50 protein-coding genes and 1 pseudogene (2 of these 51 cut by a window edge) are annotated in these 57,671 nt (G+C 40.4%); 21 read left to right on the top strand and 30 right to left on the bottom strand.

Features of this window, described 5'->3' with window-relative positions; translation table 11 throughout:
• Positions 1–1,458 carry the 3' portion of a strawberry notch C-terminal domain-containing protein gene (locus tag H6G76_RS15105; protein ID WP_313934781.1) on the top strand. Its footprint begins 543 nt before the window's first position, so the window shows 1,458 of its 2,001 coding nt (coding positions 544–2,001); the start codon falls outside the window, past its left edge; it ends in the stop codon at positions 1,456–1,458.
• Positions 1,459–1,952: 494 nt separating this feature from the next.
• Positions 1,953–6,164: a DEAD/DEAH box helicase gene (locus tag H6G76_RS15100; RefSeq protein WP_190701829.1), complete on the top strand. Its 4,212-nt coding sequence runs from the start codon at positions 1,953–1,955 to the stop codon at positions 6,162–6,164.
• Positions 6,165–6,186: 22 nt separating this feature from the next.
• Here H6G76_RS15100 and H6G76_RS15095 read toward each other — a convergent pair whose 3' ends face one another.
• The 4 genes from H6G76_RS15095 to H6G76_RS37030 all read right to left on the bottom strand — a co-directional run bounded on the left by H6G76_RS15095 (position 6,187) and on the right by H6G76_RS37030 (position 9,044).
• Entirely contained in the window at positions 6,187–6,354 is a 168-nt protein-coding gene (locus H6G76_RS15095) for a hypothetical protein (protein ID WP_190701828.1), read from the bottom strand.
• A gap of 158 nt (positions 6,355–6,512) precedes the next feature.
• Positions 6,513–7,907, bottom strand: a complete 1,395-nt coding sequence (locus H6G76_RS15090) for an IS110 family transposase (RefSeq protein ID WP_190701827.1) — start codon at positions 7,905–7,907, stop codon at positions 6,513–6,515.
• Positions 7,908–8,285: 378 nt separating this feature from the next.
• Positions 8,286–8,843 (bottom strand): tetratricopeptide repeat protein, encoded by a 558-nt coding sequence (locus H6G76_RS15085; RefSeq protein WP_242056405.1) that lies wholly within the window; start codon positions 8,841–8,843, stop codon positions 8,286–8,288.
• Positions 8,844–9,044 carry a hypothetical protein gene (locus H6G76_RS37030; RefSeq protein ID WP_242056404.1) on the bottom strand — a complete coding sequence of 67 codons (201 nt, stop codon included), beginning with the start codon at positions 9,042–9,044 and terminating at the stop codon, positions 8,844–8,846.
• A 201-nt stretch (positions 9,045–9,245) separates the two neighbouring features.
• Between H6G76_RS37030 and H6G76_RS15080 the strand changes: the two genes are divergently transcribed.
• Complete coding sequence (locus H6G76_RS15080; RefSeq protein WP_242056403.1) at positions 9,246–9,614, top strand: transposase; 369 nt, start codon at positions 9,246–9,248, stop codon at positions 9,612–9,614.
• A 213-nt stretch (positions 9,615–9,827) separates the two neighbouring features.
• Here the strand turns inward: H6G76_RS15080 and H6G76_RS15075 are convergent, their stop codons facing one another.
• Positions 9,828–10,598, bottom strand: coding sequence for a glucosamine-6-phosphate deaminase (locus tag H6G76_RS15075; protein WP_190701825.1), 771 nt, complete (start codon positions 10,596–10,598; stop codon positions 9,828–9,830).
• 503 nt (positions 10,599–11,101) lie between these two features.
• Here H6G76_RS15075 and hflX point away from each other — a divergent pair.
• Positions 11,102–12,772 (top strand): GTPase HflX, encoded by a 1,671-nt coding sequence (hflX, locus tag H6G76_RS15070; protein ID WP_190701823.1) that lies wholly within the window; start codon positions 11,102–11,104, stop codon positions 12,770–12,772.
• Positions 12,773–13,255: 483 nt separating this feature from the next.
• Here the strand turns inward: hflX and H6G76_RS15065 are convergent, their stop codons facing one another.
• Together H6G76_RS15065 and H6G76_RS15060 are read right to left on the bottom strand one after the other, a co-directional pair.
• Complete coding sequence (locus tag H6G76_RS15065) at positions 13,256–14,278, bottom strand: glycoside hydrolase family 43 protein (RefSeq protein ID WP_190701821.1); 1,023 nt, start codon at positions 14,276–14,278, stop codon at positions 13,256–13,258.
• Positions 14,279–14,384: 106 nt separating this feature from the next.
• Positions 14,385–15,194, bottom strand: a complete 810-nt coding sequence (locus H6G76_RS15060) for a phytanoyl-CoA dioxygenase family protein (protein WP_190701817.1) — start codon at positions 15,192–15,194, stop codon at positions 14,385–14,387.
• Positions 15,195–15,788: 594 nt separating this feature from the next.
• Between H6G76_RS15060 and H6G76_RS15055 the strand changes: the two genes are divergently transcribed.
• Positions 15,789–16,490 (top strand): DUF547 domain-containing protein, encoded by a 702-nt coding sequence (locus H6G76_RS15055; protein ID WP_190701814.1) that lies wholly within the window; start codon positions 15,789–15,791, stop codon positions 16,488–16,490.
• On the opposite strand, the gene H6G76_RS15050 is transcribed toward H6G76_RS15055, so the two are convergent.
• Genes H6G76_RS15050 through H6G76_RS15040 form a run of 3 tightly spaced genes read right to left on the bottom strand, consistent with a single transcriptional unit; the run spans position 16,475 to position 18,931 of the window.
• Complete coding sequence (locus H6G76_RS15050; protein ID WP_190701811.1) at positions 16,475–17,230, bottom strand: TIGR04283 family arsenosugar biosynthesis glycosyltransferase; 756 nt, start codon at positions 17,228–17,230, stop codon at positions 16,475–16,477. The two genes, H6G76_RS15055 and H6G76_RS15050, sit on opposite strands and share 16 nt — an antisense overlap.
• 22 nt (positions 17,231–17,252) lie before the next feature.
• A complete protein-coding gene (locus H6G76_RS15045; protein WP_190701808.1) occupies positions 17,253–18,440 on the bottom strand; it encodes an acyltransferase in 1,188 nt (395 codons plus the stop codon).
• A 59-nt stretch (positions 18,441–18,499) separates the two neighbouring features.
• Positions 18,500–18,931 (bottom strand): rhodanese-like domain-containing protein, encoded by a 432-nt coding sequence (locus H6G76_RS15040; protein ID WP_242056402.1) that lies wholly within the window; start codon positions 18,929–18,931, stop codon positions 18,500–18,502.
• Between the two features lie 568 nt (positions 18,932–19,499).
• Between H6G76_RS15040 and H6G76_RS15035 the strand changes: the two genes are divergently transcribed.
• On the top strand, positions 19,500–20,963 hold the full coding sequence (locus H6G76_RS15035; protein ID WP_190701802.1) for an MFS transporter: 1,464 nt from the start codon (positions 19,500–19,502) through the stop codon (positions 20,961–20,963).
• A 126-nt stretch (positions 20,964–21,089) separates the two neighbouring features.
• Here the strand turns inward: H6G76_RS15035 and H6G76_RS15030 are convergent, their stop codons facing one another.
• Positions 21,090–21,494 carry a response regulator gene (locus H6G76_RS15030; protein WP_190701800.1) on the bottom strand — a complete coding sequence of 135 codons (405 nt, stop codon included), beginning with the start codon at positions 21,492–21,494 and terminating at the stop codon, positions 21,090–21,092.
• 239 nt (positions 21,495–21,733) lie between these two features.
• Between H6G76_RS15030 and H6G76_RS15025 the strand changes: the two genes are divergently transcribed.
• Positions 21,734–21,907, top strand: coding sequence for a hypothetical protein (locus H6G76_RS15025; protein ID WP_190701798.1), 174 nt, complete (start codon positions 21,734–21,736; stop codon positions 21,905–21,907).
• A 55-nt stretch (positions 21,908–21,962) separates the two neighbouring features.
• Here the strand turns inward: H6G76_RS15025 and H6G76_RS15020 are convergent, their stop codons facing one another.
• A complete protein-coding gene (locus H6G76_RS15020; protein ID WP_190701795.1) occupies positions 21,963–22,631 on the bottom strand; it encodes a DUF2834 domain-containing protein in 669 nt (222 codons plus the stop codon).
• Between the two features lie 263 nt (positions 22,632–22,894).
• On the opposite strand from H6G76_RS15020, the gene H6G76_RS15015 reads away from it, so the two are divergent.
• Complete coding sequence (locus tag H6G76_RS15015; protein WP_190701792.1) at positions 22,895–24,019, top strand: Gfo/Idh/MocA family protein; 1,125 nt, start codon at positions 22,895–22,897, stop codon at positions 24,017–24,019.
• 445 nt (positions 24,020–24,464) lie between these two features.
• Here the strand turns inward: H6G76_RS15015 and H6G76_RS15010 are convergent, their stop codons facing one another.
• The gene (locus H6G76_RS15010) at positions 24,465–24,908 is read right to left on the bottom strand and encodes a hypothetical protein (protein ID WP_190701789.1); all 444 of its coding nucleotides are present in this window, start codon (positions 24,906–24,908) and stop codon (positions 24,465–24,467) included.
• 234 nt (positions 24,909–25,142) lie between these two features.
• On the opposite strand from H6G76_RS15010, the gene H6G76_RS15005 reads away from it, so the two are divergent.
• A complete protein-coding gene (locus H6G76_RS15005) occupies positions 25,143–25,298 on the top strand; it encodes a hypothetical protein (RefSeq protein WP_242056401.1) in 156 nt (51 codons plus the stop codon).
• Positions 25,299–25,409: 111 nt separating this feature from the next.
• Here the strand turns inward: H6G76_RS15005 and H6G76_RS15000 are convergent, their stop codons facing one another.
• On the bottom strand, positions 25,410–25,799 hold the full coding sequence (locus H6G76_RS15000; RefSeq protein ID WP_190701786.1) for a CAAD domain-containing protein: 390 nt from the start codon (positions 25,797–25,799) through the stop codon (positions 25,410–25,412).
• 587 nt (positions 25,800–26,386) lie between these two features.
• The gene (gene rpaB / locus H6G76_RS14995; protein WP_190701783.1) at positions 26,387–27,115 is read right to left on the bottom strand and encodes a response regulator transcription factor RpaB; all 729 of its coding nucleotides are present in this window, start codon (positions 27,113–27,115) and stop codon (positions 26,387–26,389) included.
• Between the two features lie 812 nt (positions 27,116–27,927).
• Between rpaB and egtC the strand changes: the two genes are divergently transcribed.
• The 3 genes from egtC to crtC all read left to right on the top strand — a co-directional run bounded on the left by egtC (position 27,928) and on the right by crtC (position 30,436).
• Positions 27,928–28,725 carry an ergothioneine biosynthesis protein EgtC gene (egtC, locus tag H6G76_RS14990; RefSeq protein ID WP_190701780.1) on the top strand — a complete coding sequence of 266 codons (798 nt, stop codon included), beginning with the start codon at positions 27,928–27,930 and terminating at the stop codon, positions 28,723–28,725.
• A gap of 265 nt (positions 28,726–28,990) precedes the next feature.
• Positions 28,991–29,350, top strand: coding sequence for a hypothetical protein (locus H6G76_RS14985; RefSeq protein ID WP_190701777.1), 360 nt, complete (start codon positions 28,991–28,993; stop codon positions 29,348–29,350).
• A 204-nt stretch (positions 29,351–29,554) separates the two neighbouring features.
• Positions 29,555–30,436, top strand: a complete 882-nt coding sequence (gene crtC, locus H6G76_RS14980) for a cyanoexosortase C (protein ID WP_190701774.1) — start codon at positions 29,555–29,557, stop codon at positions 30,434–30,436.
• Positions 30,437–30,613: 177 nt separating this feature from the next.
• Here the strand turns inward: crtC and secA are convergent, their stop codons facing one another.
• The 7 genes from secA to H6G76_RS14945 all read right to left on the bottom strand — a co-directional run bounded on the left by secA (position 30,614) and on the right by H6G76_RS14945 (position 40,916).
• Positions 30,614–33,409 carry a preprotein translocase subunit SecA gene (secA, locus tag H6G76_RS14975; protein ID WP_190701772.1) on the bottom strand — a complete coding sequence of 932 codons (2,796 nt, stop codon included), beginning with the start codon at positions 33,407–33,409 and terminating at the stop codon, positions 30,614–30,616.
• Positions 33,410–33,610: 201 nt separating this feature from the next.
• Positions 33,611–33,769 carry a hypothetical protein gene (locus H6G76_RS14970; protein WP_190701770.1) on the bottom strand — a complete coding sequence of 53 codons (159 nt, stop codon included), beginning with the start codon at positions 33,767–33,769 and terminating at the stop codon, positions 33,611–33,613.
• An 11-nt stretch (positions 33,770–33,780) separates the two neighbouring features.
• Positions 33,781–34,308, bottom strand: a complete 528-nt coding sequence (locus H6G76_RS14965; RefSeq protein ID WP_190701767.1) for a cytochrome C — start codon at positions 34,306–34,308, stop codon at positions 33,781–33,783.
• A 215-nt stretch (positions 34,309–34,523) separates the two neighbouring features.
• Complete coding sequence (locus H6G76_RS14960; protein WP_190701764.1) at positions 34,524–35,426, bottom strand: DUF4351 domain-containing protein; 903 nt, start codon at positions 35,424–35,426, stop codon at positions 34,524–34,526.
• Between the two features lie 291 nt (positions 35,427–35,717).
• Positions 35,718–38,366 carry a chloride channel protein gene (locus H6G76_RS14955; protein WP_190701761.1) on the bottom strand — a complete coding sequence of 883 codons (2,649 nt, stop codon included), beginning with the start codon at positions 38,364–38,366 and terminating at the stop codon, positions 35,718–35,720.
• Between the two features lie 304 nt (positions 38,367–38,670).
• Complete coding sequence (locus tag H6G76_RS14950) at positions 38,671–39,384, bottom strand: class I SAM-dependent methyltransferase (protein ID WP_190701758.1); 714 nt, start codon at positions 39,382–39,384, stop codon at positions 38,671–38,673.
• A gap of 218 nt (positions 39,385–39,602) precedes the next feature.
• Complete coding sequence (locus H6G76_RS14945; protein WP_190701754.1) at positions 39,603–40,916, bottom strand: TldD/PmbA family protein; 1,314 nt, start codon at positions 40,914–40,916, stop codon at positions 39,603–39,605.
• Between H6G76_RS14945 and H6G76_RS14940 the strand changes: the two genes are divergently transcribed.
• A complete protein-coding gene (locus tag H6G76_RS14940; RefSeq protein ID WP_190701751.1) occupies positions 40,915–41,133 on the top strand; it encodes a hypothetical protein in 219 nt (72 codons plus the stop codon). The two genes, H6G76_RS14945 and H6G76_RS14940, sit on opposite strands and share 2 nt — an antisense overlap.
• 169 nt (positions 41,134–41,302) lie before the next feature.
• On the opposite strand, the gene H6G76_RS14935 is transcribed toward H6G76_RS14940, so the two are convergent.
• Positions 41,303–42,166 (bottom strand): Tab2/Atab2 family RNA-binding protein, encoded by an 864-nt coding sequence (locus H6G76_RS14935; RefSeq protein WP_190701748.1) that lies wholly within the window; start codon positions 42,164–42,166, stop codon positions 41,303–41,305.
• 148 nt (positions 42,167–42,314) lie between these two features.
• Here H6G76_RS14935 and H6G76_RS14930 point away from each other — a divergent pair.
• Both H6G76_RS14930 and H6G76_RS14925 read left to right on the top strand, forming a co-directional pair.
• Positions 42,315–42,527, top strand: a pseudogene (locus H6G76_RS14930) (Uma2 family endonuclease); the annotation flags it as partial.
• A 126-nt stretch (positions 42,528–42,653) separates the two neighbouring features.
• Positions 42,654–43,400, top strand: coding sequence for a DUF561 domain-containing protein (locus tag H6G76_RS14925; RefSeq protein WP_190701745.1), 747 nt, complete (start codon positions 42,654–42,656; stop codon positions 43,398–43,400).
• 125 nt (positions 43,401–43,525) lie between these two features.
• On the opposite strand, the gene H6G76_RS14920 is transcribed toward H6G76_RS14925, so the two are convergent.
• Positions 43,526–44,674, bottom strand: a complete 1,149-nt coding sequence (locus tag H6G76_RS14920; protein ID WP_190701742.1) for a DegT/DnrJ/EryC1/StrS aminotransferase family protein — start codon at positions 44,672–44,674, stop codon at positions 43,526–43,528.
• Between the two features lie 446 nt (positions 44,675–45,120).
• Between H6G76_RS14920 and H6G76_RS14915 the strand changes: the two genes are divergently transcribed.
• Positions 45,121–45,897: an ABC transporter permease gene (locus tag H6G76_RS14915; RefSeq protein WP_190701740.1), complete on the top strand. Its 777-nt coding sequence runs from the start codon at positions 45,121–45,123 to the stop codon at positions 45,895–45,897.
• Here the strand turns inward: H6G76_RS14915 and H6G76_RS14910 are convergent.
• Positions 45,890–46,267 carry a hypothetical protein gene (locus H6G76_RS14910; RefSeq protein WP_190701738.1) on the bottom strand — a complete coding sequence of 126 codons (378 nt, stop codon included), beginning with the start codon at positions 46,265–46,267 and terminating at the stop codon, positions 45,890–45,892. The genes H6G76_RS14915 and H6G76_RS14910 overlap by 8 nt on opposite strands.
• 184 nt (positions 46,268–46,451) lie before the next feature.
• On the opposite strand from H6G76_RS14910, the gene H6G76_RS14905 reads away from it, so the two are divergent.
• Entirely contained in the window at positions 46,452–47,075 is a 624-nt protein-coding gene (locus H6G76_RS14905; RefSeq protein ID WP_190701736.1) for a Uma2 family endonuclease, read from the top strand.
• Positions 47,076–47,161: 86 nt separating this feature from the next.
• Here the strand turns inward: H6G76_RS14905 and H6G76_RS14900 are convergent, their stop codons facing one another.
• On the bottom strand, positions 47,162–48,487 hold the full coding sequence (locus H6G76_RS14900; RefSeq protein WP_190701734.1) for a hypothetical protein: 1,326 nt from the start codon (positions 48,485–48,487) through the stop codon (positions 47,162–47,164).
• A gap of 691 nt (positions 48,488–49,178) precedes the next feature.
• On the opposite strand from H6G76_RS14900, the gene H6G76_RS14895 reads away from it, so the two are divergent.
• Positions 49,179–51,410, top strand: a complete 2,232-nt coding sequence (locus H6G76_RS14895) for a glycoside hydrolase family 10 protein (RefSeq protein ID WP_190701732.1) — start codon at positions 49,179–49,181, stop codon at positions 51,408–51,410.
• 43 nt (positions 51,411–51,453) lie between these two features.
• Here the strand turns inward: H6G76_RS14895 and H6G76_RS14890 are convergent, their stop codons facing one another.
• The gene (locus H6G76_RS14890) at positions 51,454–52,278 is read right to left on the bottom strand and encodes a M90 family metallopeptidase (protein WP_190701730.1); all 825 of its coding nucleotides are present in this window, start codon (positions 52,276–52,278) and stop codon (positions 51,454–51,456) included.
• Positions 52,279–52,416: 138 nt separating this feature from the next.
• Between H6G76_RS14890 and ilvA the strand changes: the two genes are divergently transcribed.
• On the top strand, positions 52,417–53,928 hold the full coding sequence (gene ilvA / locus H6G76_RS14885; protein ID WP_190701728.1) for a threonine ammonia-lyase, biosynthetic: 1,512 nt from the start codon (positions 52,417–52,419) through the stop codon (positions 53,926–53,928).
• Positions 53,929–54,053: 125 nt separating this feature from the next.
• Here the strand turns inward: ilvA and H6G76_RS14880 are convergent, their stop codons facing one another.
• The 3 genes from H6G76_RS14880 to cobU all read right to left on the bottom strand — a co-directional run bounded on the left by H6G76_RS14880 (position 54,054) and on the right by cobU (position 56,321).
• Complete coding sequence (locus tag H6G76_RS14880) at positions 54,054–55,013, bottom strand: ribonuclease Z (RefSeq protein WP_190701722.1); 960 nt, start codon at positions 55,011–55,013, stop codon at positions 54,054–54,056.
• A 200-nt stretch (positions 55,014–55,213) separates the two neighbouring features.
• Complete coding sequence (locus tag H6G76_RS14875) at positions 55,214–55,645, bottom strand: hypothetical protein (RefSeq protein WP_190701719.1); 432 nt, start codon at positions 55,643–55,645, stop codon at positions 55,214–55,216.
• A gap of 127 nt (positions 55,646–55,772) precedes the next feature.
• The gene (gene cobU, locus H6G76_RS14870; protein ID WP_397333739.1) at positions 55,773–56,321 is read right to left on the bottom strand and encodes a bifunctional adenosylcobinamide kinase/adenosylcobinamide-phosphate guanylyltransferase; all 549 of its coding nucleotides are present in this window, start codon (positions 56,319–56,321) and stop codon (positions 55,773–55,775) included.
• A 383-nt stretch (positions 56,322–56,704) separates the two neighbouring features.
• On the opposite strand from cobU, the gene H6G76_RS14865 reads away from it, so the two are divergent.
• Together H6G76_RS14865 and H6G76_RS14860 are read left to right on the top strand one after the other, a co-directional pair.
• Complete coding sequence (locus tag H6G76_RS14865) at positions 56,705–57,514, top strand: hypothetical protein (RefSeq protein ID WP_190701713.1); 810 nt, start codon at positions 56,705–56,707, stop codon at positions 57,512–57,514.
• A gap of 133 nt (positions 57,515–57,647) precedes the next feature.
• Positions 57,648–57,671, top strand: partial view of a glycosyltransferase family 2 protein gene (locus tag H6G76_RS14860; protein ID WP_190701710.1) — the 5' portion only. 909 nt of this gene lie beyond the right edge of the window; the window shows 24 of its 933 coding nt (coding positions 1–24); the start codon lies at positions 57,648–57,650; its stop codon lies beyond the right edge, outside the window.

The following is a 57,671-nucleotide window of genomic DNA, read 5'->3' as shown; positions in this document are numbered from 1 at the left end:
GCGAATATTGCTGAAACTGCCGCGTTTATGAACGGTGACAAACAAATCCTTATCTTCTCTGACGCTGGCGGTACTGGCAGAAGTTACCATGCTGACTTAAATGCGGTTAATCGTCGTAGGCGATCGCATTACCTTCTAGAGGCCGGGTGGAGAGCAGATAACGCAATTCAAGGGCTTGGACGCTCTCACCGCACCAACCAAGCATCAGCACCCATCTTCCGACCTGTTACTACAAACGTGCGCGGTGAACGCCGATTCATTTCGACTATTGCTCGACGGTTGGACAGTTTGGGCGCACTTACTCGCGGTCAACGACAGACAGGCGGTAATGGCATATTCCTAGAAAAGGATAACCTTGAATCGAACTATGCCGAACGTGCTTTGTCCGAGCTATTCAGGCAGATTTACCAGGGGCGATTTTATGAAGTTTCACTAGGGCAGTTCGAGCAGATGACCGGACTTAGCCTCACTTCCCACGAAGGCGGAATGAAAATCGACCTTCCACCCCTGCGGCAATTCCTCAATCGGCTGCTGGCTTTACGAATTGATATGCAGAATATCATTTTCGAGAGGTTTGAACTACTCTTGAGCCAGCAAATCGAAGCAGCGATCGCGGCTGGTGTCTACGAAGTCGGTGTGGAAACACTTCGGGCTGAGAAATTTACTATTGAGAGTCAAGAAGCTGTGTACACTCATTCTGAAACTGGGAGTGTGACCAACTACTTGAAAATTCAACGCACTCAAAGGAACAACATCAGATCGGCTGAAGAGATGTTGGAGTTTGCTGATAATTACCAAGGACGGCTGATGGTAAATGAGAAGTCAGGCAATGCTGCTGTGACCATCCCAACTCATAGCGCGTTTGATTCTGACGGCGGCGTTATTCCAAGAGTGTTGCTCATTAAACCTCAAAAAGAAACCCGTTTACCAGTGAAGGATTTGGAATCTTCTACCTGGAAGCAAGTTTCAACAAGTGCGTTTACTACTGCTTGGTTAAAAGAAACCTCGGATTTGCCCAAGTTTACCACTGACTATCTGCATCTAGTCACTGGCATTCTGTTACCAATTTGGAAAATCCTACCACAACACAGCAGCCGGGTCTTCCGATTGCAAACCAGCGATGGCGCGAAAGTGCTTGGTCGGGTGGTGAATGCTCAAGATATTCAAACTGTGCGCGAACAACTCGGCTTGAAGAATAAGCTGCTTTCTCCAGCAGAACTTGTGAAGCTGGTGCTGGACGAGAAGTATTCACAGCAGTTGCCTGGAGGTATAACGCTGCGGCGGTCTTTCGTTGCTAGTGAACTACGAATTGAATTGGTTGATGCTTTATCTTTAGCCGATCAACTTGCGGCTGTAGGTTGTTTTACCGAAATTATAAATTGGCGTAAGCGGGTGTTTGTGCCAACTGGAGATAAAGCTGCGGCTGTTTTGGGTGCTGTAATTGAGATTCTTGTGTAATGGGAGCAAAGCGATGTGGTTTTTACCCGTCGCTTTGTTTTTTCTCAAATTCGGGTTTGCAGTTGCGCTTTTTGTAAATCTTGTTATTAGCTGGATTTTTCCGCTTCGGGCAATGCCGTGTTGCTCAAGTTTATCTAGAGAATTTGTTTTGTCATCATTAGCTCAAAACATCTGGAATTTAGTTTGATTGAGCGTACCATAACGTCACAAGTTCCTTTAAAATAGGTTCAATAGCTGCTTAAGATGTTCAATTAATCATTAGCCCAAAAGCAAACATTTATATCCAAAATAGTTTTAAGTTAAGTGTAAGTATACATCCGTCAGAATCCAGGAGCCAGAATGGTAGAAAATTTAATCACATTCTTCAGGCTAAAAATAGCCTCATAATCCTAAATTACTCTTAAATTCTGAATTCTGACTTCTGTGTGCTGAATTCTTACAGTTAAATTATCTAATTAGTATTTTTAATATATCAGAAGTGTCCTTTGCCCTTAATGACTAATATTGCTTCTAAATCCATAAAACTACAAGCACAACTCACTGAGAAATACTTCGAGTTACACCCTTGCATACAAAAGATTATTCAGTTGTTCTCGATAATTTATGCACCTATAGATAAAAATTCATTCGTGAGTTGTATTAGTAAAACGGGTGCTTTAGATGAAAACAATAAACCTTGGGGTACTAAAACCATTAGTCCCCAAATTGATAAATTGTTAAAAGTAGGTTTGCTGGTGCAGTCAGGCAGGCAAAGCCCTGAATGTCATCCGCTACTTACAGAAATTGCTACTCGTCATGCTGTAAAAACTGGACAGTTTGAAATTCTGGTCACAGCAGTAGAAGAAAAGTTACCTATACGGACTCATTGGAACAAAAATGCTCGGATATTCCGCAGCTTACGCGAGTGTATTCGGGAAATCCGTATAGGTTTTTATCGCCAAGACCCTAATTTTATTAATCAGCAAATTGAAGATTACGATAAATACGCTGATAGCGAAGAAAAAATAGTCATCCAAAATATCTTCGAGCAAATATGCAATAACCCATTTGATGCCGATTGGTTTAACACTCTACCACAAGGATTATATGAAAATGGAATATCCAGTATTTTACTCAATTCAGCCTTAAAATTATCTGTCTCCGAAGATGCGTTTACGTTGCTGGAAGAAGAATGTTCTACATCTGGAAGATATTGCTCAGATTATTTGCATTTGATTTTGACAGAACAAATGTTACTCCGAGGTTGTACTCAAGAAGCACAAGAATGTCTGGAGCGGGTATCGGATGAATATCAAAATAATGCTGCTGTCTTTTGGGGATGGTTAAGTTTTCTCCGAGGGGAAAACGAACAAGCGATTAAATATTATACAGATGCCCTGAAAAAACTGAGAAAAGCGACAGGCAAACGCCAAATATATTTTAATACGATGGGGGGCTTATTTTTTATCCTGGCACTGTTAAAAGATGGTTCAGTGCAGAGCCTCCAGCAAGCAGAAGAATACACCAGTGCGATGTCCCGCCAATCAGATCATTGGCTGAGGTTTATTTATGGCAGACTGAAAATGGTACTGCAAGTCCATCAAGGTGATATTACTCAAAAACAATTAGTCCTTAGTTCTCACATTTCTTCAGTGGAAGAAGAAAACAGCTTACAAACATTGTTTTGCTCACTATGCCTTTACTGGATGGATGCCGACGCTGCAAAAAAACGTTTACCTAATTTATTAGAGCCATTATATCGGAGATCGCTTACTTCAGGGCATCATTGGTTGGCAATGGAAACCGCAGAACTCCTATCCCGGCTCAAACCTAGTAGTAACTATAAAAAACAGGCAGAGGCACTGCGAGAAGATAGCGGTATTCAAACTATTATCGACTTAATTCGACCCCAAGAAGCTTGGGAAATGTGCCTCAATGCCTTAGCTAATCTTCAAAAAGAACCACAGACACCAGGAAAACCAGAATCAGAATTACGTTTAGCATGGTTCATTACCTTCTATCCCAGTAGATGTGTCTTGCAACCAAAAGAACAGAAAGTAAATGCTAAAGGAGAATGGAGTAAAGGTCGCCCCATCGCCCTCAAACGTCTGAGTAATAACTTGAGTGAGTTTGATTACGTCACACCTCAAGATATGCGGGTATGTAGTTGTATTGAAACATATAATGACGGCTCTTATTACGGCAAAGTTGATTATAACTTCAGCGAAAAAGCCATCTCTGCGTTAATTGGACACCCGTTGGTTTTTTGGGAAGATAGTCCTAATGTTCGTGTCGAAATTGTCAAGGGAGAACCAGAACTTTTAGTTAAAAAAGAGAAACTTGGTCGTCTCACCTTGGAATTTTCTCCTAAAATCATCGAATCACAGAGTATTCTGCATATTAAAGAAACTCCAACCCGCATCAAAGTTATTGAAATCACTGCCCAACACAGACGTATTGCAGAAATTATTGGTAAAGATAATAAATTAAATGTACCAGCAAATGCCGAAAAACAAGTTTTGGCTGCCATTAATGCTATCTCTGGCATTGTCACCGTGCATTCGGACATTGGTGGTGGCGCAGAAGGAGCAGAAGTTGTCCCCGCCCAGACGTTACCTCATATTCATCTTTTGCCTGCCAATGCCGGCTTAAAAGTTACCATGTTGTCGCGCCCATTTGCCCAAGGTGGCCCCTACTATCGTCCTGGTACAGGTGGTGAAACTGTTATTGCCGAGATTGATGGTAAACGTCTACAAACCAGACGAAATCTGTTACAAGAGAAACAACTTGCCGCAAACGCTGTATCAGCCTGCGCCACTTTAGCTCGAAATGAAGAACAAGATGGTGAATGGACAATAGAAGACCCAGAGGACTGTTTAGAATTGCTGCTAGAACTGCAAGCTTTGGGAAGTGATGTCGTCATAGAATGGCCCCAAGGAGAAAAACTGCGTGTTAGCCACAATGCCGACTTAAAAGACTTTAATTTATCGATTCAACGTCAGCAGGACTGGTTTGCCGCCACTGGGGAATTGAAATTGAATAATGACCTAGTGCTGGATATGCAGCAACTACTAGAACTATTAGAGAAAACCCCAAGCCGTTTTATTCCGCTTGGAGATGGTCAATTTCTGGCTTTAACTCAAGCTTTTCGCAAACGCCTGGACGAATTGCGGATGTTTTCGGAAAAACATGGTACTGGGATGCGTTTTCATCCCTTGGCTACATTAGGATTAGAAGATTTTGTTGATGAAGTCGGTAAGGTAAAGGCAGATAAACATTGGAAAGAACATATCAAACGCCTTAAGGAAGTACAAAACCTCCAACCAGAACTCCCATCTACCTTTCAAGCCCAACTGCGTGACTATCAAATGGAAGGTTTTTGTTGGTTGGCGCGTCTAGCACATTGGGGTGTAGGAGCTTGCTTGGCAGACCAAATGGGATTGGGCAAGACCGTGCAGGCATTGGCTGTCATCCTCAGAAATGCCCATCAGGGGCCAACCCTAATTATTGCCCCAACTTCTGTGTGCATGAATTGGGTGAGTGAAGCGCAAAAGTTTGCCCCAACTCTGAATATCATTCAATTCTCTGGTGCTAACCGCCAAAAGTTGTTAGATGGGTTACAACCTTTGGATATGTTGATATGCAGCTATGGTTTATTGCAGCAAGAAGAAGTAGCTCAAATGCTTGCTCAAGTAAAATGGCAAACAATTGTCCTGGATGAAGCCCAGGCGATCAAAAATATGAACACTAAACGTTCTCAAGCTGCCATGAACCTGAAAGCAAGTTTTAAACTGCTGACTACTGGGACTCCGATTGAAAATCATCTGGGTGAATTGTGGAATTTGTTCCGTTTTATTAATCCTGGGTTATTAGGTTCTTTTGAAAGTTTCAATCAACGCTTTGCTACCCCCATTGAAAAATATCAAGATAAACTTGCGCGTAATAAACTCAAAAAACTGATTCAACCATTCTTGTTAAGGCGCACCAAAAATCAGGTATTAGAAGAATTGCCTTCTCGAACTGAAATTTTGCTTCATGTGGAGTTGAGTACAGAAGAAAAGGCATTCTATGAAGCTTTGCGTCGTCAAGCTATATCTAAATTGACCCAAAGTAATGCAGATGCAGGACAGAAACATTTGCAAGTTTTAGCAGAAATTATGAAACTGCGCCGCGCTTGCTGTAATCCCAGCCTCGTTATGCCTGATACTGGATTATCTAGTTCCAAATTGCAACTTTTTGGTGAGGTGCTGGACGAACTTCTCGAAAATCGCCATAAGGCTTTGGTATTTAGTCAGTTTGTTGATCATTTGCACATCATCCGCGATTTTTTGGAGAAACAGGGTATTAAATATCAATACTTAGATGGTAGTACTCCAATGACAGAACGGAAAAGAAGCGTAGATGCCTTTCAAGCTGGGGATGGTGATGTGTTTCTGATTAGTCTCAAAGCTGGGGGTACTGGACTCAATCTTACTGCCGCTGATTATGTTATTCATACAGACCCCTGGTGGAATCCAGCAGTAGAAGACCAAGCTTCCGACCGCGCCCACCGCATTGGGCAACAACGCCCAGTCACAATTTATCGCTTGGTGGCTAAGGATACTATTGAAGACAAGATTGTGGAACTGCATCACCATAAGCGGGATTTAGCGGATAGTCTTTTGGAGGGTTCTGATCTGAGTGGCAAGATATCAACAGAGGCGTTGTTACAGTTGATTCATAGTTAGAAGCAAAGGCTTTTCCAACCCTTTAACATAAGTTTTGAGTTTGCAGGGCTTGGTCATTTGCTTCTGAATGCGCGTATCCTTCTTCAATATCATCTGCACTCCCCACACCAAAGAAACTATGCCAAAAAATTGGGCTTTGAAAATAGACCAGTTTTTCAATGCCAATTCCCACTGCATTAGGGAGATCCAAAAAATAAAATCGCCCGCCGTCGCTTTCGCCCTTTAGGGCGAAAGCACAGCAGTCCAGTCATAAGCACGACTATATCCTTGATAGGGCGGGCGATTTTATTCCTGGTAAGTGCCTTATCGCTCCCGTTCACATTGACAGCTTTCCTTCTAATCCCGCTTCTAAGAAACCACATTTTCTGATGGCTGAGGAATAAGCTCAAAACCAAAAGCCTGAGCCTTTTTGTGGAGATTATTGACCATTCGCTCACGGTAACGCTGTTCATAATAATCAATACCAGGATCGGTATAATCTCCGCCAGTTGTCCAAAGTTGGTAAAAAATGCGCGCAATCTTATGAGCAGTGGCGGTAATAGCTTTAGGAGCGCCAAGGCGAGAACGTAAACGACGATAAAACGCTCCCAAAGCAGAATTACTTTTTCCGGCGGTTTGTGCTGCCATACGGAAAGCATTTGCAGCGCGGTTCACTACCGGACGAGTTTGAGAACTTTTAACTTTGCCACCAGTAATGCGACTGCCAGGGCAAAGGCCAAGCCAGGAGGTAAAGTGCTTCACTGTGGGGAATCGATGAGGATCTAAACCAACTTCAGAAAGGATGATTTGTACTGTCAGGACACCAAGACCATCAACGCGAGTAAAATCTACCCCACTCATGCGGTAAAGATGAGTACGTAAATCAAAGGCAGGTTCATTACCTTGAGGCTTATGGTGAGGATTCTTGGGTGGAGCAAGAGGGGACTGAGCAATATCAATCTTGTCGTTAAATTGGCTTAAGCACTCCTCAATCTGACGGTCACATTCAGCGATTTGGGATTGGTAGACATCATAGAGATGTAACTCTTGTTGCAAGACAAACAAATGTTCTTTTCGGTAATCACCATGAAGCGCAGCAGCTATTTCTGCTTCACTACGTTTGGCACGGTGATGTTTTTTAGCTGCAAGTACTTGTGGGTCATGTTCGCCTGCGACGATAGCTCGTATGATTGCCATGCCTGTAGTACCTGTAATATCACTGACTACTTGATGCAGTTGTATGTTCATTTGAGTTAAAGCTTTCTGCATCCGTTGGATATGAACACTGGCAGTTCTGATGAGATTATCACGTTGACGGATATAGCTACGTAGAACACAGATATCGTCTTCTGGGCGAAAAGAACCTGACAACAACCCATAGCTGTGTAATTGTTGCAGCCATTGACAATCTAAAACATCTGTTTTGCGCCCAGGCAAAGTTTTGACATGGTGAGCATTGACAAGTTTGACTTCAAAACCGCGAGTCTCTAAAATTTGAAACAATGGAATCCAATAAACACCTGTTGATTCCATTGCCACTGTTTCAACTTTACATTCAGCTAACCAATCAGCAATAGCGTAGAGGTCAGCCGTGTAGCAACCGAAACGCCGAACACATTCGTTAGCAGATCCTGACGGTACGCATACCCAATGATGTTGTGAACCAATGTCAATACCAGCAGCATTTGGATGAATCGGATTAAGTTTAGATGCCTTGGCTACAGATTGGCGATTTGGAACTGAAGACTTCTGTTTTTTCTTCATTCTAGTTCCCCTAGTCTCAAGCAGTATCAAAGTTGAGGTGTGCCTTGACCCAGGTTGACGGAATTATACAGTCTTCTAAACGGGATAACGTGTAAACGCTTCACCAATGCCATCGCCGTCACAACCCAGAACCACGCTTTTGTACGGGCGAAAATGCACCATTGAGGGAACGGTCTTAACTGTCAAGACACAATGCAAGTATAAGATTCTTTGGTACTCTTTATTCCGTTTCTTTCATCCATCGCGGACATATCGTCCATCAACCGCTTTTGTCACTCTAGGCAGAGAATAATCCGAAACTCTTAGTTTGACGTTTATTCTCAACAAGGGTGTTTAAATGATAAGGTAGCCTGGCGATCGCTAACTTTCACTGCCAATTTATAAATCTTTTTTTTGCAATTCCATCAATAGATAGGTGTTGAACTCGTAATAGCCTCTCACTGATGCAGAATAAGCATCACGTAATTCTGTATTAGTGATTTTGGCGCGTAAATCTTCAATTATTTCAATAGCTGCTTGAATATATGTTTGGGCTGATTGTAAATTACCCCGTCTGTATTCTAGGGAAGCCATGTTAGAGAGAGTGAGGATTTCCCCTTTTCTGTCCCCCACTACACGGCGTATAGATAAAGCTCGGTTGAAGTGTTTGAGTGCTTCTTCTGTTTCTCCTAATGAGAGGTAGACTTTGCCAATATTGTTGAGGGTGGTGGCTTGCCCTGTTCTATCCTCCACTGCGAGGAGTATTGGTAGAGCTTGGTTGTAATATTTGAGTACTTCTTGTGTTTCTCCCAAATCGTCGTAGACTAAGCCAATTTGATTGAGGGTTTCGGCTTCCCGGCTTTGCTCATCAAGTTTTTGCCAAAGCTTCAGAGCTGCTTGGTATTTACCAATTGCTTGTCGCAGTGCTTCTGCTGTTCCTTGTTGATAAAACTGCATTCACTCTTGAAAAAGGCGTTTCGCAGCAGCGCGAGTGGTATCTTGTTGAGTGGTTTGCTGTGCTATCTGCAAGCCTTGGTTTTTCGGTGTCGCCGCCACAGCATCAGCAAACATTACCGCACTCAGCAATAAAGTTAAACTGTAGCGGGTAAACTTTGCGAGAAACCACCAGCAAATTCCCTGATTATTTGCACTCCCCATGATTTTTCAGTCTCAATCAGTAATTATTAGACCTCTTGTGTGAATGTTAGAAAACACGAATTTTAAGTCTCGCGCATACCGCAAGCGGAACTCGCAGAGTAGGCACAAAGGAGCAAAGATGACAAAAATTACGATACTACAGCAAAGTCTAATGGAGTCAGCAGACGGATTCGGGCTAAAAGTCTGTGTTTGAGTGAAATAATGACGATACTGATTGCATTTCATCAAAATCACTACCGGAATTTTAAGCATTTTTATTTGAATCATGTCAAACAGCAATGGAGTTGTGCTTTTCCAGCAGTGCCAAGTTATCAACGATTCATTGAATGGATACCATCAACCTTGATACCTTTGTGCGTTTACCTGAAGCATTGTTTTGGAAGTTGTACGGGTATCGGTTTTATCGATTCGACGAGTCTCAAAGTCTGTCATAACCGTCGGATTTCTCAACATAAAGTATTTGATGGTTTAGCCGCTCGTGGTGAAGTAGTTCCCATCTTGGCGGTTTCCGGCGATGGGAAACTACTGAACCCGATTAACCCGAACTCAGGTTATAGTACTTACAAATAATCTAAGTTGGCTGTATTCCTTAGCTAAATGCTTAGTTTAGTGCTACACAGCCGTAAAAAATTACTTTTTACAATAGATTACAGGTGAATGAGGTACACATTTTCTGCAAACAGCCATATACTGGGATGCTTTCAAGCCTGTTCCCTATTGCCTACTCTATCTGATAAAGAATAGGAAATACTCATCAAATAAGGATGTTTCTATTGTTATTGCTTATAAAAAAGCAGCAGAATCATCATCCAAAAATAGCATCGCTTGTGGCTGTTGGCGTAGGATAGAAGCCGGACAGCTAGTAGTTATAGGCTTTTGTAACATCTGTTTTACTACCTGCGCTTTGCGTTTTTCGGGTGCTAAACAGATAATTTTTTTTGCGGAACAAATTAAAGGAAGACTAACAGTAAAAGCGTACTGAGGAACGCTGTCGAGATTGGGAAAGTGACCAGTATTTACTTGTTGCTGGCGATTTAGATTGTCTAATTTTACCAACTTCACACTGTAAGAATCTTGAAAATTGGCTACTGAGGGATCGTTAAAAGCTAAATGTCCATTTTCACCAACACCTAAACAGCATAAATCAATTGGCTGGGCTTGCAATAGTTTAGTATAGCGATCGCACTCAGACAACGGCTCTAAGGTATCACCTTCTATATAATGAAATTGCTGCGGATCAAGCTTTTTTTCCACACGTTCGCGCAGATAACGCCGGAAACTAGCAGGATGTTCCGCAGTAATACCTAAATATTCATCTAAATGAAATAGAGTAATTTTTTGCCAATCAACACCACCCAACCCTATCAAAGCATCAAGAAACTTGAGTTGGGAATTACCTGTTGCCAATAAAACTGCTGCTGTATTCTGCTTTTCCAGGACATTCGTTAAATATTTAGCTGTGATTTGTGCAACATCCTCAGCCATTTCAGCCTCAGTATTGTAAATCTGCACCTGTAAATCATCAACACGAAAAAATTTTTTGGCAGCTACCATTTTTTGAATTGTGAATTATGAAGTATGAAATGTTGTTGGCGAACACATCAACCGCAGATTGGAGATTTTTCGCATCCTCAAACAATAATATTGTAATCGCAGAAAATTAAGTGGTAGTCAAATTAACTTTGCTCCTCACATCATTAAAATTGCGATCGCTATCTATAGGAATCCGGTTTGATTAATGAATATACTTGTGCAGTCAGGCAAGAGGCAACAGTAAAGAAGGCAGGTAACAATACACTGATTTTTTTCAAAAATCTAATATGAGTCCTATAGGTGACTTGCCTTCTATAGCAAACCGTGTAGGAGTCCAAACAAATCTCTTGCCTGCCCCCACGACTAGTTTGTAAATTAAGTAGGATTCCTATATTAAACATAGGACTTACTTTGGGAATAGATACTTTATTTACTGACTGTTTCGTTTGGTAGAGTAAGTTGGATTAAAGAATGGTTAAATATAAACTAAATACATTGAAAAGTAATTTGAAATTATTAGTTATATGCAAAAGATTTATGGAAATACTCAAGGCATCAGAAACAGCCACCTTAAACAATTACAACATCTTTATGAAGAACAGCAACCAGGAGATAGATTTATTACGCCGGAATTTGCTCAAACTTTAGCTGCAATTACAACAGCTATCCATCAACCGATTTGCTGTTATATTAATCGGCGTGGAGAAGTAATTAGAGTTGCTATAGGGACACCAAATAAAACTCAAATTCCATCAGAAGAATTACCGCGACATAGCGCAGAACGCTTGAGCCGGATACGTTGTATTACTACTCAATTAAAACCAACAGCCCCTGATACAGCAGCATTAATTGCCATGTTGCGCCAGCGTTTAGATGCCCTTGTAATTTTAAACGTTGCTGATGGTCAAATCGAATCAACTTTTTTAGCAAATCTTGTCCCTAATACAGAAACACCTTGGATAATTTCACCGCCCCTAAGTTTAGATGATTTATCTGAAGAAGACCTTAACGATTTAGTTTTGGAATGGGAAGAAGAAATTGCCGACGCAGGAGGATTTTTATCCCAAGATATTGTTTCTGGCCAAGATAAAGTGCTGCTGGTGGGAGTGCAGACTAACGATGTTTCTCCCCAACGGTTTGAAGATGGACTTGCAGAACTGGTGCGGTTGGTAGATAGTGCTGGAGGAATTGTACTAGATACAATGCGGCAAAAGCGCGATCGCCCACATCCGCAAACAGTAGTTGGAACCGGAAAAGTTTCCGAAATTGCCCTTTTAGCCCAAAAATTACAAGCTAATTTAATTGTTTTTGACCGCGATATTTCGCCATCCCAAGCCCGTAACTTAGAAAAGGAAATTGGTCTGCGAGTTGTTGACCGCACAGAAGTAATTTTAGATATTTTTGCTCAACGGGCGCGCACCCAAGAAGGTAAATTACAAGTAGAACTCGCGCAACTCGAATATATGCTACCTCGGTTGCGTGGTCGTGGTCAGGAAATGTCGAGATTAGGCGCAGGGATTGGTACGCGAGGCCCTGGTGAAACTAAACTAGAGACAGAACGGCGAGTAATTCAACGGCGAATTACCCAACTTCAAGAACAAGTCAACCAATTACAAGCACATCGCGCCCGTATTCGACAGCAACGACAACAGCAAGAAATTTCTGTCATAGCGTTAGTTGGTTACACAAACGCTGGTAAATCAACATTATTAAATGTGTTAACTAACGCCGAAGTTTACACCGCAGATCAACTATTTGCCACCCTCGACCCGACCACGCGCAAAGTAGTAATTACAGCATCAGAAACTCAAGAACGCCGGACAATTTTGTTAACTGATACTGTTGGGTTTATTCACGAACTTCCACCACCGCTAATGGATGCTTTTCGCGCCACATTAGAAGAAGTAGTTGAGGCAGATGCTTTAGTTCATTTAGTTGATTTATCTCATCCAGCTTGGGAAAGCCATATTGCTAGTGTGCAAGAAATACTGAAGGAAATGCCAACAATTCCCGAAAAAAGTTTCATTACCTTTAATAAAATTGATCAAGTTGATAGCGAAACTTTAGCAAAAGCCCAACAAGAACATCCCCAAGCGATGTTTATTTCTGCGACTAAGCGATTGGGTTTAGAAACTTTTAAACAGCACTTGCTACAAATTATTGATGAATCTGTTGCGGTAATTTCGGCAGGATAAAATTTATAGAGACGTAGCATTGCTACGTCTCTACATATATACAGCACATTGCAGGTAAATGAGATACAGATTTTAAGAACAAAGCCATATACCAACAGGCTTTCACCCCTATTGCCTATTGCCTGTTTCCTGCTGTATGTATGATGATTAACGTGAAATGGAATGAAATTATGCGTTAGCGTCTGAAAATTAATAAATCTGTTGAAAACAAATATATATAGTAAGATTTGGTTAAATTATCGGGTTTATCAATCGTGAAGCTAATATACAATTTCTAAACTTGATTTACGAGTTGCAAAAGTTAGTTTACGAGTCGCAAAAGTTAGTTTATGAGTTGCAAAAGTTGGTTTACGAGTTGCAAAAGTTAGTTTACGAGTTACTCCGTAGGGTACGTTATGGACATTAGTCCTAACGCACCGAAAATTCTGAATGGTGCGTTGCGCTATGCGACAACGCACCCTACTGGCTACTGGCTGATCAGAATTAATGGGATAGGCCATTAGTGGTCTGCGGTGTCCAAGTCGGGCCTTTACAACGCGGCCCTTCTGCTGTCCAAATCAGCTTATCTAAACAGATTTGGCGCATAGTCATGTCTTTTGCCCAAGCATGATAGACGATATATTCAGTCTGACCATCTGGGCCAAGGACAATGGAGTTGTGGCCTGGGCCGATGACATAATTAGGAATCGACTTAAGGACGCGTGGCCCGGTTTCGTTACCCGCATCAGAGTAAGGCCCCATGACGCTATCAGCAACACCATAATCTACACCATAGGTATCGGTTTCCCAACGCCCACCGCTATAAAAACAGTAATACTTGCCTTCATGCTTGCGGACACAAGGCCCTTCTAAGGTATGCCAATCATAGATTTCGCCATACATTAGACGGTTAGCTAAAAACCTTTGCCAATCGGAACGCGCCCGCAAAACAACTTTTTCTTCGCCTGCGAGTTTTGTCATTGTTACGAGTCGGTCTACACAAAGTGCAGTACCAGCACGTACACTACCGTCCGCATCTAAAAAATCACGGGCGTAAAACAGATACCACTGTCCATCATCATCACAAAATGCGTGCGGGTCGATCGCAAAGGAACAGGAAGTTGGATCTATTAAAGATTCGCCAATATCTACATAAGGGCCTAATGGTGTGTCACTGGTAGCCACCCGCAACTGATGACGTTTGTCTTCGTGACCGACCGAATAGTAGAGATAAAATTTGCGATCGCAGTAAGCAATTTCGGGCGCCCAAAAGTTATCGCCTAGCGCGGGGTCTGGTCTTTCTAAGGCGTTACCCATATATTGCCAGTTCACAAAATCGAAGGAGCGTAACAAAGGAAAGACCCGCAATTTATAATTTGGATCAATATCTAACGCCTCTTCGATTTCGTCTACCATACCGGCGGCTTCTGCTGCGCCAGTCCCAATCGCATAATATATGCCCTCGTGCTGCCAAGCAAAGGGGTCGGCAAAATAGCCTTTATAAACAGGATTTGTATAAGTTTGCATTATTTCATACTTCAGACTTTTTGTATTAACTAGGTAAACAGAATTAAATGTAAAGTGCGAATCAAGTAACTCCGTTGATATCAACGGTTTACCTCCTGCCTTCTACTTAGTACTTAAAATTGATATAAGTTTCGACTTTCTCTTGGGGTAATTCCTCGACTACCTGACACCGGATCATTTGCTGCAATTCTTGTGGCAAACTCTCATAGTAATCACGCGGGAGAGTCAAATCTACCTTTGGTGTATGCAACCAATGCATAGCGTAGCCCATGACAACCATTGGTCTTGGCTGGTTTGTCCGATTAGGGGAACCTCTGTGTAATGCTAAAGGCGATCGCACAATTACATCACCCGGCTGCATATAAAAAGATTCCATCGGGATTTCACCACTAGCAATCTTTCTCAAACTTTCTTCACGTGGTAGCAAATGAGTACCACGCGCCATTTGAAACGGGCCGTTTTCTGCTGTTACTTCCACTAACGGAAAGTTGACCGCTAAGGCATAAAGTGGAGTTACTATCTGATCGCTAAATAGTGGGCGAAAGTCTCGGTGAGTTTCTTGATAATCTGAACCCTGCAATGGTAGATCAACTCCCATTTGAACCATCACATATTCTTGATAAAACACGCGCTCAAGAATACCCATAATTACTGGGTTAGCAAAAACTGATTGATTAGCAAATGGAGCAACCCAAGGCAAAGTTAGATAATAACGGGCAACTTCACGCGGAGCTAACCCACCGGGTTGATTTTGGCGATCGCGAAATAACTTTTCAAAAGCTTGCGCCCACTCGTCAATCAATTTTTGCTCAAAAAGCTGAGGGATCAAACAAATTCCGTCTGTTTTTAATTTTTCGGCAAATTTATCTAGGTCGGTAGCTGAATATTTAGCCATGCCTCCTACACTTTGAATCATCGCTTTTATCCTCTTTAATTTCTGCTGTTAGAGTTAACTTTAAAGCGAACTCTAGCATTATTTTTTTATAATTGCTTGTCGATAATAGCGCATTATTTTCAAAGTTATACTGTTAAGTTTGATATCGTATTAAGAGATGATTTATAAAGTAAACCTTAAAATTTAGGGTGCGTTCAAGCAACGCGTAACGCACCAATATTATACGGTGCGTTACGGCTAGATATCATTTGGTAAAATTCTCAAATCCTGACATAGCCGTAACACACCCTACATTTTATGTTTTTTTAGGTTGAGCTATTTATCTACTGTGTTTTAGCTTCTGCTACTGCATTCTTGTCGCGCTTGCCCAGTAAGGTGCAAACAGCAGTCATAACTTCAGGGAATGCAAGCACTAATGACGCGATCGAACAAACTGTTGCAACCTGGCAATACTCACAATACGTACCACTTACTCTAGACGTAGTTTTAAGCATTAATACTTTCGGTAAATGCTAAATATAAAGAGTGATTTATCTAGATTTTGCTGCTATTGCCTATTGCCTGACTACACAAGTATGTTCAGTAATCAAACCATATTCCTATAGAGCAAATTTTATGATTGACTTTGAACCTTGGGATAAATTATTGCGGCAATATGTTGACCAAGACGGTCGCGTAAACTATGCTGCTTGGAAAACAGAGCAACCCCAAGTTTTGGCTGATTGGTTGTTAAGCCTCAAAGAATCCACTCTCAAATCTAACATCAACGCTCAGGAGAAATTAGCACTGTGGATTAACCTCTACAATGCGTTGACTATTTCCAGTATTTTAGAAAAATATCCATTGGACTCGATTCTGCCCAAAATTTTTGGGGTTCCTAACTGGCTAGGTTTTTTATGGTTCTTTCAGCGTCGAGTTTATTACATCTTTGGTCAGCATTACAGTCTAGCGCAAATCGAAAACCAAATTCTCAGAGATGAATTGCAAGAACCACGTATTCATTTTGCGATTGTTTGTGCTTCTGTAGGTTGTCCTTTACTCCGTCCGGAAGCTTACTTTCCTGAACAAGTTAATCAGCAGTTAGATGAAGATACTCATCGCTTTATTAATAATCCCCAAAAAGTGCGTTATGACTTTGATAGTCAAACGCTCTACAGCAGTAAAATCTTTAAATGGTATCGCCAAGATTTCTTAAAAGTTGCGCCTTCTATCCCTGAATACATTGATTCTTACTTAAAAATAGATGTGCCATTAACTGCGGCAACACCGATATCTTATCTGGATTATGACTGGAGTTTAAATCAGCGAATATCTTGATAAAACCGCTTGAGATAGTTAGTATCAACACCAATTCCCCATAAAATTCCGATGTAGAGGTAAATTGCTGTAGCTTTCCAACTACCCCAACGCGCAACCCGGCGATCGGAACTTTGAACGATGCGGTTAACCAGAACAATTCGTCCTTTTTGCGCCAATTTCAAGCATAAATCTCCATCCTCCATAATTGGTAGTGCTTCATTAAATCCGCCGCAATCCCAAAAGTCGCGCTGGCGACAAAACATAACTTGATCACCAAATAACAGACGCAATCCTTTAAAAAATAAGTAAGGTTTAAATACTAGCGGTGCATAGTAAGTTTTTAGGTAGTTATGTAGGGATATACCCCAGCGAGTGGTATGAGAGCCTGTCATTAAAGAAATAAATCCGCCACAAGCAACAGTAGGATCTGCCAAGGTGTTTTGGATAACAGCAGCAGCATCATCAGGAATCCAAGTGTCTGCATGGAGGAAACAGAGTATATCTCCGGTAGCAGCTGATGCTCCGTAATTCATCTGAATTCCACGTCCACGCCGATCGCAATCCAGAATTTGCACATTTAATTGTTTATGCAATGATTCCGCAACTTGTTTAGCGATCGCTATTGTTTCATCTTCGCTACCACCATCTACTACTATTACTTCTTTGACAGCTGGTTTTAATAAACCCAGTTGGCGCAAGGTACGCTCTAAACTAGCTGCTTCATTGAAAGTAGGAATAATAATCGAAACTTGATTCATACATTTCTTAAAATCTTGATTTTTATTCTTTCTGCTTAATCTCTATTGGTTTTAAACCAAATAAAAAACGTATAATATTTATACGTCTAACTAAGACCTCATACAAAGTACCTGTTAGCAAAATAGTTGCACTACTAATAATTAAAAACTTTTCTGGTATCCCCAAATTCCATTGCACTACATAAAAACCTAATGTTACCAAAACTGTCTGGTGCAATAAATAAAATGGGTAAGATGCTTGGGAAGTATATTGCAAAATGCCATTATTAAAGTTTAGATATCTTTGCCCTAATCCCACTAAAGCAATTACCCAACACCAAGAATTTACTCCTCGGAACATTTGATAAAAAATATATTTCCAAGAGTAACCACGGCTGGGAAGAAAATCACTTGCCTGCCATCCTAATAGCACAGACATCGTAATTATTGATATTCCTAGAATTAATTGGCGATTTTTTTGAATTGCTTGTCCAAACTCTGCATGAGAACAAAATATAAATCCATAGGCAAAGTAAGAGATATACAATAATACATTTGCCCAGTCATCGTAGAGATTTTGAAAACCAAACCATCTAGGACGCAATGCACCTTCAATTACAGCTAATGGTAGAGCAGGTAATAAAATAGCTCCTGGTTGTCTTAGAAAGTTTGCTACTTGAGAATACCAGAGTTGCTCTGTTTGTTTTTTTAAGAATGATAATAATGGCAAAGTGACCAAAGATATGACAAATAAATAAATCAAAAACCAAAGGTGCGCCCATTCAAAATTTCCTTGGGGTCGAATTCCATGAAAAAATTGTGGGTAAAACTGCACGTATGAGCCTGAATATTCATGATGGCTGAGACGGTTATAATAAACTTGAGGAGGAACTAATACTAAGGTTCCAAATATGAAGGGAATGAACAATCTACTGAAGCGATAGCCAATATACTCTCTAGCAGAGCGTAACTTTAAAGAAAACCAAGTAGCTGCTCCTGCAATAAAAAAGAATAATGGCATATGCCACTGATGGACAACAAAAATAAACCATTGAAGGGCAGAACTTAAAGAATTATTTTGAATATAAAATTCGCCTAATTCACCATGATAAAAAATTGCAGCAGCGTGAAAATAAATTAGCAGTAAAACTGCCAAAACTCTTAGCCAATCTAGGTCATAGCGTCGTTCATCGGTAATATTTATTTGTTCTAAGTTTTCTTTTAAATTCATTATTTAATTAAAAATAAAAATAATACATAAACTCAGTTAAGATTGGCAGCCATTTAAATTTAATGATTCTCAGCACGGTAACTATGTTTAAGAAAATTTCCCCAGATGGCATTGTAGGGATGCACAAGTTGTGATGAGTGTTCGTTATCTTTAAACATTGGTCGTTCTTCATTAGCCCACTGGAAAATACCACCACTCAAGTTAAAAATTTGGATAAAACCTTCTCTATCAAGTTGTTGGGCAACTTTGGCACTACGATACCCAACTGAGCAATATACAATGATTGGTGTGTTTTTTGAAACTGTCGAGAGTGCTGTTATGTCGGGTACAACAGGATCAATACGCACAGATGTTTTGATGTGACTGACTGCATATTCTGCTGGGCTGCGTGCATCAAGCACAAACGGCTGCTGTTTTGCAGAATCAGCTAGCCACTCGGCAAATTTTTCTGTTGAGATTTGATTAACAGTGGGAAAACTTAATCTGATCAAGAGTTTGAGTAAACTGAACGCTAATGATTGCAACTTTTTAAAATTTTACTGAATAATATAGGACTCATATTTGATTTTTGAAAAAAATCAGTACATATTTTTGGGGAAAACTATCTTCTTAAGACTTATGCATATTTAGCTACTCATAGCCAGTTTGGATAAATAAATTTTGTGATTTGAGCATTAAATACTTAAATTGTGTGCCTAAGATGTGAAAGATTTTAATCCTCAGGAGAGATATGGGAAACTTCGGGTAGGGTTTCTACCAATCAGTAGAATTTTTATGATAAAAATATTTATGATCATACAGTTAGCGATAAGTTTTATACATAATTGAAATTGTCATTCAAAAGACGGTTTTGATTTAAATAACAAACGCAACTAACTGCCACCTCCTTGGGAAACGTAGTGTATTGTTCACAATCGCTGCAATTTACTTAGATGAATTAGTGGCTCACTGTAGTGTGTCAGAACTTATTTATCAACTTCTCTATCAGATTTACTAATTAGTATTAATAGAGGAGAAATTTGCTGTGGAAACTTCACTTTTTAATATTGTTAAAATAATATGCTTCCGTCCCAAGAACATACTCTTTCCCTAGAAGCCAACCCTCTTCCTCCTATTCCTATTCAAGAAATTTCAGAAGATAGGACATTAACAGAAACAGTAATTTCTCCAAGTCCAAAACGGTTTTTAAAATTTGTTTCTAAACCAGAAATTAGGACGAGTCTCAAAGCATTAACTTTTGAGAGTATTTTCGCCACGATTTTTTATAGTATTATCGGTGGGGCATTGCTCAGTAATTTCTTGCTAGAGTTAGGTGCTGGGCCTGTAGAAATTGGTCTATTGGCTGCTATTCCGCAGGTAGTGAATCTACTCCAACCTTTGGGAGCATATTTAGTAAATCGAAGCGTTAGCTTTCGTAAGTATTCTATATCTATTTTCCTTCCGCCACGCTTGCTGTGGTTGATTCTTTTACCAGCAATTTGGCTAGTAAAATCATCTCATATCGCTGGGCAGCAAGTGGTGCAGTTGACCTTAGCAATTCTCTTAGGAGCTAATATCATTGAAGCTTTCGGTCGTGCGCCTTGGCTGGGTTGGTCAGCTGTGTTAGTACCTCAAAAATTAAGGGGGCGATATTTTGGCTTTCGCAGTAGCATTCTGGGTTTGACAAACTTTGTTGCTGTACCATTACTAGGTTTTGTGGTATCGGCTTGGCCTGGTGGAACACTCCAAGGTTACAGTGCAATTTTGTTTCTAGGAATTTTGCTTGGGGTAATTAGTGTAGGCTGTCAAATATGGATGGCTGATGTCAATCCTCAGCTGTTAAAGGTGGAGCATTCTGACACCTCAGAGTCAAAGCCCCAAAAGATAGATTTTAGCTGGCTCAAAGATACTAATTTTGTGAAGTTTGTACTTTACCTGAGTATTTGGTGCTTTGCAGTTAACGTCAGCGCACCTTTCTTTAACCTTTATCTGCTAGATAACCTGAATATAGATATTAGTGTGGTAACGATTTATCACGGTTTAGGTACTGCGGCGAATATGTTAATGCTGCTGTTGTGGGGTAAACTGGCAGACAGAATTGGCAATCGTCCGCTACTGATATTCGTAGGAGTTTTAGTGGCGGTGACACCTTTGCTGTGGTTGGCGGTAGGAAGTGATCAGATTTCTTTTTGGGTTTATTTACCGTTGTTGCACATATTAGCTGGTGGGACTTGGGCGGCGATTGATTTGTGTACAAACAATATGATGATGGGAATAGCACCGTTGCGTTACCAGTCTAATTATTTTGCGATCGCCGGAGCGGTTGCTGGTATAACTGGAGCAATAGGTATTTCAATGGGTAGCTTTTTAGCAACTCAGTCTGCTGCTGGCGGTTTGCTGGGGCTATTTGTCATCTCAGGCTTACTACGGATAGTTGCACTTTTACCTTTAGTTTTTGTTCAAGAGCAACGTTCTATCTCGTTAGGTCAGCTAATGCGCCTCCTATTGCCAAAGCAGTCACCAGATTTGGTTAAAGTAGAATAATTAGTTGTCACAACGAAGGCTCAAATCCCCGACTTTTTAGAAAAGTCGGGGATTTTTTCATTTAACAAAATATGCAGTTTTTGATCATCACGAATAGCATGGTAAAAATATAAATCCAAAATGGTATTACCAATTACAAGAGGCAAACAAATTAGCGACAATCTCAACTAATTCTTCTGGATCAACTGGTTTAGATACATGAGTCTGAAAACCCGATTCCAATGCTTCAACACAACTCTCGCGATCGCCAAATGCTGTTAAAGCAATAGCTAAAACTCGTCCGCCAGCATCTGGATTGAGTGTGCGTATTTTACGAATCAAAGTGTAACCATCTTCCTCAGGCATACTGATATCGCTTATTAAGATATCGGGTTGCAATTCAGGTAGCACTTTCAATGCTGCTACTGCTGATGGAACTGCTACGACAGTTGCTCCATCTGCTTCTAACACAGTAGTAATGTAAAAGCGGCTATCATCATCATCCTCAACTACGAGAATGCTTAAGCCAGCAAGTGGGAGAGGAGGTTGCATAACAAATAATATTTTATTTGTGTTTCAGGGATGCTGACAGAAAAAAGTAAAATACTCCGAATAATTCAAGCTCTAGCTTTGATGAGACTCTTAGACTCACCAAATAAGGTCATTTATATAAGATAGACCCAACTAATCCACTAACTATCAATATACCTTTTTTAGTAGGCCCATAGCTAGATGTACTTTCTCACAGTTGGAGCGAACTTAGTAATAAATACGTTTCAGCTAGAATATTTATGAACACTGAAAGCTTTAAAAATTCTCAAACTACTGAGACTGCCATGCGGCATGAAAGTAAAGAGGAACTCAATCAAAAAACTGCTGCACAATTTGGGCTTAGTATTGCCTTGGGTGTTATAACAATTATCCTTGTTTCTGCAACTGCTTACTTTGGATTGATCCGCTTTTAAATAAATTAAACTTTTTGAGATTTTAGATTGAAAATTCCAAATCTAAAATCTCAATTTAAGTAGCAGGTAACTCTGTTAAAGAAGTTTCTGGTAATGATGGACGCAAACACAAATATACTAATGGCCCAAACAAAGGTACAAGAGCAACAGCCCAAAAAATACGTTTATCTTTAATTACCCGACGTGCCATATCATTATCCAGTAATGAAGTAATCGGAAATATTAAGCACATCAGTAGAAAGTCGAGACTAATCAGGTGAACAAAAAGTCTTTGTAAAAACTGCTGAATGTAATCTGTCCAATTTCCAGTAATTATTGCATAACTCAATAAAGCAACATTAGCAACCAGCAAACTAACTCCTGTCTTTCGTCGCTCAAATATTAAAAGCCACTTATCTTTTATGCCGTAAAATTCTTGATTAGACTGCCGAAAAATTAAATAAGGTAAAAGACAAATCACACCTGTAAAATTTGAACCAATAAAATAAGGCCAAGCGCGAAAGTTCTGCATTCTACCATCAGCAAACATTAAGCAAGCGTAAATCATTGGAAAAATACCCATTAAGCAAAATATTGTTGGGATAATAGCGTTAAGTTTATGCCATTGACGTGTTAATAGCTTTGTTCCTATAGCCCATGTTTCTGGTTGATCAACTGGTGCTAATAATATTGTGTATATAACAAATCCTAGCCAGATAATCAAAAGAAAAACTTTTCTGATCATAAGATTTATGGAAGTGTATTTTCTGTTAAGGTTAAAAATATAATTTATCTTATGTTGTAAAGTCAGCTAAATAGCGATCGCCTGTTATTTAGGTTTTACATAAATATTGCTAAGATACATTGATTAAAGCTTCTATTTGTATTTAACTACATACTCCCTAAGCAGGATTCACCTCTCTCTCATCAGCAGGATGGAATACTGAAGAAAGTCCATCACCTTAAAAGAGTAATTTTTGAAAAAATTCTTCATTAAGAGGCTTAAAAATGACAGCTACAAACGAAAAAAATAAAATTCGTTATGCAGTAGTTGGTTTAGGTTGGTTTGCTCAAGAAGCCGCCTTACCTGCATTTGCTAATACTGAAAATTCTGAATTAGTTGCTTTAGTTTCTGACGATCCTGCAAAACTCGAAGAACTTAGCAAAAAGTATGGTATTCAACATACTTATTCTTATGACGAATATGAAGACTGTCTGACCAGTGGTGAGATTGATGCTGTTTATATTGCATTACCCAATCACCTACACTGTGAGTACACTGTACGAGCAGCTAATCAGGCTATCCATGTGCTGTGCGAAAAGCCAATGGCCGTCACAGATAAAGAGTGCGAGTCCATGATTAAGGCGACAAAAGATAATAATGTCAAACTAATGATTGCTTATCGCTTGCACTTAGAACCAGCCAACTTGCAAGCTGTAGAAATTGTGCGATCGCAGCAAATCGGTGAAGCGCGTCTTTTCAACTCTGTGTTCTCTCAACAAGTAGTAGACGAAGGTAATATTCGTTTACGAGATGTTACAGGTGGTGGAGCAGTCTACGACATCGGTATTTACTGCCTTAATGCAGTACGCTATTTATTCCAAGATGAACCAACCGAAGTATTTGCTGTAGCTGCCAGCAAAGGAGAACAACGCTTCAGCGAAGTAGAAGAAATGGCTACCGTTACCATGCGCTTTCCCAATGAACGCCTCGCAACATTCACCTGTAGCTTTGGAGGAGCAAAAGTTTCTACTTACCAAGTCGTGGGAACTAAAGGCGATTTACGGCTAGAACCTGCCTATACATGGCATGGAGATATCAAGCACTACCTCACCATTGATGGTGAAACCCAAGAGCGTACTTTTGAAAAACACGACCAGCTAGCCGCCGAATTCACATATTTCTCCGATTGCATTCTGCAAAATAAAGACCCCGAACCATCTGGAACAGAAGGATTGAACGATGTTCGCATCATTCAAGCGATCTACCAATCCATTGAAACAGGTCAACCTGTGCAAGTGCAAACTCTCGAACGCTCTCAACGTGCTACATCAGAGCAAACTATTGAACGTCCAGCCAACGAAGAGAAGCCAGAGCTAATCCATGCTACTGCACCTTCCGGCAATTCTTAAAGCAGCCTCATAAGCTGTTACACACATAAGCAGTTTAGACCGCAGAGGGGCAGGGGAGCAGGGGAGGCAGCGTGTTGCGGGGGTTCCCACGCCACATACTTCAAGTCGGCAGTGCCTCCCCGTTGTAGCGACTGCCGTGAGCAGAGGAGAGGATTTGAAGTTTTTCCCCACAATTTAAATTGTGCAACTTGTAGGCGCATTAGCTTACCATCTCTGCATCTAGGTTAAGGTGAGTTCGTTGACAATTCCCCGCCGTAATGGGCGGGGAGATTCTTCCTTCATCCAACATCGCCTCTAAAAGCAGTGCCTTTAGACGGTCTTACACCTTGGCAGTCCGTGTAGGAGATTCAAACAAATCTATAGCCTATTGCCTATTCCCTATTAACTGCCCACATAAGCAGTTTGTAAATCAAATATGATTGCTCTATCAACAAAACACTAAGATTTATTTGCCAGAACAATATTTATTAATATCACTGACTATTGCACTTTCCTCGCTACTGCTCTTTTTCAGAGTTAATAAAGAGGCATTTGCGGCTTTTAGATTTTTTTTATCAATAGCGGCTGCTGTATCCCTTAACCCCTTTGTAGTATCTTCGTAGAGTTTAACAAAGCGTGATTGAAAACTTTGCAATTTCTCATCTTTGATTTCTAATGCTTTCATTTCGTTAGTAATTGGGTCTATTTTACTAGCCACTTCTGTTAATGCTTTCGACCCTTTCTGAGGCTGGGGATTTTTACTGAATGCTTGACTTAGCGTTACTGCTTGATTTGCAACTTTTATCATTTTATTACATTGAGCAACTTTACTTTCACCGCAGCCTGTAAGTATTACTGAAAGCGTAGCAGTAAATGTAAGCATAGCAGTTTGTTTAAAAATACGTTGCATTTTTAAATCTCCTAAATATATTGAAAGTAGGAGGCATAAAAATCTAAGTTAGAAACAGCAAAAATTTTGTTAAAAAATCATGTAATTTTTGCTGCTAAATTGTTTTTAGCCCTGATAAGTTATACTGCATGATTTTTTGTATGCGTATTAAACGCTGCTAAATTAATAAAAGTTTATAATTTTTGAATATAGAAAAATAATTTTGACGAATTCAGATCAAAAATTGAACAATTAATGGATATACTTGGCGATCACATCCGTCAAGAAGAAAGCACTATGTTTGCTGCGATCGATAGAAATTGCAGCGACATTCAAAAAGAGCAAATGTCTACTGACTTCAAAGCTACTAAGAGCAAGATTCAGCAGGAGATGTCAGTTTCTATACAATAGTAGCAAACATATTCGCAGATTGCTGCGTTAACGTATCTGGCAGCATCTCATACTGTCAGACCTAATTTAAAGAGGCTAAATTAAAAAAAATATTCCAATTTAGCAATTCCATTAAGAACGCCCATCATGCTCTGCGAAAAAATTACGGGAAACAAACCAAGTTGTATAACCAATTCCAATAAGCTCAAAAAATGTAGGAGCGAAAGGAATTTGTCTTACACCATATAATACAGCTAACACCAATCTCAGCCCAATATTCATTAATACAATAAAAGCAAAGCTCACAACTGGCAGCTTATATTCATAAGTAAATTCAACTATATTTTGGGGTAATTGCTGCAAAACATCAGAAATATTTCTGCCAAAATCTGCGCCTTGATTATTCGATATCTCAGTATTTGTTAGTTTGGCTAAACTTCCTGGCTCTGAATCTTGAATTGTCACTATGTTTTTAGCCAAGCTAGGTTCAGCGTATTCTTTTTGTTGAATTTGAGTTTCCATAATTTTCTACAGCAATAATTTAATGTAGAGGCGACAATACTATTTCTGCATTTTTTGGCTGATTATTCATCGGCCAATTGGTATAAAACTATTTCAAACTCGTATTCGCAAGAAAAAACCCCAGCTAAACCAACTAGGGTAGGAAAGAAAGAGAAGGATAGAATGACGATTAGAAAACTTGAGCAGTTGAGATGGAAGAACTTACTATTGTTGATCTACTTATCGATAAGTAACTCCTGATAATATGTAAAATTTTGGAAATGTATTGGACAACTATTCAATATTAGAAATAAACAATGTAGATATCAAAGCGTAACTAGCAAAAAAAATTACAGCAGGTAACATATAAACCTCCTTTTTCAGGAAAGCCTTAATCAAAAATTCTATAGTTTTAATTTATCAGATGCTTTAAATGCTAACCTCTGCTTAAAAGCTTATATTATTCAAAGTCTATAGGAAGATTAGGATTGAGAAATGATGATTTGTAGCCAGCATGAGCTATATCTAAGGAATTATTTAACACTATATTTATTTAGTAAGGTATAATGAAGTCTTTAACATTATAAAATTACCAAAGCTTTTATAACTTACTTTTCCTTGGGTAAAATACTTGGTTGAAAAAGGTAGCCACAACCTCTTGCTGTCACAAGTAATTTTGGGTTGTTGGGGTCGTCTTCTAACTTGCTTCGTAAGCGATAGATATGCACATCTACCACACGGGTATCTACATGGTCTTCTGAGGTATAACCCCACACTTGCTGCAAAATTTCACTCCGAGAAAAAACTTCTCCAGCATGGTTAACTAACCACTCTAGCAAGCTAAATTCTACACCAGTCAACCGAATGCGCTCATTATCTTTATAGACTTGTCGCTTGTTCGTATCAATGATAATTTTGCCAATATGCATTACTCCAGGAATAGAAACCGTATTTGTTCTAGTTTTTTTTAGCCGTTGTAGCACTCTGGCAATTCGAGATTCTAGTTCTCTGGGCGAGAATGGTTTCACCATATAGTCATCAGCACCCATTTCCAGCCCAGTGATGCGATCTGATATATCGCCCAAGGCTGTTAGCATAATAATTGGGACATCTGATTGCTTACGTAACTCTTGACATACTTCGTAGCCATCCAACCTTGGCATCATTACGTCTAACACTACTAAGTCAGGATCACAAGAGCGAAAAATTTCTAAAGCCTCTTCTCCGTTACTGGCTGAGACTACATCATAGCCAATCATCGATAGGCGGGTTTTTAATATCCGACGAATACTAGCTTCGTCATCTACCACTAATATTTTTTCTTTATTAGTTTCCAACTTAGTCAACGTTCCTTTATGACGAAAACTTTTTACCTACTACTATCGCTCTCAAAGCCAAGAAAACCTATATTTTTATCCTAATTTTGAAGATGTGATTATTAGGATTAGGGTTATCTACTAACTTTTGAGGATTCATCCTTTTAGGATGATTTTTATACTGTCTTTTTATATTATACTCAATTACTAGTAATAGGTAGATGTTAATTCGCCAATAACTGACTAAACTTAGATTTTCACACAAAAAACGAGTAATGGTGTGTATGTTATTTAAAATTAAATGTGCGCGTTTGTCAGTGTAGAAAACCGAACTTTTGAATGCTTATTTTCACGATTTAGTTTACTGATAATTAGGATTTTACTTAGACTACCAAAACTCTTTAAACAGTGGCAGCCTTGTTTTTGTACTGATTAAGCTAGTTGTAGCAAGTTACTTGGCTGGAGAGATTGCTGCCTTTTTATTTGCCCGCGGGGATGGGCCTATGGATACTCTAAATTTTAAGCTTCCGTGCGTAAGTCCTAAAATGGATATAAAAATAGGGAAAACCGTGGCTTTCCCTAGATTACTAATTACCTACTAAACTCCCATATTTAGTAGCACTAGCTTTTAGCTGTTTTAATTGCTTACTACTATATTAGTAAAGCTGTTTTTTATAAAAAACTTCCGGCTAAAGTCACAAATATAACCATGACTTTAGTCATAACTTAAGCTTATAAAATAGTGTTAACTTATAATAAGTTAGGCTCCAAAATTCGATTTTTATGGAAATTTGTAGCTAAAAATTAGAAATTTTAGATTAGCTCAATTTTGTATGTGTAGATTAATTGGCTATCTTGGTAACAGCATCAGATTAGATGAGTTGTTATATCAACAAGAGCATTCTCTTTACAATCAAAGTTTTAACGCTTTGGAATTAAAGTCTGGAGCAATATGTGCAGATGGAGTTGGTGTAGGTTGGTACGATGAAACAGGTAAACCATTTATTTACCGCAATACTATCCCACTATGGAATGATCCGAATCTAGAAGAGTTGAGTCAATACGTACAATCTGCTTGTACTGTAGGTTATGCCCGACTAACAGGGATAGGCGAGTCGCTTGATATTAGTAACTGCCAACCATTCCGCAGTGGAAAGCTGTTGTTTGTCCATAATGGCGAGATATCTAACTTTAAACAAACACTCTACAGGCCTATACGTGATAGCCTTTCTGATTCGACATACCATCTGATTAAAGGTATGACAGACTCGGAACATATCTTCGCCTTGTTAGTAGAAATTTGGCAGTCGTCTCCGGATAACACACTTTTGTCAGCCCTACGTGCTACGCTACAACGATTGACTGACTTGGCTCAAAAATACGACACCAGCTTTAGTGCCAACATAATTGTTAGTGATGGTCAAGCAGTTGCAGCAGTTCGTTATGCCTATGATATGCCAGCACCTACTCTTTATTGGTATTCCAATCCTGTGAACCAATCAAACCAAGTTATTGTGGCTTCTGAACCTTTATTCAACCAAAATTGGATAGCTTTTCCTGAGCAAAGTTCTCTATTTGTACAAGCAGATTCATTAGTTCCAATTGTTAGCCATTTAGAAAACTTGGCTTAATTTTATGAGCTACTAGTGCGATCGCTCATAAAATAAAGTTTGCACAATATTTGTGAATAACTGCTAAATATGCTGTTATTTAGCAGTTAATTAAATCATTATTCAAAGTTTTTGTTAAGTCAAACAAAAATATATCCAAAAAATTAGTAATATACTGTATATAATCAATCTTTAGATAGATGAAAAATTAATCATTTTTCAGAGAATATTTTCACTCAACAAGTCAAATATTTAGTCTAATAAAAGTTTATCAGGAGAATCATTTATGAAATTTAAAACCGTATGTGCAAGCATAGCGGTCACTACATCTATTGCTACTAGTATGATATTTTTTCCCCAAGATTATGCACAGGCACAACACAGACCAACTCAAACCAAACAGGTGAATTCCAAAACCTCAACGTCTTTAGAAATTAAATGGGTTTTGGGATTTATCCCCTTACCTATGTGGATTAGAAATTCAAATTCTTTAAGTAGATCAAATAACTCAAAACTAATAACTACAACAAAACAAGGATATAAACATAAAGAAGTTCCTGTGCCTGTCTTAATACCAGGATTAGTGGCTTTTGGTGCAGGCTTAATCAGAAAACATCGCCAAGATAAGAAGCAAGTGGATATGTAAAAAATTATTTCATTACTGCTCGAAGGTCAGAAGTGAAACACATATTACGTTCTCGCTGTCATATATTTACATTATTCATAAACATTTAGATAACTCATCTTAAGCAAGTACTGATTTTAAAGTATTTGCTAATTTTTTTATCAGGAGGAGATTTTAATTCATTTGAATAAATCTAAAAATTATGGTTGTACAATCAAAAAAATCGTGCAAATATATTTAGCCAAAAAACACAATCAAATTGTTTTTGCTGGTTTGCTTGTAGGTGCCTACTATTACTTAATTTTTTGGTTAAAGACTTTAATACAGTTCTTAATTAGTGGTAGTTCATTTCCATTGTTAACAGTTACTGCGGCTTATTTGGGATTACAAGAGTTATGGCAGCAGAAAAATCAACTGGCAAACTTAAATCCTGCAACTATGCAACGAAGGCTTGGCCATAGTTTGATTTTATTTGGAGTTGGTCTTTTCCCTTTCAGTCTTAACAAAGGTTGGTCTCAAGCATTAGTTTGGTTAGTAATTTTAGTAGGTATTTTCTTTAGCACTTGGGGGCTGAAGTTCTTTAAATACTATTTACGTCTAATTGTCTTGATGGTTTTAAGTATCTATCCTGGTATTTTCTTTTTACCAGCATATATATGGGAAGCCTTGACTCCTGAAAGAACAATGGATTACATCCAAGCTTGGAGTGCTAATTTAGTACTTCAGGTCATCGGTTATCCAAGCAGTGTAGATGGAACATTGGTGAAATTACCCACAGGTAGTGTGGAAATAGGATGGGGTTGTAACGGATTTGAGTTGATAGTTTTGATGGTTATAACTAGTCTGTTAATAGGCATTGCTTACAGACTCAAGGGCTTTCAGATATTAAAAATCAGTTTTTTAGGATGCATTCTAGCTTGTACTTTCAACACGGCGCGCATTGCACTATTGACAATCTCTGTAGCTTATTGGGATGAAGAAACATTTAATTTTTGGCATGACGGTTTAGGAGGGCAAATCTTTTCCGCAGCCATGTTTACAGTATTCTATTACCTACTTATTAAAATGCAGCTACTAGATTTTGATCACAAATCTAAGCTGCAATAAATAGGGCGATCGCCATTAACAAAAGACGCAAAGGCACTCATAAAATTCTCTGCGCCTCTGCGTGACGGCAGTCGCTATAACGGGGAGCCACTGCGTTGGGCGGCTTTGCCGACTTGAAGCAAGTGGCGTGGGAACCCCCGCAACGCGCTGCCTCCTCTGCGTGAGATATTTAATTATTTACACCATCTCAGATGAGGTTTGCACCACTGGCTGCGGCTGTGGCTGGAACATGAACAAGGAGTAAACTACATCTCGGCGGATGTTGACCATCATATCCAAGAAGAGTTCGTAACCTTCACTCTTGTATTCAATCAACGGGTCTTTTTGACCATAACCACGCAAGCCTACAGACTCACGCAAAGCATCCATCTGTTGCAGGTGTTCTCGCCACAGGGTATCAATGCGCTGCAATATGAAGAAGCGTTCCGCTTGGCGCATCAGTCCGGGTTGAACTTGGTCAATTTGTGCTTCTTTTAGGTCGTAGGCAATTCTCACCTGCTCGTGTAGGAATGCCTTAATCTCGGTGACAGACATATCCTCTAGCTGACTTGCCTGCATATCTGATAGCAAGTAGACAAATTCTTTGACTTTATCAACCAGCTTTTCTAAATCCCATTCTTCTGAGGGTAAATCTGGGTTGATGTAATAGTCAACGATGTCGTCCATCGTTTTTTCTGCGTATTTGATTACTTGTTCTTTCAAGTCTTGACCTTCTAACACCCGACGACGTTCGGCGTAGATGGCGCGACGTTGGTTGTTCATTACCTCGTCGTACTCAAACACCTGTTTCCGGATGTCGTAGTAGTAGGTTTCGACTTTTTTCTGTGCGCCTTCTAAGCTGCGGGTAAGCATTCCCGACTCGATGGGCATATCTTCTTCGACTTGGAAGGCATTCATTAACCCAGCGACGCGATCGCCACCAAAGATCCGCAGCAAGTTATCTTCTAAGCTGAGGAAGAATCTTGTCGAACCAGGGTCGCCTTGTCTGCCGGCGCGTCCCCGCAACTGGTTATCAATCCGCCGTGATTCGTGGCGTTCTGTACCAATTACGTGCAAACCACCGATTTCGACAACGTTATTATGTTCGTTGCTGGTGAATTCTTCATATTCGTGCTTGACACGATTGTAAGCTTCCCGCAATCTCTGAATTACCGGGTCTGTGGTGGGGGCTTTTTCCGCAGCTACCGCAACCTTATCTTCGGCTTCTAGTTCTGGTAAACTGCGCTCTCCGTATTCCCGCACTGCAAATTCTACTGCTTCTTTTAACAGTTTTTCTGTTTCTTTTGACAGTTGGGTGGGGAAAATTTCTGGCGAAGCTTTCCAAGTTTTCACTTTTTTCCCAGGTGTAAAACCTTGGCCGCCACCATGTCCTGTAGGCATACTACCGCTTGCCCTTTGCACACCAAACACATCTTCGTCTTCTGGTTGGACGATGCGCGGCATGAAATATTCACGCAACTTCAGACGCGCCATGTATTCGGAGTTACCACCCAGGATGATGTCTGTACCTCTACCAGCCATGTTAGTAGCGATAGTTACAGCACCTCGGCGACCTGCCTGAGCCACAATTTCTGCTTCCCGTTCGACGTTTTCTGGTCGAGCGTTTAACAACTCATGGGGAATGCCTGCTTGTTTCAGCAGTTGGCTGAGATATTCTGATTTTTCGACACTAGTGGTTCCTACTAACACAGGTCTGCCGAGTTCGTGCATTTCGGCACATTCTCTGGCGATCGCGATCCATTTACCCGCTTCTGTTTTGAAAACCATATCCGACAAATCTTGTCGTCTTCTGATTCTGTTGGTAGGAATTACACTTACTTCTAGTTTGTAAATTTTTTCAAACTCAGCTTCTTCTGTCTTTGCCGTTCCTGTCATTCCGCCGAGTTTGGGATACAGCAAGAACAAGTTTTGGTAAGTAATTGTTGCTAGAGTTTGGGTTTCCGGTTGAATTTCTACGTGTTCTTTGGCTTCAATGGCTTGGTGTAGACCATCACTCCACCGCCGCCCCGGTAGCACCCGCCCAGTAAATTCATCTACGATTACTACCTCGCCATTACGGACGATATAGTTAACATCCTTCAAGAACAGTTCTTTAGCTTTAATCGCATTAAATACAAAGTGCGCCCAAGGATCTTCTGGGTCGAATAAATCTGTAACACCTAAAAGCTCTTCTGCTTCGGCAAAACCTTCATCTGTCAATAAAACGTTACGAGCTTTTTCATCTACATCGTAATGCTCATCTTTTTTCAAGGTGAGGGCGATTTCCGCAGCTTGGAGATATTTTTCTGTAGGTCTTTCTACTTGACCGGAAATAATCAGTGGTGTCCGCGCTTCATCAATTAAAATCGAATCTACTTCGTCGATGACACAATAATTAAACGTGCGTTGCACTACATCAGCCATTGACGTAGCCATGTTGTCGCGCAGGTAGTCAAAGCCTACTTCACTATTAGTAACGTAGGTGATGTCACATTCGTAATTCTTTTGGCGTTCACTGGGAGTCATGCTCGCCTGAATTAGTCCCACACTCAGCCCTAAGAAGCGATGCACCTGTCCCATCCACTCCGCGTCCCGGCGAGCTAAGTAATCGTTGACAGTAACGACGTGAACACCTTTACCTGTGAGAGCATTTAAATAACTTGGCAAAGTTGCTACCAGGGTTTTACCTTCCCCAGTTTTCATTTCCGCAATTTGTCCACTGTGCAGGATGATACCGCCTAACAGCTGGACATCAAAGTGGCGCAAACCTAAGACTCGCCTTCCTGCTTCTCTGACCACGGCAAAGGCTTCTGGCAGAATGTCATCTAGGCTTTCGCCTTTAGCAAGACGCTGTTTGAACTCTCCAGTTTTACCTTTTAAATCCTCATCAGAAAGAGCTTTAATGTCTTCCTCTAAGAGGTTAATTTCCGTGATGTAAGGTTGGTATTTTTTTAGCTTCCGAGCGTTGGGATCGCCCAACAAGAGTTTTAACATGGCGGTTATGGAACTAAATCAAGGGGGATGGGAATTAAAGCTTTGGGATTGATTATAAGAATTTAACCTAATCCAGCCATTTTATTGGCAGATGAGTAGGAAATGAGAATTGACTCAAGAAACGAGAAAACGTAGCTCAAGTAAGTCTACTAAAAGATTTGCTTTTATTTTACGTTTAATATCGAAACTCTATTAATAGTATCATTTTGCCCCCATCTGGCGCAGAGAACGCCGACCAAGCCAAGTAGCGATCGCCCCAATACGGTTCTGTTGAGTTGAGCAGAGGGGCAGGGGAGAAAGTACCTTCGTTCTCCCTTGAACCCCTACATCCTTGCCCAAACCCTTGATTTTTCGGCTCACTGCATAAATGCTTATTCTGAAGCAAGGCGACGAAAATTAAATTCCTCTGCGCTAGGATGACAGCTAACACAGCTATCAATTTGCACCGGACGCTGTAATTTGACTTTAGGATGTAAGGCGTTGAAGAAACGAGATTTATTGACGCGATAGGGTGTTTCTTCGTCTTTGAGGTGAGTGCGAGAGAAAGTAGAAAGATACCGCCATACAAGAATACGGGGTGGATCAACTAAAGGCTTAAGTTGAACGCCATAGTGCTGCGAGTCTTCCAGAAGATTTTTCCAGGTTTGGGTAGGTAAAACTGCTGGCGGAATGGCAATGTGACAAGTCGCACAATTTTCTATGTATAAGTCTTGTCCTAGCTGATATTGAGCAGGTACTACATCAACTGTCCCGACTTCTGAGGTAGGGGTTGCACTGTAGACGCTGGTGGCCCAAGCAAATAGCCAACCCATCACCAGACTCCAAGCCAAAATGATTAATATAAAACCAAAAGGTTTGCGTTTGAGTTGACGGGATTTGCGTTTAACAATATTTGACATTCCTCAGATTCCCAGATACTTAGAGCTAATCATAAGACTTACGCAGCATTGGTGATGTTGCAGATTGTGTCTAAGTATTTGAATTTTTCAACCTGGGCGATCGCTTGGAAATTTTATCTTAAATTGCTGATTGGATAGTGAGTTATTTTATTGAGGCGATCGTACATCTAGGAATTAAATTCATCAAATTTAGCTATTTACTGTTTTTTTGCGTCTTATTGTTGACTTAACCAAACTTCTAAATCTGTGACTGTAGCAAAATCTAGCAGTGCTTCCCCTAGTACTTCTAACTGTTCAATAGACAATTTTTTTACTTGCTCAATTAAATATGAATCTATTTCTCCCAGTCGTCGATTTAACTGGCGCAGAATTAGCTGTTGTTCTCCTTGTTGTAATCCTTGCTCTAACCCTTCTTGTCTAGCTTGTTCTCTATCTTGTTGATATAGTGGTGCTAATCTCATCACTAACTCCTGATCGTCTGCTTCTGTATTCTGATTTATTCGCAAGTTTTGTTGCAAGTTATAAAGCAATTCTAGCGTTACTCTCACAAATGGCTGATTAGCTGGTAGTGCTGTTAATTGCTCAATTGCCTGTTGTTGAACTTTTCCTCGTCCTAATATTCTCAGCCATAGTGTTTCTATAGTAGTGGGTAACTGATGAATAACAACTATAGCTGTTCGCAAATATTCAGGCAGAAAGTACACGCCTTCTCCCCAATCTGAGTTTAGCGTTGCACCAAAGCCGGAAATTATTGTTGCTGATGCGGTGGGTGTCAAAACCCATAACTGGGGAATATCTCTATCTGAAATTGTAGTTTTGTTGCGATTGGCTTCTCTTTGCAGCGCATTTTTAACTTCTAATAGTTTTAATAGACAATCTGTAATTTCGTCTTTGGTTGCTGGGTTACGAAATGGTTCAAATATGGCGGAGTTTGTGGCCATTTTTCCTAATAATCCCAAGGTATCCAAATTTGTTGCCTGTGTAGGAATTGGCGAAAATAATACGTCTATTTCTCGCACTTCGGCAGCGACGCGACTTGGTGCTTGAACTGTTCCGTATGGTTTTAGTAGTTCTTCTAGATAGTCTTTGGAAAATTGGTCATGGATGAATCGCGTCATTCAGTTGGCTGGAGCAAGGAGGATTGATGCTATTTTACCAAAGCGATCGCACAATGCAGAATCTGGGTTTAATACTTGAAAGTATTGCTATATCTAAATTATGAAAAATACCAAAATTTAAAAACCAACCTGCGGAATGTGGTTAGGAAAATTTGACATCACCATTCAATATTGATGCGATGAGGACTTTCTCTAGTCTTTAAGAAATAACTAGAAAACCATAAAATATAAATCTTAGATAAAGTTGATAAATTGCATCAAATTTTGCTAATTCTAATTTTTGATTTTTCTTTACTTATTAATTGCTCCACGTACTAAAATTACTGTACTCTCTACACCAGAAGCGATCGCTTCTGGAATATTACCTTGAATTGCTTGTTGTAATAACCCTTCACGGGTAGCACCCACCACTACGACATCAAAGCCTTCTTTTTTGACTAAGTTAATCACTCCCTCAGCAACTGAATCAGCCTGGACTGGCGTAGCCACAAAGACAGTATTAGACAATTGACGGCGACGCATCAATTCACGGATGGCTTGTTCTAAAACCTGGATATTGGGTTTCAACTCGGATGGCTTGAATATTTGCGTTAAGTGAATTTCTGGTTTATTTCCCAACGTCACTAATGCAGGTAACAATTTAATCGCAAATCGAGAATTAGGGCCACCAGCCATTGGTATTAGCCAACGGTTAAATTGGGGAGTCGGGGGCGGGGAGTCGAGAGTGGAGGAGGATAGGGGAGAAATTTTTCCTTCTCCCAATTTCACCAGCACAACATCACAGGTGGCTTGGCGAATTATGGTATCTACAATATTGCCAAAAATACGTCCAGGGGTGGAGGTGTTACCTTTCCAGCCCATTAAAATCAGGTCTATATGTTGTTCTTGGATGGTTTCTAAGATTGCTTGAGCAGCATCATGGGCAACACGAATTTGTGTATGTATGGGAATACGCCACTTTTTCGCCATGACTTCGGCTTGTCGCAATAAGCGGCGACTTTTAGCAGTTCGGACTTGAGTTTCGCATGGGGAACTGTGACGCGATACCAACATGATTTGGACGCACTCGATTTCATAGTGGCGATCGCGAGCAATAGCGGTGGCCATTTGTAATAAAGTAGTAGCAGTTTCGGGATTAGCTATCGGTACTAATAGTCTGCCTCTGCCAATACTGGGCGATCGCGTTTGGTAAACTACATAAGACGGTTCCGGTCGTGGTCGTAGAGTCGTATTTTCACCATTAAGATGGTCTGCTTCGGCACGGATAATATCTGCACGAGTAATAATCCCTATCAGTTTTCGCCCTTCCACCACTGGTAAACGGCTGATTTTATAGCGATCTAGTAAATAAAGCACATTGCTCAAAGTGTGTATGGGTGTAACCGTCACCGGGGCTGAGGTCATAATTTCCTTCAAAGCAGTATCGTTTGGTAGGTGACGGTTAGGAATTTTGGTTAAATCTGATTGTGTGATAATACCTACCAATTTGCTATCTTCTACTACCGGAAAACCCCGGTGATGGGAACTAGAGAATGCTTGCTTGGCTTCTTCTAAAGTCATCTCTGTATCCAACGTTTCTACCTGCTGTTGCATGACATCTTTGGCGGTTAACGTTGTTAAAATGCCTTCAGATGGGGCTGTCTTGGTGAGGGTAATACCTTTTAACTGCAAAAGTTTGTCGTAAAGTGATCCAGGCATTACCTTATCGGCAACTAAGTAAGCCACCACAGCCACAATCATTAAAGGTAAAACCAGATTGAAATCTGTAGTCATTTCAAACACAATCACAATGGCGGTGATTGGTACTTTAGAAACCGCACTAAAAAATCCGCCCATACCAGCTAAAGCGTATGTAGATAGAGAACCTACGCCTAATAGATGAGATTCCCATACACCAACTAAGTGTCCTAAGCAAGAACCTAAAATCAGGCTGGGAGCAAATAACCCTCCCGGCGCACCAGAACCAAATGCTATTAATGTGAGGATAAACTGAGCCACAAAAGCGATCGCTGCGATTGAGGCACTAGAGTCAATAGTAATGATATATTCCCGTAATCCAGTATTATTGCGGTAATACTCTGGCAGCATCGCTACTATAACTCCAGAAACAAATCCCGCCAAAGCAACTTTTAGAGGCAAACTAATATGTAAATTATTGTAAAATTTTATACTTACTACTAAACCACGATTAAATAAGGCACCTAATAACCCAGCTAAAATTCCCAAGACTAAAAAAAAGGGAATCTCTGGGAGAGAAAACTGACTAGACGATTGAATCATTTGCAGATTTAGGTGCAAACTACGGCCACCCAACAACCGCGATACTACCCCGCCAATAAATGAAGCGATAATGGCAGTTCCTAAGGTTATACCAGATAAATCTTGCAGTAATTCTTCGACAATAAATATGACACCAGCAAGGGGCGCATTAAAGGCAGCCGCTAAACCTGCACCTGCGCCCGCCGCAATCATTTGCCGCCGATGATCTGGGGAAGTGGGAACTAATCGACTCATTCCAGCAGCTAAACCTGCCCCAACTTGGACTGTCGGGCCTTGTCTACCTAAAGTTAAGCCGGAACCGATGACAATCATCGCACTGAGTAACTTGACCCCTGCCACCCGCCAAGACAATTTCATCGGTACATTGGCCAGAGTCGCCTTTACTTGGGGAATACCACTACCAGAAGCTTCTGGGGCGAATCGCTGGACTAACCAACCAGCCAGATAGCCAAAAACTAAACCAACTACTGGTAAGGCTAACCATGCAGGGAAAACGTGAGAAGTATGAACGCGCCAAGCCCCCAACCATCCCGAACCAATTTTCAAGAATACCGCAGATAAAGCAGCAACAAGACCGATAAACGAAGCTTCAGCGATCGCTAAACCTTTTCTAGGCTGCCACCAACGGCGCAAGCTCTGACTCAGAACAGGAAGCGACATAATAATATAAATTTCACAATTTATTAATAATTCCTGTCCCAGTTATACCTTGAAAATAGGGGCGCTTAGGTTAGAGATTAGAGGTTAGAAGCTAGAGGTTAGGGGCTAGAGAAGAAAATTTTTTATCCCTGAGTTTTGATATTTTCTGATGAATTGCTGATGTGAAAGTTCTCAGTCAATAAATACTAGTACAAAGCGGCGGAAATCTAGATACTCTTTTAGAAGCTTCAGAAGCCCAAAATAAAAGCTTTTTGACTTTTGACTTTTGACTTCCGCCTTGCGGTACTAGTCCCTAGCCTCTCCTTTATGTTCGCCATAACCGCAGCATTTGGTTACTTCCTTTGAGAAATTCCCAAGGTATATTCACAATTTCTGCGGAAATTTCAGCATGATTTAAATCATTGATTAAGTTGTTTAGAAAAGGATATGGTTGAGCATCTTTACCTTGCAGAGGGTAAATTCTCACTTCTTGAGAACAAACACGATATAGTTCTAAAATTGTTTGCCAATGAAAAGCATAATCGAAACAGTCACCATAGAGAAACAAAAAATGACCGCTTAATACTAAATCAAAACTGCGATCGCCAAAAGGTAATTGAGGCAGTGTAGTTTGGATATACCGTCCTGCTTGACGACCAGTTGCATAATCTGTCAGAAAACTTTCTAGTGCTGTTTTACGATATTCATTTAACTGCTCAAGATTTTGATAAAAATCCCAATTATAGTTATGGGTAACATCAGCCAGCCTTTCCATCATATAAACTAAATCTGCTTGCCCTTTTGCTCTTAAAGTGCTTTCATCCAAGTTGAACAAAATGTCACAAGCTACAGCATCAATACCCATTTGATGAGCTTCCGCTACGAAAGAAGCCGCACCAGCAGGACAATCTAAAATTTTGGATTTTTGCCACTGCGATAAATCCAGATGAAATAATTTCACATATTCTGATAAAGTTCTGCCAATAAATATGACCCTATCAAGTTGGATAGCATCGGTTGTGCTGTGAGCAAAATTCATAATGCGTATTTAAGTAAATGAGTGGCAAAAACCCAAACTATAGCAATCCTATTTGATTTACAAACTGCTTATGGGGACAGGCAATAGATGATAGGCAATAGATTTGTTTGAAACTCCTACACGGACTGCTATACAGTAAAGTGCTAAGTAAAAAATATTAACCTCTAGCCTCTAGCCCCCAGCCTCTAGTCTCTAACCCCTAACCTCTTTGCTGTGGCTTAATTACTTCTGCCAGTGGTGGATAAACCTTCAACTATTAAAGATGGCGTATAACAAGAACCATTCCAATCAGCATCATCGCCTAATTGCACGACTTGTTTGAGGGCTGTGTAAACATTACCCGCGACCATCGTATCTTTAACACGGCCAATTACCTCACCATTTTTTACCCGATAACCCAAATCAATATTGATCGAGAAGTCACCAGAAATACCACCGCCACCGCCCAACATTTGATCAACAATTAAGCCATTATCTAAGTGCTTAATTAACTCTGATAGTGATGCCGAACCGGGCTGAATCAGAAAATTAAATAAACCAGGAGTAGGATAGCTACCTAAACCGGGACGAAAACCATTACCAGTGGTGCCAATACCAAGTTGACGGCCTGTGGTGCGATCGCAATAAAAATGCTGTAAAATCCCGTCTTTGACGAATACTAAAGGCGTAGTCGGCGTACCTTCATCATCAAAAGGACAACTATAAGGGCCTGCTTGGGGGTCTTGAAAGAGAGTCAGACTAGGAGAAATTATTTGTTTACCTAGGCGTTCTGCCCAAGGAGAAGCAGCCTCCAGAACTCGTTTACCATTCAAAGCTGCTTGGGCAGTTCCCCAAATCATATCGGCTGCTTTAGATGTAAATAAAATAGGGACGCGACCGCTAGGGGGTGAAACATTTTGTTCCGCCCAGACTATCCTTTGTAAAATTTGATGAGCTAATTTTTCAGGGTCTAGGGTATCCCGTTGGGTTTGACCATCAGAAACACTCAAAAAATCGTCGCCTCTGACCCATTCTGCTGACATATAGCAACTGAGGGTAGTGTCAGTGTAGTAACAATCTAGACCTTGACTATTAACAAGCCTAGTAGTTTCCACATCGCATTCCCAATCACTATTGCACAGCACATCAGGATAAGCATCGCGGATAATAGCGATCGCTTCTTTGCCCCAGTTGACTAAAACTTCGATTGCCACACTTTCCCCTAAGTTTGGGTAAGCAGGCTTAGAGTTACTAACCAACTCGACTGGTTCAGGTTGATTTAGCTCACTCAAAGCCAAAGCCCGTTCCACCATAGCTTCGGCTGAAACCGCACCATAGGCTACCGTGAGTCCTGGACGACCATTGCGCCACAACCGCAGCGTTGTGCCTTCAGATTGGCTGGTTTCTAGTTGTTTAAGTCGGTTAGCCTCAAAAAAGACTGGACGAGAAAGCGATCGCGACTGATACACTTCAGCAGCTTCGGCTCCCGATTTGATGGCTAATTCCAGCAGCTGTTCTGCTAGTGTATCGTGTGAGAAATTTTCAGAACCCATGACCCTTGGTGAATTGTGGATTTCGGATTTTGAACTGCAAGCAAACGCAGATAATTATCCCAAATCATTGGTGCCTATCCGCATGAATCAGCAATTGCTTTTTAACAACGCAGACGGACAAGGCAGTGCGTTGGGGAGACAGTGCATTGCGGAGGTTCCCTCCGTTGTAGCAACTGTCGTCGGCTTTGCCGACTTGAAGCAACTGCCGTGCAGATAATTATCCCAAATCATGGGTATCTATCAGCGTTTAATCAGTGCAGAGAATTCCCAAAATCATTTGTATAGGGAGTGGGGAGTTGGGTAAAAGTAATTAATTTACCCTTACACCCTGCCCTCTGCTCCGTTTCCTCTTCCTACTCCCTACTCACCACTCCCTACTCGCTAATTCAAGGCAAAGTTACCTCTTGCAACAGCCAAAACCCAGCAAAGGATTCGGCTTGGGGACTTGACTGTACACCAACAAAATGTACTCCGTTAGCTTTTTCTTTAGCTTCGGCAAAACCTTTGGCTTCGACTATAGTTTGAGGATTTTTGATATTTGCCAAAATCCAACTTTCGGTAGCACCAGTTTCTAGAATTAACCTTGTGCCAACACTAGTGTCAATTCTCAAGAAAGCTAACTCTAAACCAGACATCCAACCTGCCAACGGCAAAGCTCTAGGAGAGAAAATCAAAACTCCCGGAATGCGAGTTTCCGGCGATAATTTTGCCATTTCTATGGGAAAAGCTTCGCCAAAGCCAATATCCCACTCAGGCATTTCTGCCAAATCAGCTGCTGACAAACTGACAAAAACCCATTGCTGTCCTTCTAAAGCATCCGGTAAACGCTGAGGTAAAGGACTTTCTAAGCGCACCGAGGGATTAGTACCCCCTTGATACCCTGGTTCTTGAGGATAAACTTCCTCCATTCGCTGTTGCAGCCACTGGTTGAGTACCAAAGTACGCCGGCTAGGTTGAGCCGGAATGCCCAAATCTTCGCACGCTTTAGTAATCATGTTGTTCATTTGGCGGCGGAAAAAGCGGATTTTAATTGGTGCTTCTCCTGCTTTGTTAACTGCTTCCTGCAACGCCGTCCGCAACCAGCCCGAATTGACCTGGGTACTGGGACAATATTGAGCATAGCGAAATACTGAATCTGTTTGCGCCCGAATATCCGAGGGACTTTCGCAGACTAAAACTTCCCAAACTTTTTTTTGATTTTCATCCAAAATTGGACGCGAGTAAAAATCGATTTCCCAAATACTGCCCATGTTATGCCGTAGAAATCTGGCGATTTGATATTTTGCTTATATTTTGATCATACGAGTCTGGGGGCAGTGTAAGTCCAATTGGGGAAATAAAGCCTATAGACAACAAGCATTAAAATTAATCTATTGATTGCCTGTTTCAGGAGGTTTTATGTCCCTGACAATTCAAGACTTAGAAAAAATGCAGCGACAGTTTCCTGACTATCGTATGGAATTGGTGCAGGGGGATATTGTTGTTATGAGTCCATCAGGATACGAGTCAGATGAAGTTGCCGCCGAAATGATTGCCCAAATACGTAACTGGGTTAAACCTCGAAGACTTGGGCGAGTAGCAGCTTCTAGTGCTGGTTTTAGATTGCCTAATTAGATTAATTCTGGCTTTCATGCTGTTAAATTACGAATTACGAATTACGAATTAGAATTACCCCCTAGCCGCAAACGCTCAGTAGTGTAAAAATATTCCTACCGTCGTAGCGACAAAAGACGAATTATGACAATACATCCAGCACTGCAACGTGCATTTACCAACCGCCGTGTTCTAAAAGTGATCAGTGGTTTGAATAATTTTGACCGCGATCGCGTGGCTGCTACCATTAAAGCTGCTGAATTTGGTGGTGCTACGTTTGTTGATATCGCCGCCGCTCCTGCTCTGGTAGCAATGGCAAAAAGCTTGATTAATTTACCAGTTTGTGTATCAGCAGTTGAGCCAGAAAAATTTGTGGCAGCTGTGGCAGCTGGTGCAGATTTGATTGAAATCGGTAACTTCGATTCTTTTTATGCTCAAGGACGCAGATTTGAAGCTCCCGAAGTATTGGCGTTGACTCAGCAAACCCGCGCACTTTTACCGGAAATTACTTTGTCTGTTACCGTTCCCCATATTCTGGAACTAGATCAACAAGTACAATTGGCAGAAGAACTGGTAAAAGCTGGTGCTGATATCATCCAAACCGAAGGCGGTACAAGCAGCCAGCCTGCTCACTCTGGCACTCTGGGACTCATTGAAAAAGCTGCTCCTACATTAGCAGCAGCTTATGAAATTTCTCGCGCTGTTTCAGTACCAGTGTTGTGCGCTTCCGGCATTTCTAACGTTACCGCACCTTTAGCTGTAGCAGCTGGTGCGGCTGGTGTTGGTGTTGGTTCTGCTATCAACCAACTCAACAGCGAAGTGGCAATGATTGCTGCGGTACGTTGCTTAGTAGAAGCTTTGGCGACTGCTAAGAGCGACGCGATCGTTTAATTTTAGGGAGTAGGAAGAGGAAACGCAGCAGGGAGCGGGGCGCAAGGGGGAAATTCTACTGTATCTCCTCCCTGCTCCTTGTCTCCCCTACCTCTTCTTCCCCCATTCCCTACTCCCCACTCCCTTTAAACCAAACAATCCTTCAGTGCGTAAATCACTTGGTCTTGCTGTTGGGCTGTCAGTTCTGGGAACATGGGCAAAGATAAAACTTCATGACAAGTTTGCTCGGCTCCTGGCAATTGTCCTGGTTTATAGCCCAAATGTTGATACACTGGCTGCAAGTGCAAGGGGTAGGGATAGTAAACCATTGAACTTACACCCCGTTCTTGCAGTTGATTGCGTACCCAGTCTCGATGTGAAGCACTTGCACCATTGCGACTTTCACTCAAGACGCGAATCGTATATTGATTCCATACACTCACCCCTGGTGCGAATTCTTCGGGTACAGCGATACCAGGAACTTGACTAAGAGATTGTTCGTAATAAGATGCGATCGCCTGCCGTTTTTGATTCCATTTATCAAGATAACGCAGCTTAATTTGCAAAATAACCGCTTGAATTGCGTCCAAGCGGCTGTTTACACCGATTTCTTCATAGTAATAACGATTTCTTTGTCCATGCTCTTTGATGACTCGCATCTTGGCTGCTAATTCTGAATCATTCGTTGTAATTGCCCCACCGTCGCCACAACCCCCAAGATTTTTAGTCGGGTAAAAACTAAAGCAACCAATATGCCCAATACTACCGACTTTTCTACCTTCCCACGTTGCGCCTGTAGATTGCGCGCAATCTTCGATGACGGCTAAATTGTGAGATTGCGCGATCTCCATCAGCGTCGTCATATCTACAGACTGTCCAAATAAATGCACTGGAATAATTGCCTTGGTCTTAGGCGTAATCGCCGCAGCTATTTGCTGCAAATCTAAATTAAATGTATTAATGTCTATATCAACAAAAACAGGCTTGGCTCCTACAGCACTGATTACCTCAGCCGTAGCGATAAAGGTAAAGGGTGTAGTAATCACCTCATCGCCTGCACCAATTTCTAAAGCTCGTAAAGCTAAGTAGAGTGCATCAGTTCCAGAGTTACAAGCTATACAATTACTAACATCATGATAAGCAGCAAATTGTTGCTCAAAGCTTTCAATTATCGGGCCGCCAATATAACGCCCAGAAGCTAAAACTTCTAACACTGCTGCACTCACTTCTGCTTCGATAGTGGCGTATTGCTGCTTAATATCAAAGGCAGGAACAGAATTTACGCTTTGGAACATGAGTTTTTATGTTATCTGAATATACAAAGGATGCATTTCGACTGTCGATTGTAGCTGATTGACTTTTTGATCAAAAAGCTGATAAATAGACTGTCGCCCCGGATACGCATCAAAAAGGGTTATTACTGAAATTATTGTATGGGTAAAGATATCATAATAATTCGTAATTCGTAATTTTTAATTCGTAATTACGATACTCAGGAAAAGTGTTCATACATAGGTATTGTGTAAGCTGTTTGATGAGATTGGCACAAAACATATTTTGCTAATTTGGAATTTTCAGATGCCTAATACTGTTGCTATCAACCAAGATCTCACAATTAAAATTAAAGTTCCAAATATAGCAACTAGACACTAAAAGACTTATAACTCTGTAACCTGTAACCTATAACCTGTAACCTGCTATATGTACGGCTGATGAGACAATCCCAGGAGGTAAAGAAGACGTGCAGGATTTAATTAAGTTAGATTTCGTTGATTTAGCCCTTGCTGTAGGGTTAATGGCGATCTCTATTGGTTTATCTGCTTGGGAAAAGTTGGGACTAGAGTTAAATTTTGCAATTGCGACAGGCAGAACCATTTTACAACTGCTCGTATTAGGATACGTTTTCGATTTCATCTTGGCTGTAAATAATGTTTGGGCGGTTTTGGGGCTTTTAGCAATTATGCTGACAATTACGGCGATTGTCGCACGAAATCGGATCAGCCAGAAAATTCCCCTTGTATTACCTGTAGTGTGGGGAGCAATTTTAGTTAGTACCGCTTTAACGCTTTTTTACGTTAACTTGTTGATTTTGCAACCAGATAGATGGTTTGAAGCACGGTATTTAATTCCTCTGGGTGGAATTATCATCGGTAATGCCATGAATGCAGCGGCGATCGCAGGTGAACGATTAGTTAGTACAATTAATAACTCCTCTGGAGAAATTGAAACCCACTTGAGTTTAGGCGCAACACCTCAACAAGCCGTAACTCAATACCGTCGAGAAGCGATTCGCGCCGCATTACTTCCTACTGTCAATCAAATGATGCTCATTGGTATGGCTACCCTTCCCAGCATTACAGCTGGACAGTTATTAGGGGGAGTCAACCCTTTAGATGCTGTCTCTTATGAGATTTTGATTATATTTATGGTTGCTTTTGCAAACTTACTGACGACGATTTTAGTTACAAGAGGATTGTGTCGTCAGTTTTTCAATTCGGCAGCGCAGTTAATCAGATAATTGAGGAAATAAATGCACTTTGATAAGTTGACTGTAAAAATAGGATAAGATTGCTACGGTCTGGTTCTGCCCATAATTCGAGAATGTTTTTAACAGTTTCTTTTGTATCGTTAGTATCTGCCTCTAACAAACCAGCAATACCTAAAAAAGAAATGGAGGCTATACCAATTGTTCTAGTATTTCTGTTGTTAGAATCATATATCTGTTTTACTACTATGTGAGTAATGTCTTTATTCTCTCCAGAACGTCGCGCAAGAACAAACAAAGCACGTCCTCTCTCCAGCAATAAACCCTTTTCAAATATTTCTAATAATTTTGTATTCGGAAGTTCATAAAATTCATCATTTGGCAAGAGGCATTTTTGTTTCATTTTTTATTACTATCTTAGTAAATCAATAATTTTCGCTCTACCTTCTATTTTAGATTTATTTGATAAATAGTCCCTAAAGTCTCAATATACCAAGCTTATAAATGTATTATAAGTTAATAATTTACATAGAATTGCTCATATAGCTATTGCGCCATCATTAGGTCTATTCAATAGGAATTAAGCTATGACTCAAGCCTTACGCAAGATAGTTACATACGATAAATTTGTTGCAACATATCCAGACGACTCAGGTAAACTCTATGAATTACATGATGGAGTGATAGTTGAGATGCCACAACCGACAGGCGACCATGAAGCTATTATAGTTTTTTTAGTCCAGCAATTTACTTTAGAGTATAGTCGCCTCAGCTTACCTTATGGCATCCCCAAAACAGTAATAGTCAAACCACTGGAAAATGAATCTGCTTACTTACCAGATATACTGATACTAAATATCCCAAATTTAGTTAATGAACCGCTTTGGAAAAAAAAATCTACTGTTAGCCAAGCAGCATCTATCCCTTTAGTTGTTGAAGTGGTAAGCACTAATTGGCGAGATGATTATCACAAAAAATATGCCGATTATGAGGAAATGGGAATTCCTGAATACTGGATTGTGGACTATGCTGCGTTGGGTAGTAGAGAGCATATTGGTAAGCCCAAACAACCTACTATCTTAGTTTGCTGCTTGGAGGATGGTGAATATCAAATTAACAAATTCCGGGTAGGGCAACACATTCAATCCCCAACTTTCCCTGATCTGAATTTAAGCGTTGAACAGATTTTTCAAGCAGGTGGGACAATATAGTGATTATGAGTTATGAGGTATAACAGGGGACAGGTAATAGGTTACAGCCCCCTGCACCTTTGCCCCCTTGCACTGCTGCTTACCTATTACACAGCAGCAACCAACTGATCGTAGGTTAAAGTTGATTTTCCATTATCAAAAACGAATTGCTCAAATCTACTAGTAGACATAATAATGTCATTACGCTCAAAAAATACCTGATTGTTCTTGGCGCCGAAACTGATGTCAAAGTAGCCTAAGCGGAAAGAGCCAAGGTCTAGTGTATCAAAACCTAAGCCTCCATTGATTTTTGCCTCACCGAAACCTCTAACAAAGTCGTTGTCAATACCGGTATCTATATTCACGCCACCACCAAAACTGGAAGCTTCTACTCTATCGTTGCCATTTCCTGTCTCAACAGAACCGCCAAAAATACCATAAGATTTGCGTCCGGTTGCATAGGCTTTGATCGTGTCATCGTCAAGTCCTGTCTCAATACTGCCTTGAATGTTGTTAATTGCGATCGCTGTACCAGAAGCCTTAGCAGTAGCATTGATAATATCAGCTCCCTTGCCAAGGTCAATACTGCCATTAGTATTGTCAATGGCGATTGCTTTGTCTTTAACTCTAGCAATAGCTTTGGCGACACCTATTGCTAAAGCTTGGTTGTTAGGACTGGCACTACTGAAAGTAGTACTAGAACTTGCTGCATAAGTAGCAGAATAAGAAGTAGCAACCGCATTAACAGTATCACCACCCTTAGAAGTAGTAATTTCGCCACCAATGTTATTAATACCTGTGGCTTGGACGGTTGCCTTCGCTAAACTTTTAGCGAATACTTGTGAAAAAGCTATCAAACCTTTGCTATAAGACGCTTGAGCAACCGCATCAACTATAGCAGTAGCATCTACTGTCGCTGTTGCTGCTGCGAAGATAGAACCTGTAGTCTCACCATCAACGCTATCATCTCCATTACCAGTGTTAATCTTGCCAGAATTTACGATGCCGTTGGCAATGACACTGCTATCTAGGGTGCCAAAAATTTTAGTGATTGCGATCGCATCGAATTTGTTAGCAATGGCTATAGTTTTAGCTACTATATCTAAAATGGCAGTGGATTTGGCTGATGCCACGCCTTTTAATACATCGCGTCCTTGGTTTGTGTAAATACTTCCTTGATTGTTAAATGCATTGGTTCTAACAGCCGATGTCGAACTCAAAGTAACAGGGCCAACTAAACCTAAAATTTCGGTTGCCAGCTCGACAGTAAGTCCAGTAAAAAAATAAGTTTCTATAGCAGTATTAGCAATAATTTCATCATTACCTGCTAATGTCTTGACTTCGGAACCGACGGGATTGAAAATTCCCCCATCGGTTATGACTTTATCTGAATTTTTTGTAAATTTAACTTTACTTAAGTCTATAGCTGCCATAAAGTCCTCTTTTGAGCTTGATTTTATCAATCAAATCACTGTTAAATTTAATTGATATTGAATATAAATATCACTTTCATCTAGCTTTATAAAAGCCTCTTACAACAAGAAAATTCAGTTTTTTTTTAGCTCTCTTCAACTTTCTTTTTAATAAGTGTAATAACACCCTTTTAGCCTCTTCTTAAGAGGTTGATTATAAAATTTGAGTGATTTGCTAATTCTTCAGATCAAACAATCTTAAAATTCACAAATTATAAAAATGTAAATTTTCTGCCTAATTCTGCTAACACAAAAATAAAATGTCCTTTAAATAAGGATAAAAAACTTACTATATAAAAGTTGAATTATTTTTTCTGATGACGAAATTTATATAGATAGAAGAAACATATATTTTTTTCTTAAAAAATTTTAATAAATTAATCAAACTAAGTTAAAAATGACTGCACCGTAAATTCGGTTTCATATTGGCAACATCTTGGAAATTATTTCAAATTATTACTCTCTCTATATTGTTGATATATAAAGAAGAATTCTGTTTATTTATCCATTTGTAACTTGGCACAATTTATTTACTAGCTGCGTCAGTTGCCTTAATCAGCTAAATCTGCATTAGTTTTACTGGTGCAGCAATTTGTTTTTACCATCCAATCAAATGTTATAAATTTTACGTATTCAATATAATTACTGAGTAATGTCCATTATCACTCGTGTTCATAACAAAGGCTTACAAATTAATGCTTGGGTAGCTAAGTTATCAGCTACATTTAGACAATTTCCTTTCATCCGGATAAGCTGGCACTCAATTGGGCGTTTTCTCCCTGTCTTGTTTGCAGTCTCATTTACCGCAGTGGTGTTAGGCAATTTCACTCCTGCAACTGCTCAAATACCTCAGTCACCCCGTCAAGAAATTCGCGGGGTTTGGCTAACTAATAATGACTTCGACATTATGAAGCATCAAGCCAAAGTGCAGGAAACTATGGCTCAATTGCGTCAGTTGAACTTCAACACAGTCTATCCCCTCGTCTGGAATGATGGTTATACAAAATATCCCAGTGAGGTAGCGCAACAGCTAGGTATCCCCTTTTTCTTCAAGGGTGCAGAAGGACAAGATGTAATTGCTGATATTATTAGCCAAAGCCGTCGCCAAGGGTTACTGGCTATACCTTGGTTTGAATTTGGTTTCATGGTTCCCTTAACTTCAGAACTAGCATCGGCTCGTCCAAATTGGCTGACACAAAAGCAGGATGGAACTCAAACCTCAATTACAGCTGCGGGTGAAGTAGCTTGGTTTAATCCTTTCCACCCAGAAGTGCAAAAATTTATTACTGACCTTGTAGTAGAAGTTATTACTAAATACAACGCTGATGGGATTCAATTTGATGACCACATGAGTTTGCCTGTCGATTTTGGCTACGATAGTTACACCATTAAACTATATACAGAAGAAACCGGGAATCCACCTCCATCTAACCCCCAGGCTCAAGCATGGGTGCAATGGCGGGCAGATAAAATCACAGCTTTCATGCAACGACTTCATCAAGCTGTGAAACAGAGAAAGCCTAATGCTATTTTCTCCGTTTCTCCTAATTACTATGACTTTGCTTATAAATTTCAACTTCAAGACTGGCTTAACTGGATGCGCTTGGGTATTATAGACGAGCTTGTGATGCAAGTTTACCGCAATGATTTAGATGCTTTTATTAGTCAAATTACGCGCCCTGAAATTGTAGAGACACAACAATATATACCTACTGGCATAGGTATTATGGCCGGGTTACGAAATCGCCCAGTTTCCATCCAACAAATTCAATCTCAAGTCCAAGCAGCGCAAGCACGGGGTTTAGGTGCTGTATTTTTCTACTACGAAAGTCTTTGGGAAGAGGCACCAGAACCCGTGGAGGAGAGACAGGCTGGATTTTTAAAAGTCTTTGCCAACTCTGCTTTACGCGATACCTCGCAAATTACACGCCGCCAGCCTACTTTTGATACATTAACTGTTCCTTTGTATACAAAAGGTTCTGGTGGGCAAGCAGGTCGCGGCTATTATTTAGAGGTATCTTTGGGTGGCGATCGCCCAAGACGTATTCTACTAGATACAGGCTCCGCAGGTTTAAGAGTTACCAAAGAATTTTTAGGCAATGTACCCGTTCAAAAAACAGGTCAAATTATCAAAGAAGTATTAAGTGATGGGACTATCTTAGAGGGAGAGTTGGTTTATACCACCATGAGGATAGGTTTACTTGCTACTGAAGAACCTATTCCGGTGCAGGTTGTAACTAGCCGTAAATGTATCCCTCAAAAGCCTAATTGCTCTGCTAAAGGTGGGGCGGCTTTTTCGGGTATTATCGGTGTTAACTACTCTGAAAAGACACTACCTTATAACCTGTTGAGAAAACTACCAGGAAATTTAAGTAACGGGTTTATCGTCACAGGTAATGGTGGTAGTAACAATAACGGTAGCCTGACTTTGGGTTTAACAGAAAAGAATCGAGCAGGTTTTAAGATGGCTTCTCTGAAGCAACAACCTGCGATCGCTAGTATACCTGGCAATAGATGGGATTCTCGGCTGATTGGAGTTTGTTTAACTATCTCTGGTAGTGCCACGAAAAATAACTGTAATAGCAGAATGGTGACTGATACTACAGCCAGAAATGGTTTTGTTGAATTTAAATCGGCTTCTCTAGCAGGTAAACTTAAATCTGGAAGGTTGCGCCCGGAAAATACTGTGAAGGTAGGAATTCCAAACGTTTTAGACTACAGTTTAGTGCCGGGTAATCGTGATGGGTTTAATGCGTGGAATCTCAATATTTCTAAAGAAGCTGAATATCCTATTTTGGTGAATAGTGGGATTGGGTTTTTTGACAAATACGATGTCTTGTTTGATTCAGGTAATGGACAACAGGGTTTTCGTGTGCGGAATTAAACGCAAAGTATCGCAAAGGTTAACGCAGAGTTACGCTGAGTTTTTAAGTCCATTGTGTGGGGTTGAGGTGATAGTAATTTTGCAGTAATTCATAAAGGTCTTGATGTTGAGAGAATAGTTGCTGAGGTTTTTCAAAGAAGGTTTCAGTTGCTACTGCAAAAAATTCTGCGGGATTAGTTGCACCATAACTATCAATTAGGGTTATGGCATTTTGTTGAATATCCTGACAAAGTTGTTGATATTCGGCTGTCATGACTCTTGCCCATACAGGATAATCTGATTTTCGCTGTAAGATGGGGACTCCTTCGGCTTTCCCATCTTCTTGATCTAATTGGTGGGCAAATTCATGTAAAACAACGTTATGACCATCTTTCCAGTTTTGCGTATCTTGTTGCACCTGTTCCCACGATAATATTAGTTGGTCTTTCGTCCATGATTCGCCTAGTCTGATATCTCGTCTTTCTTCAACAACGTAATCACTAACAGCAATTGTCTGCTGTACAAAATAGGCACTGGGATAAATTAAAATTGAACGTAGTTTAGGAAAGTATTCTCCTCGTTCGTTGAGTAAGAGTAAACAGGCAACAGCTGCGATGGTGAGTTTCATTTCCTCTGTCACCTGCAAGCCTTGACAGCCAATAAATTGTTTTTCTCTTAAAAATACTTGAATATGTCCCTGAAGTCGCCTACGTTCATCAGGGGAAAGATGTAAGTAAATAGGCAGATTATTTTCAATAATTGCACTCCACAAGGGAGGAAAAGGACGCTTTTTAATTTTATTTCTGCGCTGTTTGGTAAGGATGGGACTGATGAGAATAGCGGTAACAATCAGCGTAAGAATAAGAAATATGATAATTGTTGCACCCATTGGTTTTTTATGACACTGGTCAGGGATGATTGCTAGTACGAGTTAGTATAGCGATCGCAGCTATCATTTTGTTAAAGATAGGGTACACAAGTACCGTAAAATTATCCTTTATCCGGCATCTGCTACCTTTTAACACCCATGCTTTGCGACTATCTGGTACAAATCCTGACTGCCCGTGTATACGATGTTGCCCAGGAATCACCACTGGAATATGCCCCAAATCTTTCTGCAAGACTGAATAATAAGTTGCTGCTGAAGCGGGAAGATATGCAGTCAGTATTTTCTTTTAAGCTGCGGGGTGCTTATAACAAAATGGTAAATTTACCGCCTGATTTGCTGGCGCAAGGTGTAATTGCAGCCTCGGCGGGTAATCATGCTCAAGGCGTAGCTTTATCAGCTAGCCGTCTGGGAACAAGAGCGATTATTGTTATGCCTGTCACTACACCCCAGGTGAAAGTGAATGCGGTCAAAGCCAGAGGTGGCGAAGTAGTTCTGCATGGTAATACCTATGATGATGCCTATGCTTATGCGCGGCAATTAGAAGCAGAAAAAGGCTTAACTTTTATTCATCCCTTTGATGACCCTGATGTGATAGCAGGACAGGGAACCATTGGGATGGAAATTTTGCGACAATACCAGCAGCCTATCCATGCGATTTTTGTCGCTATTGGTGGCGGTGGCTTGATTTCGGGAATTGGGGCGTATGTGAAACGGTTGCGTCCAGAAATTAAGATTATTGGGGTGGAACCTGTTGATGCGGATGCCATGCATCAATCTTTAAAAGCAGGGAAACGGGTACGCTTGTCGCAAGTGGGTTTGTTTGCTGATGGTGTAGCGGTTAGGGAAGTGGGTGAAGAAACCTTCCGTTTGTGCCAGGAATATGTGGATGACATTATTTTGGTGGATACCGATGCCACCTGCGCGGCGATTAAAGATGTATTTGAAGATACCCGTTCCATTTTAGAACCTGCGGGAGCATTGGCGATCGCAGCTGCTAAAGCCTATGTAGAGCGCGAACAAATTCAAGGGCAAACTTTAGTTGCCGTTGCCTGCGGAGCTAACATGAACTTTGACCGGCTGCGGTTTGTTGCAGAACGAGCAGAGTTAGGTGAACGACGGGAAGCTATCTTTGCAGTTGCGATACCTGAAGAACGCGGTAGTTTACGTAAGTTTTGTGAATGCATTGGTCAACGCAATTTGACTGAATTTAACTATCGCATCGCTGATGAACAAGAAGCCCATATTTTTGTCGGTGTGCAAATTCAAAACAGTGCCGACAGAGCCAAAATGGTAGAAACTTTTGAAGGTTGCGGCTTTAAAACTATCGATTTAACAGACGACGAACTCACCAAATTACATTTGCGACACATGGTTGGGGGACACTCCGCGTTAGCTCATAACGAATTACTCTACAGGTTTGAGTTTCCGGAACGGCCTGGCGCGTTGATGAAGTTTGTTTGTTCCATGAGTCCCAATTGGAATATTAGTATGTTCCATTACCGCAATAACGGTTCAGACTACGGGCGCATTGTAGTTGGTATGCAAGTACCTCCCCAGGAAATGCAGGAATGGCAAGCATTTCTTGATACTCTTGGCTATCAATTCTGGGATGAAAGTAATAACCCTGCTTATAAGCTATTTTTAGGGTAGCAATAAAACTAATATTTGATTTATGAAAAAAAATCAGTATATTTTTATCTGCTTTCTTTCCTCTTGCCTATTGCCTATTGCCTTTCTACACTCGCATTTTCAGTAATCAAACCAGATTCCTATATTTAAGACTTGACTTCAGCGAGTTTGGGTTCTCTCCGCCTGGGTACTTCATAGGTCATAAAATCGTAAGCCATATCTGTATGCGGAAAAATGGCGCGCGCTTCCTTAAGCAAGTCTTTCAATTCTATGGGGTTGCCTGGGGCATAACGAGGACTGAAATGAGTCATAATTAACCGACGTGAACCAGCAGCTAAGGCTGTTTGCGCTGCCATTGTAGTTGTAGAGTGTAATCGCTGAAAGGCCATGTCTGCGTCTTGATGAGCAAAGGTAGCTTCATGAATTAACACATCTGTGTCTTGGGCTAGTTCAACTGCGCCTTCAGTGTAAATGGTATCTGTACAATAAGCGATTTTGCGGCCAATTTCTGTCGGGCCACAAAGTTCAGTACCGTTAATTACTCGTCCATCAGTCAATGTTACTGTTTCACCGCGTTTGAGTTGTCCGTAAACCCGACCAGGAGGAATTTGCAGTGCTTTGGCTTTTTCGATATCAAAACGTCCGGCTCGGTCTTTTTCGGCAACCCGATAACCAAAAGCAGTTATTCGATGATGTAACTGACCACAGGTGACGGTAAACTCATCATCTTCGTAGATTACACCTGGACGGACGGCATGAACTTTGATGGGATAGGAAAAATGTGTATGTGAGTATCGTGATGCCGATTGAATATAATCATTTAATCCTGATGGGCCATAGATATCTACTCTGTCTACATTGCCAGCTAAACCACAACTAGCTAAAAGACCCATCAGACCAAAAATATGGTCGCCGTGCATATGAGTGATAAAAATTCGGGAAAGCTGGCTGATTTTTAGGTCACTTCGCAAAATTTGATGCTGAGTACCTTCACCACAATCAAATAACCAAAGTTCTGCCCTTTGGGGTAATCTCAGGGCAACACTAGATACATTACGCGATCGCGTGGGTACACCGGAACTTGTGCCTAAAAATGTAATCTGCACAGCGTTTTTCGTTTTCTTATTACTAATTTCGCTCTATTTTATATAGTGACATGGTTTCTCAACAAAAATTTGGTGATTTATCATTAGTCATTAGATAAGATTGTGAGCAAGCTACCAAAAATTTGCTATATACAAAATTACCGTAGTTTTTGAGAAAAACCACGGATATAAACCTTTTGAAAGTCATAGACCAACAAAATTTATTTAGTTTTTACGGAAAGATTTTGTAAAAGGCGATCGCGAATTCCAATTAATCTTTCTTGATCATTTACAGCAGAGCGTGGTGCTGGCAGGTCTGTATTAGGCCAGCCTGGTAAATTACTACAAGGACAGACTTCTGCGGGCATTCCTACGTTTTTCATCGGAATTGGCATATTACAACGGCTACAAGGCATCATTTCCCATGTAGGCGTAAGTAATTCGGCAATAGTTTCGTTAGTTCCTTCTAAATAACAGTCACCAGACTCTAACGAAATAATTCTTTGCCAACAGTCTTCAAATTCTTGGCTATATATATTACCTCTGTAAACAGGTTGAGGTAACAAGTGTGTTGCCCCATTACCTATTACTACTCTCTTACCTAACTGAAACCAGTAGGCAAGATATTTTTTTACATCTTTTTCGTTTGCCATACTAAGATTGTACATTCGGTATGAGGAGGCTGACTCTACTGATCTTATTAATTTTCTATTAAATATTTGCCCTTCAGAAGGTATACAAATAATTATCTAGTTGTCTTAATTTTTCTTAAAAAACAGTTTACAATTCATAATTTATTACTTTAGGTAGAGGTGTACCAAGAACGCTGAGATCTAAAACATAACCACCAGTCACAAGATAAACAGATTCAGAAACTGCACTTAATTGCCGCACTAAAGAACCCAAGCGATCGCGGAATTGTCTCCCAATTGGATAGGCTGGTACTACACCCCAACCTACTTCTTCGGCAACAAACACCATATCGGCGGCAACTAGTTGTACAGTATCGATCAACTCTGCGATCGTATTTTGCCAGCTAACTTCATCTTGCTCTAAAAGATTGCTTACCCAAGTGCCTAAAGAATCAACTAACAAGCAAGTATTTGGTTTGGCATCAGCCAAAGTAGTAGATAAATCTATCGGTACTGCTAAAGTTTCCCAATCTTGAGGACGGCGTTGTTGGTGGGCTTGAATGCGTGTTTGCCATTCTATATCGTCAGGGGTTTCCCTTGCCGTTGCCACATAAACAACTTTTTTGCCTGACTGCGTTGCTAAATGTTCTGCCCATTCACTTTTTCCCGATCTAGCAGGCCCCGTAATTAAAATAATCCCCACAGATGATTCCTAATAGCTTTACAGATAAGTAAGTCGGTGAGAAAAAACCTAACTATGTTACGAAAGATTAATTAAGCTAAAAGCCTCTTCTCTTCTGCCTTCTGCCTCTTGCCTCCTGCCTTATCCTGACGATAAATATTCACGACGACCTACTTATATCAAACTTAAATGAGATTCAAACAAATTATTACCTATTGCCTATTGCCTATTACCTATTGCCTGCTCCCACTTTGAGTTTGTTTGTCGCAAATATCTTTTAAGAGATAAAATTAGCACCAGCAATAATTTGTGCCAAAATTAGCAAAAGCTAAAACTCCCAACAAACGATTGTTAACAGTTAAACACCACATATAGCAGCAAACTTACAGGGTATCTTTATGAAAACAGGTCTAAAACGCATTGAGGCTACTTTACATGATCTAGGAAATCGTGACAATGCAACTGTCGAAACTGGTGATTCTCCAAAGCGTCCGGTATCTTTTAGAATTAGCGTTTCTGCTAAAGAAGCAACCACAGGTACAGTTATATCTGACGATCTAGAGAGCAGCCAACCAAAAACAACAGACAAAATAGACTCTCAAAAAGACAGTACTTTTGAACAGAATTTATTTTCTTCGCATCATTCTGTAGAAACATTTCCTGCACAAGAGAATGGTGATAAAACACCTAGCCTACCCAAGTTTAAAACTCCTAGCTTTAGCAACCATCGCCACGGTGCTAATCCAGCTTTAGCCATGAATTTGTTGCAAGAAATTCAAATTCACGTAGCTGGTTGGCAACAAGAACTCCAAACTATTCTGCAACAAATCCAAGACATTTACTTAGATGGGCCAATAGTTAATGGTTGGTTAGAATCCAATCCTAAAGAACCAGAACAGCCTGGAACTGTCACACTGCGCCATGCAGAGGTTGACCAACTGATGAACTATGTAGAAGAAATTTGCACAACTGGGGGAAAGGACGCTTATCAATTTTCCCGGACAGGATATCGTCTTTGTGGTTTAGATGAATCAGGTAAAGTTTGGTCACGGCCATGTCCACCGGAGCAAGTAGCTACGGTAAGTATGGCTATAGCCCGTCATCAAAAATTACGTCAGTTGTTAGGACGCAAACAAGATTTAGAAACTCGCCTGAGTCAGCTAGCAGAAACTTTAGTAGTATTACACAGCCATATTCAACAAGCGTGAAGTTTTAAAAACTAATTCCGAAGAAACGCGGTTGGTGGGTCTGGATTTTGTGTTATAGATTAGCACTGAGCAGGCGACTGCTGGATTGAAGACTGAATCTAAAATCCAGAGGTGACAACTTACAACTAATCCTATGCCAGACATCCAAATCTCTGCT

Origin of the sequence: Nostoc sp. FACHB-152 (assembly GCF_014697475.1) — a bacterium.
Taxonomy (GTDB): domain Bacteria; phylum Cyanobacteriota; class Cyanobacteriia; order Cyanobacteriales; family Nostocaceae; genus Nostoc_B.
Note: the sequence above shows the minus strand (reverse complement) of the source record. Positions and strands in the feature narration are given on the sequence as shown.

Bases quoted from the DNA above. Each gene is read 5' to 3' on its own strand.
- H6G76_RS14940 (WP_190701751.1), top strand. From the start codon at position 40,915: ATGACCCTTGGTGAATTGTGGATTTCGGATTTTGAACTGCAAGCAAAC.
- H6G76_RS15080 (WP_242056403.1), top strand. From the start codon at position 9,246: ATGACGATACTGATTGCATTTCATCAAAATCACTACCGGAATTTTAAG.
- H6G76_RS14905 (WP_190701736.1), top strand. From the start codon at position 46,452: ATGACTCAAGCCTTACGCAAGATAGTTACATACGATAAATTTGTTGCA.
- hflX (WP_190701823.1), top strand. From the start codon at position 11,102: ATGCAAAAGATTTATGGAAATACTCAAGGCATCAGAAACAGCCACCTT.
- H6G76_RS15045 (WP_190701808.1), bottom strand. From the start codon at position 18,440: ATGAATTTAAAAGAAAACTTAGAACAAATAAATATTACCGATGAACGA.
- H6G76_RS14895 (WP_190701732.1), top strand. From the start codon at position 49,179: ATGTCCATTATCACTCGTGTTCATAACAAAGGCTTACAAATTAATGCT.
- H6G76_RS15090 (WP_190701827.1), bottom strand. From the start codon at position 7,907: ATGAAGAAAAAACAGAAGTCTTCAGTTCCAAATCGCCAATCTGTAGCC.
- H6G76_RS14950 (WP_190701758.1), bottom strand. From the start codon at position 39,384: ATGAATTTTGCTCACAGCACAACCGATGCTATCCAACTTGATAGGGTC.
- H6G76_RS14890 (WP_190701730.1), bottom strand. From the start codon at position 52,278: ATGGGTGCAACAATTATCATATTTCTTATTCTTACGCTGATTGTTACC.
- H6G76_RS14875 (WP_190701719.1), bottom strand. From the start codon at position 55,645: ATGGCAAACGAAAAAGATGTAAAAAAATATCTTGCCTACTGGTTTCAG.
- H6G76_RS14900 (WP_190701734.1), bottom strand. From the start codon at position 48,487: ATGGCAGCTATAGACTTAAGTAAAGTTAAATTTACAAAAAATTCAGAT.
- H6G76_RS15005 (WP_242056401.1), top strand. From the start codon at position 25,143: ATGGATATACTTGGCGATCACATCCGTCAAGAAGAAAGCACTATGTTT.
- H6G76_RS14910 (WP_190701738.1), bottom strand. From the start codon at position 46,267: ATGAAACAAAAATGCCTCTTGCCAAATGATGAATTTTATGAACTTCCG.
- H6G76_RS15010 (WP_190701789.1), bottom strand. From the start codon at position 24,908: ATGCAACGTATTTTTAAACAAACTGCTATGCTTACATTTACTGCTACG.
- H6G76_RS14920 (WP_190701742.1), bottom strand. From the start codon at position 44,674: ATGTTCCAAAGCGTAAATTCTGTTCCTGCCTTTGATATTAAGCAGCAA.
- H6G76_RS14865 (WP_190701713.1), top strand. From the start codon at position 56,705: ATGAAAACAGGTCTAAAACGCATTGAGGCTACTTTACATGATCTAGGA.
- H6G76_RS14985 (WP_190701777.1), top strand. From the start codon at position 28,991: ATGAAATTTAAAACCGTATGTGCAAGCATAGCGGTCACTACATCTATT.
- H6G76_RS14965 (WP_190701767.1), bottom strand. From the start codon at position 34,308: ATGTCAAATATTGTTAAACGCAAATCCCGTCAACTCAAACGCAAACCT.
- H6G76_RS14945 (WP_190701754.1), bottom strand. From the start codon at position 40,916: ATGGGTTCTGAAAATTTCTCACACGATACACTAGCAGAACAGCTGCTG.
- H6G76_RS15100 (WP_190701829.1), top strand. From the start codon at position 1,953: ATGACTAATATTGCTTCTAAATCCATAAAACTACAAGCACAACTCACT.
- H6G76_RS14935 (WP_190701748.1), bottom strand. From the start codon at position 42,166: ATGGGCAGTATTTGGGAAATCGATTTTTACTCGCGTCCAATTTTGGAT.
- H6G76_RS15015 (WP_190701792.1), top strand. From the start codon at position 22,895: ATGACAGCTACAAACGAAAAAAATAAAATTCGTTATGCAGTAGTTGGT.
- H6G76_RS15030 (WP_190701800.1), bottom strand. From the start codon at position 21,494: ATGCAACCTCCTCTCCCACTTGCTGGCTTAAGCATTCTCGTAGTTGAG.
- H6G76_RS37030 (WP_242056404.1), bottom strand. From the start codon at position 9,044: ATGGGGAGTGCAAATAATCAGGGAATTTGCTGGTGGTTTCTCGCAAAG.
- secA (WP_190701772.1), bottom strand. From the start codon at position 33,409: ATGTTAAAACTCTTGTTGGGCGATCCCAACGCTCGGAAGCTAAAAAAA.
- H6G76_RS14960 (WP_190701764.1), bottom strand. From the start codon at position 35,426: ATGACGCGATTCATCCATGACCAATTTTCCAAAGACTATCTAGAAGAA.
- egtC (WP_190701780.1), top strand. From the start codon at position 27,928: ATGTGTAGATTAATTGGCTATCTTGGTAACAGCATCAGATTAGATGAG.
- H6G76_RS15085 (WP_242056405.1), bottom strand. From the start codon at position 8,843: ATGCAGTTTTATCAACAAGGAACAGCAGAAGCACTGCGACAAGCAATT.
- H6G76_RS15000 (WP_190701786.1), bottom strand. From the start codon at position 25,799: ATGGAAACTCAAATTCAACAAAAAGAATACGCTGAACCTAGCTTGGCT.
- H6G76_RS15060 (WP_190701817.1), bottom strand. From the start codon at position 15,194: ATGATTCAAAGTGTAGGAGGCATGGCTAAATATTCAGCTACCGACCTA.
- H6G76_RS15035 (WP_190701802.1), top strand. From the start codon at position 19,500: ATGCTTCCGTCCCAAGAACATACTCTTTCCCTAGAAGCCAACCCTCTT.
- H6G76_RS14925 (WP_190701745.1), top strand. From the start codon at position 42,654: ATGACAATACATCCAGCACTGCAACGTGCATTTACCAACCGCCGTGTT.
- H6G76_RS14955 (WP_190701761.1), bottom strand. From the start codon at position 38,366: ATGTCGCTTCCTGTTCTGAGTCAGAGCTTGCGCCGTTGGTGGCAGCCT.
- ilvA (WP_190701728.1), top strand. From the start codon at position 52,417: ATGCTTTGCGACTATCTGGTACAAATCCTGACTGCCCGTGTATACGAT.
- H6G76_RS15020 (WP_190701795.1), bottom strand. From the start codon at position 22,631: ATGATCAGAAAAGTTTTTCTTTTGATTATCTGGCTAGGATTTGTTATA.
- H6G76_RS15065 (WP_190701821.1), bottom strand. From the start codon at position 14,278: ATGCAAACTTATACAAATCCTGTTTATAAAGGCTATTTTGCCGACCCC.
- H6G76_RS15055 (WP_190701814.1), top strand. From the start codon at position 15,789: ATGATTGACTTTGAACCTTGGGATAAATTATTGCGGCAATATGTTGAC.
- H6G76_RS15025 (WP_190701798.1), top strand. From the start codon at position 21,734: ATGAACACTGAAAGCTTTAAAAATTCTCAAACTACTGAGACTGCCATG.
- H6G76_RS15050 (WP_190701811.1), bottom strand. From the start codon at position 17,230: ATGAATCAAGTTTCGATTATTATTCCTACTTTCAATGAAGCAGCTAGT.
- H6G76_RS15075 (WP_190701825.1), bottom strand. From the start codon at position 10,598: ATGGTAGCTGCCAAAAAATTTTTTCGTGTTGATGATTTACAGGTGCAG.